The 43,577-nt window shown below is 44.8% G+C and carries 41 protein-coding genes and 5 tRNA genes; 9 read left to right on the top strand and 37 right to left on the bottom strand.

What is annotated here, in order from left to right:
• Positions 1-576 precede the first annotated feature (576 nt).
• From K6T91_07695 to K6T91_07670, 6 genes are all read right to left on the bottom strand, one after another.
• Complete coding sequence (locus tag K6T91_07695; protein MCL6472676.1) at positions 577-1,128, bottom strand: hydrolase; 552 nt, start codon at positions 1,126-1,128, stop codon at positions 577-579.
• A gap of 147 nt (positions 1,129-1,275) precedes the next feature.
• On the bottom strand, positions 1,276-3,252 hold the full coding sequence (gene acs / locus K6T91_07690; GenBank protein ID MCL6472675.1) for an acetate--CoA ligase: 1,977 nt from the start codon (positions 3,250-3,252) through the stop codon (positions 1,276-1,278).
• A gap of 211 nt (positions 3,253-3,463) precedes the next feature.
• Positions 3,464-5,080 (bottom strand): sodium/solute symporter, encoded by a 1,617-nt coding sequence (locus K6T91_07685; GenBank protein ID MCL6472674.1) that lies wholly within the window; start codon positions 5,078-5,080, stop codon positions 3,464-3,466.
• Between the two features lie 3 nt (positions 5,081-5,083).
• Entirely contained in the window at positions 5,084-5,419 is a 336-nt protein-coding gene (locus K6T91_07680; protein MCL6472673.1) for a DUF485 domain-containing protein, read from the bottom strand.
• 45 nt (positions 5,420-5,464) lie between these two features.
• Complete coding sequence (locus tag K6T91_07675; GenBank protein MCL6472672.1) at positions 5,465-6,163, bottom strand: 3'-5' exonuclease; 699 nt, start codon at positions 6,161-6,163, stop codon at positions 5,465-5,467.
• Positions 6,150-8,060: a CBS domain-containing protein gene (locus tag K6T91_07670; protein ID MCL6472671.1), complete on the bottom strand. Its 1,911-nt coding sequence runs from the start codon at positions 8,058-8,060 to the stop codon at positions 6,150-6,152. Before K6T91_07670 ends, K6T91_07675 begins: the two co-directional genes overlap by 14 nt.
• Positions 8,061-8,854: 794 nt before the next feature.
• On the opposite strand from K6T91_07670, the gene K6T91_07665 reads away from it, so the two are divergent.
• From K6T91_07665 to K6T91_07650, 4 genes are all read left to right on the top strand, one after another.
• On the top strand, positions 8,855-9,751 hold the full coding sequence (locus K6T91_07665) for an ABC transporter ATP-binding protein (protein ID MCL6472670.1): 897 nt from the start codon (positions 8,855-8,857) through the stop codon (positions 9,749-9,751).
• Positions 9,741-10,541 carry an ABC transporter permease gene (locus tag K6T91_07660; protein ID MCL6472669.1) on the top strand — a complete coding sequence of 267 codons (801 nt, stop codon included), beginning with the start codon at positions 9,741-9,743 and terminating at the stop codon, positions 10,539-10,541. The genes K6T91_07665 and K6T91_07660 overlap by 11 nt, the downstream gene beginning before the upstream one ends.
• A 203-nt stretch (positions 10,542-10,744) precedes the next feature.
• The gene (gene tatA / locus K6T91_07655) at positions 10,745-10,963 is read left to right on the top strand and encodes a twin-arginine translocase TatA/TatE family subunit (GenBank protein MCL6472668.1); all 219 of its coding nucleotides are present in this window, start codon (positions 10,745-10,747) and stop codon (positions 10,961-10,963) included.
• Between the two features lie 304 nt (positions 10,964-11,267).
• On the top strand, positions 11,268-11,555 hold the full coding sequence (locus K6T91_07650; GenBank protein MCL6472667.1) for a DUF1540 domain-containing protein: 288 nt from the start codon (positions 11,268-11,270) through the stop codon (positions 11,553-11,555).
• A gap of 98 nt (positions 11,556-11,653) precedes the next feature.
• Here the strand turns inward: K6T91_07650 and K6T91_07645 are convergent, their stop codons facing one another.
• From K6T91_07645 to K6T91_07565, 17 genes are all read right to left on the bottom strand, one after another.
• A complete protein-coding gene (locus K6T91_07645) occupies positions 11,654-11,866 on the bottom strand; it encodes a hypothetical protein (GenBank protein ID MCL6472666.1) in 213 nt (70 codons plus the stop codon).
• Between the two features lie 22 nt (positions 11,867-11,888).
• Positions 11,889-13,298, bottom strand: a complete 1,410-nt coding sequence (locus K6T91_07640) for an NADH-quinone oxidoreductase subunit N (GenBank protein ID MCL6472665.1) — start codon at positions 13,296-13,298, stop codon at positions 11,889-11,891.
• A 17-nt stretch (positions 13,299-13,315) separates the two neighbouring features.
• Positions 13,316-14,779, bottom strand: a complete 1,464-nt coding sequence (locus K6T91_07635) for an NADH-quinone oxidoreductase subunit M (GenBank protein MCL6472664.1) — start codon at positions 14,777-14,779, stop codon at positions 13,316-13,318.
• Positions 14,780-14,791: 12 nt separating this feature from the next.
• Positions 14,792-16,654 (bottom strand): NADH-quinone oxidoreductase subunit L, encoded by a 1,863-nt coding sequence (gene nuoL, locus K6T91_07630; protein ID MCL6472663.1) that lies wholly within the window; start codon positions 16,652-16,654, stop codon positions 14,792-14,794.
• A gap of 12 nt (positions 16,655-16,666) precedes the next feature.
• On the bottom strand, positions 16,667-16,972 hold the full coding sequence (nuoK, locus tag K6T91_07625) for an NADH-quinone oxidoreductase subunit NuoK (protein ID MCL6472662.1): 306 nt from the start codon (positions 16,970-16,972) through the stop codon (positions 16,667-16,669).
• 2 nt (positions 16,973-16,974) lie between these two features.
• Positions 16,975-17,490 (bottom strand): NADH-quinone oxidoreductase subunit J, encoded by a 516-nt coding sequence (locus K6T91_07620; protein MCL6472661.1) that lies wholly within the window; start codon positions 17,488-17,490, stop codon positions 16,975-16,977.
• Between the two features lie 124 nt (positions 17,491-17,614).
• Positions 17,615-19,537, bottom strand: coding sequence for an FAD-dependent oxidoreductase (locus tag K6T91_07615; GenBank protein MCL6472660.1), 1,923 nt, complete (start codon positions 19,535-19,537; stop codon positions 17,615-17,617).
• A 16-nt stretch (positions 19,538-19,553) separates the two neighbouring features.
• Positions 19,554-20,564 (bottom strand): NADH-quinone oxidoreductase subunit NuoH, encoded by a 1,011-nt coding sequence (nuoH, locus tag K6T91_07610; protein ID MCL6472659.1) that lies wholly within the window; start codon positions 20,562-20,564, stop codon positions 19,554-19,556.
• The gene (locus K6T91_07605; GenBank protein MCL6472658.1) at positions 20,564-21,676 is read right to left on the bottom strand and encodes an NADH-quinone oxidoreductase subunit D; all 1,113 of its coding nucleotides are present in this window, start codon (positions 21,674-21,676) and stop codon (positions 20,564-20,566) included. The genes nuoH and K6T91_07605 overlap by 1 nt, the downstream gene beginning before the upstream one ends.
• Before the next feature lie 82 nt (positions 21,677-21,758).
• The gene (locus tag K6T91_07600; protein ID MCL6472657.1) at positions 21,759-22,292 is read right to left on the bottom strand and encodes an NADH-quinone oxidoreductase subunit C; all 534 of its coding nucleotides are present in this window, start codon (positions 22,290-22,292) and stop codon (positions 21,759-21,761) included.
• The gene (locus tag K6T91_07595; protein MCL6472656.1) at positions 22,292-22,777 is read right to left on the bottom strand and encodes an NADH-quinone oxidoreductase subunit B; all 486 of its coding nucleotides are present in this window, start codon (positions 22,775-22,777) and stop codon (positions 22,292-22,294) included. Before K6T91_07595 ends, K6T91_07600 begins: the two co-directional genes overlap by 1 nt.
• Positions 22,768-23,127, bottom strand: a complete 360-nt coding sequence (locus K6T91_07590) for an NADH-quinone oxidoreductase subunit A (GenBank protein ID MCL6472655.1) — start codon at positions 23,125-23,127, stop codon at positions 22,768-22,770. The genes K6T91_07595 and K6T91_07590 overlap by 10 nt, the downstream gene beginning before the upstream one ends.
• Before the next feature lie 296 nt (positions 23,128-23,423).
• Positions 23,424-23,843 (bottom strand): nucleoside-diphosphate kinase, encoded by a 420-nt coding sequence (gene ndk / locus K6T91_07585; protein ID MCL6472654.1) that lies wholly within the window; start codon positions 23,841-23,843, stop codon positions 23,424-23,426.
• Between the two features lie 134 nt (positions 23,844-23,977).
• Complete coding sequence (locus tag K6T91_07580) at positions 23,978-24,418, bottom strand: zinc ribbon domain-containing protein (protein MCL6472653.1); 441 nt, start codon at positions 24,416-24,418, stop codon at positions 23,978-23,980.
• A 267-nt stretch (positions 24,419-24,685) separates the two neighbouring features.
• A complete protein-coding gene (locus tag K6T91_07575; protein MCL6472652.1) occupies positions 24,686-25,978 on the bottom strand; it encodes a bifunctional folylpolyglutamate synthase/dihydrofolate synthase in 1,293 nt (430 codons plus the stop codon).
• A gap of 58 nt (positions 25,979-26,036) precedes the next feature.
• Entirely contained in the window at positions 26,037-28,676 is a 2,640-nt protein-coding gene (locus K6T91_07570) for a valine--tRNA ligase (protein MCL6472651.1), read from the bottom strand.
• A gap of 251 nt (positions 28,677-28,927) precedes the next feature.
• On the bottom strand, positions 28,928-29,524 hold the full coding sequence (locus tag K6T91_07565; GenBank protein MCL6472650.1) for a DUF3786 domain-containing protein: 597 nt from the start codon (positions 29,522-29,524) through the stop codon (positions 28,928-28,930).
• 242 nt (positions 29,525-29,766) lie between these two features.
• On the opposite strand from K6T91_07565, the gene K6T91_07560 reads away from it, so the two are divergent.
• On the top strand, positions 29,767-30,630 hold the full coding sequence (locus K6T91_07560) for a hypothetical protein (GenBank protein MCL6472649.1): 864 nt from the start codon (positions 29,767-29,769) through the stop codon (positions 30,628-30,630).
• 5 nt (positions 30,631-30,635) lie between these two features.
• On the opposite strand, the gene K6T91_07555 is transcribed toward K6T91_07560, so the two are convergent.
• From K6T91_07555 to K6T91_07525, 7 genes are all read right to left on the bottom strand, one after another.
• Complete coding sequence (locus K6T91_07555; GenBank protein ID MCL6472648.1) at positions 30,636-31,271, bottom strand: DUF3786 domain-containing protein; 636 nt, start codon at positions 31,269-31,271, stop codon at positions 30,636-30,638.
• 189 nt (positions 31,272-31,460) lie between these two features.
• The gene (clpX, locus tag K6T91_07550) at positions 31,461-32,741 is read right to left on the bottom strand and encodes an ATP-dependent Clp protease ATP-binding subunit ClpX (protein MCL6472647.1); all 1,281 of its coding nucleotides are present in this window, start codon (positions 32,739-32,741) and stop codon (positions 31,461-31,463) included.
• An 11-nt stretch (positions 32,742-32,752) separates the two neighbouring features.
• Complete coding sequence (clpP, locus tag K6T91_07545; protein ID MCL6472646.1) at positions 32,753-33,358, bottom strand: ATP-dependent Clp endopeptidase proteolytic subunit ClpP; 606 nt, start codon at positions 33,356-33,358, stop codon at positions 32,753-32,755.
• Positions 33,358-34,791 (bottom strand): trigger factor, encoded by a 1,434-nt coding sequence (tig, locus tag K6T91_07540; protein ID MCL6472645.1) that lies wholly within the window; start codon positions 34,789-34,791, stop codon positions 33,358-33,360. The genes clpP and tig overlap by 1 nt, the downstream gene beginning before the upstream one ends.
• A 247-nt stretch (positions 34,792-35,038) precedes the next feature.
• Positions 35,039-35,121: transfer RNA gene (locus tag K6T91_07535), tRNA-Leu, on the bottom strand.
• Positions 35,122-35,256: 135 nt separating this feature from the next.
• Positions 35,257-35,332, bottom strand: a tRNA-Lys gene (locus K6T91_07530).
• Positions 35,333-35,371: 39 nt separating this feature from the next.
• A tRNA-His gene (locus K6T91_07525) sits at positions 35,372-35,445 on the bottom strand.
• A gap of 464 nt (positions 35,446-35,909) precedes the next feature.
• On the opposite strand from K6T91_07525, the gene sppA reads away from it, so the two are divergent.
• A complete protein-coding gene (gene sppA / locus K6T91_07520; GenBank protein ID MCL6472644.1) occupies positions 35,910-36,878 on the top strand; it encodes a signal peptide peptidase SppA in 969 nt (322 codons plus the stop codon).
• A gap of 1 nt (position 36,879) precedes the next feature.
• Complete coding sequence (locus tag K6T91_07515) at positions 36,880-37,761, top strand: YIP1 family protein (protein MCL6472643.1); 882 nt, start codon at positions 36,880-36,882, stop codon at positions 37,759-37,761.
• Here K6T91_07515 and K6T91_07510 read toward each other — a convergent pair whose 3' ends face one another.
• The 7 genes from K6T91_07510 to K6T91_07480 form a co-directional block, all read right to left on the bottom strand.
• Positions 37,762-38,553: an HD-GYP domain-containing protein gene (locus K6T91_07510; protein MCL6472642.1), complete on the bottom strand. Its 792-nt coding sequence runs from the start codon at positions 38,551-38,553 to the stop codon at positions 37,762-37,764.
• 140 nt (positions 38,554-38,693) lie between these two features.
• Positions 38,694-38,912: a transcriptional coactivator p15/PC4 family protein gene (locus K6T91_07505; protein ID MCL6472641.1), complete on the bottom strand. Its 219-nt coding sequence runs from the start codon at positions 38,910-38,912 to the stop codon at positions 38,694-38,696.
• Positions 38,913-39,035: 123 nt separating this feature from the next.
• Positions 39,036-39,109, bottom strand: a tRNA-Arg gene (locus K6T91_07500).
• Positions 39,110-39,123: 14 nt separating this feature from the next.
• Positions 39,124-39,199: transfer RNA gene (locus K6T91_07495), tRNA-Gly, on the bottom strand.
• Positions 39,200-39,560: 361 nt separating this feature from the next.
• On the bottom strand, positions 39,561-40,292 hold the full coding sequence (locus K6T91_07490; protein ID MCL6472640.1) for a class I SAM-dependent methyltransferase: 732 nt from the start codon (positions 40,290-40,292) through the stop codon (positions 39,561-39,563).
• Between the two features lie 91 nt (positions 40,293-40,383).
• Positions 40,384-40,680 carry a hypothetical protein gene (locus K6T91_07485; GenBank protein MCL6472639.1) on the bottom strand — a complete coding sequence of 99 codons (297 nt, stop codon included), beginning with the start codon at positions 40,678-40,680 and terminating at the stop codon, positions 40,384-40,386.
• Between the two features lie 389 nt (positions 40,681-41,069).
• Positions 41,070-42,290: an MFS transporter gene (locus tag K6T91_07480; GenBank protein ID MCL6472638.1), complete on the bottom strand. Its 1,221-nt coding sequence runs from the start codon at positions 42,288-42,290 to the stop codon at positions 41,070-41,072.
• 439 nt (positions 42,291-42,729) lie between these two features.
• Between K6T91_07480 and K6T91_07475 the strand changes: the two genes are divergently transcribed.
• Both K6T91_07475 and K6T91_07470 read left to right on the top strand, forming a co-directional pair.
• Complete coding sequence (locus K6T91_07475; GenBank protein ID MCL6472637.1) at positions 42,730-43,011, top strand: type II toxin-antitoxin system Phd/YefM family antitoxin; 282 nt, start codon at positions 42,730-42,732, stop codon at positions 43,009-43,011.
• Positions 43,008-43,430, top strand: coding sequence for a putative toxin-antitoxin system toxin component, PIN family (locus tag K6T91_07470; protein ID MCL6472636.1), 423 nt, complete (start codon positions 43,008-43,010; stop codon positions 43,428-43,430). Before K6T91_07475 ends, K6T91_07470 begins: the two co-directional genes overlap by 4 nt.
• The last annotated feature ends 147 nt before the right edge of the window (positions 43,431-43,577 follow it).

The raw sequence follows: 43,577 nt of genomic DNA, 5'->3' as shown, positions 1-43,577 counted from the left end.
GGTCAAGGGCAAAGAAAGTAAATCTTATAGAATCATTTAATCCCAGCTGGAAGGATTTAAGTGAAGGGTGGCTCTAGGCTTAAAAAGTTAGAAAATATAATTGAGATCCCTCCACTGCGGGCTATCGCCCTCCGGTCGGGATGACAAAAAAGAGTGCTTGGGATGACAAAAAAAAGAGTGCTTGGGATGACTGATATTTAAAGAGAACTCCTTGCAGCACCCAAATTGTAAGGCTGTATGCCGCTTGACCAGTAGTTATTAGATGCTAAAATAAGGGATGCGGAAGTCAAGAAAATTAGTTTTTCCTTGTTGGATTATGCACTCAACTTGTTGGGCACGTATTTGAATGCACCTGCTGTGGTGCTCCTCAAACCCAATATAAATAGCCCTCTTTGAAAAAGAGGGCTATTTATATTGGGTTATATTTAGTATATTGGGTTATATTGAGGTTTATGCCTTTGTTTGCTATTAAGCGATTGGCTTGCCCGCACCAGGCCCCGGCTTGAGACTATGAATCTCCTCGACATGAATTTTAACCACAGCAATCGGCACAGGACTTGTTACTATCTCCCCCCTTTATTTTATCCGTTTTGAGATTGCCTTAAATTCCTCGGTGCCAGCAGCGCCTAGCAGCTGAAAGAGCACTGTTTCGGTACATGTTACAACCGCACCAGCGTTTTGCATAAAACCAAGAGCAACCTTCCAATTATCCTTTGTCCTTGAACAGACCGCATCTGATACAACGTGAACATCGTACCCGTCTTGCATAAGTCCAAGGCCGGTCTGAAGCACGCAAATGTGCGTCTCCATACCAACCATTACTATCTTTCTTCTTCCTATCTCCTTAAGCTTTCCAGAAAATCCAGCTGCTTCGCAGCAGTTAAACGACACCTTCTCAACTAAAACATGATCAGGCAAAGCCTCTTTTATCTCGGTGATAGTTGGCCCAAGGCCCTTTGGGTACTGCTCGGTTACAACAATCGGCATATTAAACATCTTGGCAAGCTCAATTAGGTGCAAGCTATTATCTACAACCTTCTGCCTCTGCGACATAACAGCTGCCAGACGCTCTTGTATGTCTATGATAAGCAGAAGGGTATCATCTCTATTTAGGGTAAATTTATTCATTTAGCTCTCCTTGAGACATGATTCAAGCTGCAAAAGCTATCAACACTCAGCTTTTTGTCTATTGTCTTTAAGCTGATGGCTGATAGCTTCTTTTAGTATGAAAAATCAGGGCCAGCCCTATTACCGGCCCTGATATAAACTATAGTATTACAGCCTCTCTTTGACCAGAGCATCAACAACAGCCGGTTCGGCAAGGGTTGAGATATCACCAAGCTCATCAATCTGACCGTGGGCAATCTTTCTTAAGATTCTCCTCATGATCTTACCACTTCGAGTTTTGGGTAGACCAGCGGCAAACTGCATCTTATCGGGCGTTGCAATCGGGCCGATAACTGTTCTTACGTGTCCAATAAGCTCTTTTTGAAGTTCTGGCGAGGGGTTAAAACCGTCCTTTAAAGTCACGTAAACATAGATTCCCTCGCCCTTTACGTCATGCGGAAATCCAACAACTGCAGCCTCAGCAACTGCCTGGTGGCTAACTAAAGCAGATTCAATCTCGGCTGTACCAAGCCTGTGGCCTGAGACGTTGATAACATCATCGATCCGACCCATAAGCCAGTAATCACCGTCTTCATCAACCCGCGCACCGTCACCGGTGAAGTACAGCCCGGGAAATCTCTCGAAGTAGACCTCTTTCATACGCTTGTTCTCAGGATCGCCGTAAGTTCCTCTTAGCATACCGGGCCACGGTTTTTCGATTACAAGGTAACCACCCTCGTTAACTTCTGCTGGTGAGCCGTCTTGCCTTATAACTTTCGGGACAACACCAAAAAACGGCCTGGTCGCAGAGCCGGGCTTTAAGGTCATCGCGCCGGGTAGCGGAGTAATCAAAAACCCACCGGTCTCAGTCTGCCAGTAGGTATCAACAATCGGAAGTTTTTCTTTCCCTACATTCTTGTAATACCACATCCACGCCTCAGGATTAATAGGTTCGCCAACAGTTCCTAAAACCTTAAGGGATGAGAGGTCATATTTCTTTACCCAGCTTTCACCTTCCTTCATAAGCGCCCTAATTACCGTTGGAGCTGTGTAAATTATATTAACCTGGTGCTTATCTACTATTTCCCAGAACCTACCCGGGTTAGGATAACTTGGGATACCCTCAAACATTAAGCTTGTCGCACCGGCCGCAAGTGGCCCGTATACGACATAGCTGTGGCCAGTAACCCAGCCGATATCTGCCGTACAGAAGTGGATATCCTCTTCCTTGTAGTCAAAAGACCATTTAAACGTAAGGTCCGTGTATAGCAAATAGCCGGCAGTAGTGTGAAGGACGCCTTTCGGCTTGCCGGTTGAGCCCGAAGTATAAAGTATAAATAGCGGGTCCTCGGCATCCATGTGCTCAGGCTCAACATAGTTGCAAACATCTTCGGCCCCCATCTCTTGATGCCACCAGGTATCTCTTCCCTCTTTCATGGGGACCTCGCCACCGTCTCTCTTGACGACGATTACGCTTTCTATCGTCGGGCATTCCTCAAGTGCGACGTCGCTATTTGCTTTTAACGGTACAAGCTTTCCACCCCGCACACCATTATCTGCAGTAACCAGTACCTTTGCCTCGCAATCCCGGATACGATCACGGAGCGCCTGGGAGCTAAACCCGCCGAACACGACGCTATGAATCGCGCCGATTCTTGCACATGCAAGCATAGAAATCGCAAGTTCAGGTATCATTGGTAGATAAAGCGATACCCTATCACCTTTCTTTACTCCCTTTTTCCTTAAAACATCCGCAAACCTATTTACCTCGCAAAAAAGCTGCTGGTAAGTGTAAGTTTTATAGCTTCCGTCATCGGCTTCCCAAATCAGAGCAGCCTTGTTTCTCCTCCAGGTCTTAATATGCCTGTCGAGACAGTTATACGAAGCGTTTAACTTGCCTCCCTGGAACCACTTGATTTCCGGCTTAAAGAAATCATATTCCAAAACCTTGTCCCACTTTTTAAACCAGGTAAGCTCTTTTTCGGCCATCTCGCCCCAGAACTCCTCCGGGTTCTCGATGGATTTCTTATAGAGAGCCTCATACTCCTCCATGCTCTTTATGTAAGCATTTGCACTAAATTCCGGTGCCGGCGGAAATGCCCTTAGCTCCTCTAGTAGAACTTCCATGCCTTTTTCTTCAGTCATAATCTTCCCCCTCGTACTCCCTCTTTGTCTGTCAGTAAAGGGTCAGACCCAATCCCCCATACGCTCTCCATGAAGTTTGGTTTACCCTTGCCTGTCATCCTTGGCCTGCGTTTAAGTATAGCAAATCAGGATAGCAACTGCATGGACTGCATATAAGGGTTATTCAGATCCGACCCTGAATTACCTGCTTACCGGCAATACCCCTGCTTAATTAAGACTCAGCGCCAACTCCCATATAGAGCCGGACTTTTTTCTCATCAAACTTCTCCTGCGCAACAGCGTCTGGAGCGACTAGTGAGACGAGTATCCCAGCTAAAAACGACGCGGGAATTGAGATAAGTGCCGGATTACTCAACGGGAAAATACCTACAGGTACTTTCGTGGCGACACCGTTTACCATTGTCGTTGTAAAGTGACCAAGCACTTCCCCCCAAACTGTTGGGCCAAGGAAGATAAGGCCGACCGATAATATCAAACCCGTCCAAATAGCCGCCACGGCACCGGCGGTTGAGAACTTCTTCCATGTAATTGACATAAGAATCGCTGGGAAATTTGCGCTTGCAGCAACAGCAAATGCAAGCCCTACCATGTAGGCCACGTTCTGCTCCTTAAAGGCGATCCCAAGGAAGATGGCGATAAGACCAAAGACTACAGTCGAGATTTTTGCAACCCTCATTTCATCTTTCTCGGTGCTCTTGCCCCTCTTAAATACACTAGCATATAAATCGTGGGAGAAGGCGGACGCACCCGAAAGAGTAAGCCCCGAGACAACTGCAAGAATCGTCGCAAAAGCCACGGCTGCAATAAATCCAAGGAATATCGGTCCTCCGAGTGCTTCTGCAAGAAGTGGTGCCGCCATGTTACCCTTCTTGTCAATACTGGTAATAATATCCTTGCCAACAAGAGATGCAGCACCAAAGCCCATAATGAATGTCAGGATATAGAAATATCCAATCCAAGCGGTGCCGTAATTTACCGAATTTCTTGCTGCTTTGGTATCCGGTACGGTGTAAAATCTCATTAGGATGTGCGGCAACCCGGCAGTTCCAAACATGAGCGCGAGGCTAAGCGATATCGTATCTATCGGTTTAGCCAGGAGTTTGCCGGGTTGCAGCATTTTAAATCCAGTGCCCGCCTCAGCGGTACCTTTGGCAAGCTCGTTAACCTTCTCAACGGCAGCACCAAATACCTGATCAAAGCTGAACCCATATTTAGCCAGCACAAGAACAGAGAGCAGTGTCGAGCCGGCTAGCAGCAATCCCGCCTTTATGATCTGAACCCATGTCGTTGAGAGCATGCCTCCAAATAGAACGTAGGCGATCATAAGAACACCTACTATAACGATGGCAGCTTCATACGGAAGGCCCAAGAGCATCTTAATCAAAGTTCCTGAACCTACCATCTGAGGTATGAGATATATAGTAACAACTGTGACCGCCGATACAGCAGCTGCCGTCCTTACCGGCCCTTGCCTTAACCTGTAGGCCACTACATCGGCAAAAGTATATTTGCCGAGGTTCCTGAGCGGCTCAGCGACAAGAAACATTACTATCGGCCAACCAACCAGAAAACCAATCGCATAGATAAGCCCATCAAAACCACTAAGGGCAACCATGCCGGCAATACCTAAAAACGACGCCGCGCTCATGTAGTCACCGGCCAGCGCAAGCCCATTCTGCCCGGCAGTAATGTTTCTACCTGCAGCATAGAACTCTTTTGCGGTCTTTGTCTTCTTCGCAGCCCAATACGTAATCCCAAGCGTAATTATGACAAATAGAAAGAAGAACGCTATGGCTATTGGATTAGTTTGTCCCAGACTCGTATTCATTCCTTAACCCCCTATCTTTTCTTTAAGTTGATCAACCATGCTATCGTATTTCCTGTTGGCCCATCTGGCATAGATAAAAACAAAAATCCAGGATAAGACGATAACTGCAACACCTATCGGCAGCCCTATAGTGATGTTGGGAGAGAGCGTCTTGCTGAGCGTTTCCTTGCCGTAAGCCATGAGCAAGATAAATCCGTAGTAGACGATTAGGGTCAAAGCCGTCAGTACCGCCGCAATCCTGTTCCTTGTTGAAGAGAGCCTGATAAAATCAGGATCGTTTAAAATTCTATCGGTTGATTCCTTATTAATAGTTGCGTTTTCCTTGACCTTAACAGCCATTCGTTGCACCTCCTTAACCAATTAGAGACTGGGTCTAAAGCGGATCTAAAGATTATTAATCAGGGCCGAGGAACGGAACTTATCACCTCCCCTTGAAGGATTACCAATGGCAAGAAGCTCGTCTACGCTTTTTGCTCCTAAGCCTAAAAGCAGGTGCAGAAGCCTCTGTAAAATCTGGGCTGTAATAAAGGCATCAAAAATTGCATTGTGTGCACCCTTCACTGGAATACTAAAATCCTCTGCCAAATCATAAAGGCTTAGATTACTTAGACAATCTTCAGCCGATCTCCATTTGATCCATTTATAAATGGCGAAGATATCAATAACTGGATTCTTCATTGCCGACCTGTATAATCTCTTTGCCTCCCTGTTTAGAAAACCCATATCTATAAGGGGACGAAAACCTGCGATTATATCGTTGCCACAAAAATCAATAAATTCGGGCAGAACCGTATCTATACCCGGCTCTTTATCCAATTCTGATGGCATGATGCCATGGATTATGACGGTCTCACCTGTTAATTCAGCCTCTGGACTGACCAGCTTATAGAAGCTATCTTTAAGTTCAATCCGACTTCCGACCATTTTAACTGCACCTATAGAAACTATTGAGTCCTTCTTCATGTCTAAACCGGTAAGCTCGGTATCAATGACTGTATATCTGGCCTGGTCAATAGGCATGCCCTTTTCACCGTTCCCACCTAACTTCTTAAACTTACCCTTTGACCATTTAGCCAACCTCATGGTGCACAACTCCCAGGCGATATCGCTGATCTATAAGTTCTTGTATTTTGGATATAAGACGGAAAATATCTTTAAGGGTTTGCTTTTCGAGAATGCTTAGCTTGTTTGGGTTGATGAAGTTGTCTGGCTCGACACCCGCCTGTATTTGCTCAAGCTGATGCAGCATCCTAAGCAGCATCATGAACTCAAAAGATTGCTCCAGCTCCTCTGCATATTCATCAAGCAGTTCGTGCTGCCCTTTAAGGGCCTTAATGCGTTCAAGCGTAGATGTCTCTTTCACGCCCCGCTCGAGGCTAAACAGTCTTACAATGTCAACGAGAAGCGCGATTGCACTTACTTTAAGATTGAACTGGTCTTTGTGCTCCCCGCTTTTCTCTACAACAAAGGTTCTGAAGAAACCGAGCGGAGGCCTGTTTGCTACAAGAGTTGATGCCATGCGGGCCAAGAAGAACTTTTCTTCTTTCAATATATCTACGAGATAATCCCTTAACGCATTAGCTAAACCAAAATCACCGTATAAGGGTCGAAAGTCAAAAAATATTGTAGAGAGCAATATTGCATCTGGAGTAGATGAAGTCACCCATTCGTTAAAATATTTTTTCCATACTTTTAAGGGTTGGCACCAGGTTGGGTTGTTTGCCATATACCCAGCCGTGCACGGGGGAAAACCGCATTTAATCAGCGACTTATTGATTCGTTTTGTTAACGCCGTAAAGTATTTCGAGGCGGCCCTCGCCTCTTTCGGGTTTTGAGGATCGGCGTATATAAGTGCGTTGTCCTGGTCGGTTCTGAAGGTCTGCTCTTTCCTTCCTTCGCTGCCAAAGACAACCCAACAAAATGGAAGCGGTGGACTGTTATCTCTTATTTCTACCTCGATTATCCTCTTTACCAATCTATCGTTTAGCTCGCTTATAATCCTTGCAATGTTGGTCGCCTTAGCCCCGTCTTTTAAAAATAGAGCCACCAGATTGCTTATCTCGGCAGATACCGGGGCCAGACTCTCAACCGTATCTCGGTTTTCGATCTCTCTTGCTATGGCGACAGGAGACACGCCTTGCAGCATCATGAGGTCGTGATTGGTCACTATCCCCTTGATGTTTCCTTTATCCATGACCAATAGATGGTGGATGTTATGGCGAACCATCTTTAGAATCGCCTCAAAGCAGTATTCATCCATATCAATGCTTATCAATGAATCGCTCATGATATCTTTAACCGGTCTGGAAGCATCCCTGCCGGCTGCAACGACTTTTTCCCTCAAGTCTCTATCGGTAACTATACCTACCGGCACCCCATTCTTATCCACGATAACAAGTGAGCTGATATTGCGCTTAGCCATCGCTTTTGCCGCTTCCTGGATAGTTGTGTCTGGCGGTTTTGTGATAAGTCGTTTAGTAGTTATCTCGCCAACGGGCGTTGTGTAAGGTAGGCTACTCCCCATGCGGTGAAGAAAAATCTTTTCATTGAGCTGGCTGGATGTCTTATCCACATATTTTACGAGGTAGGATTTCAGAAAATACTCAACAAAGGCCGGGTTGTAGTCATGAAGCTTAAAGAATGTATCTCTATCTATGAGGTAGCAAATGGTATCTTCAACTGCAACAACGCCTGTGCGTGACCTATCGCCGCTATAAAGCGAAACGAAACCGAACGAATCACCTTCACTTCTAAAATCGATAACAGCCTCACCGCTGTCCGACTTTACGAACACCTTAACCCCACCTTTTTTGATAACGTGCAGATATTTACTTGGAGGCCCCTCTTGCGCTAAAATTTCAGTCCCTTTTGGGTAAAACTCTATCGATATCTTGCTTGCTATCGACCTGATAACCGATGTATCAAGAAACTGAAACGGCGGCACCTTTCCAAGAAAATCCGCTATATCGTTTGTTATCAATTCTCCTCCGAACTATTGAAGAAATTCTTCAATGCGCTAGGCCACCTTAAACTCAACACTTTGATAAAACACTTTGATAAATTATCAACATTGTTTACTTAATCTCAGTATCTCTGTATTCAAGACCTAGAGAAACATTAATTTCTCAAACGAGCCACTTTAGGGTGCCACAGGATTCTTTCAGGGTTTAAAAGATTTCTGTCACAAGCTGAAATTGATCGCTTAGTTGTTTTGTAGCACCATTCAACCCAAATTTTGTACCTGCAACATTGCCCTATTGATAAAACGTGATCACTCCCGCTAGATGCACATGAGGCCATTCTACCTGCCTGCATAAAAGCAACTTAAAAATTCTTGACCGACGGTTAAAATGTTTAGCTAACGGTATATTATTGCCAACGTACGGTAATTTAAAAAGATTAATGGCGCAATATATTTGATAAGTGAATTTAGTGCTTGGGAGAGCGGTCTTTGCACCATTCTCCACAAAATACGCGCCACTCCCCAACGTTAGATATCTGCATCCACCTTTCTACATGCCAGGCGAAATACCTCAAGACACGTGGCGGTTCTGATAAAAATCAGAAATGTTCTATAAGGGAAATAATAAATGCTTGTTAAAATGTTACAAATCGCTCATTAGGGTGTACACCCATTTGGAGGACAGAGGTAATTACCCCACCACTTCAGGCAAGGTTATTCTGCAATATTGCAGGAATCAACTTCGTTTTGCCTAAATATATATATAGGATGGAACTTGAAATAGGGTACGGTTTGGCGACAAAGGATTGGCAGTGGCTATTATTAGCACAACTGGATTAACCAAGTATTACGGCGAGCAGCGCGGCATCGAGGACCTTAGCCTTAAAATTGAAGAAGGCGAAATTTTTGGTTTCCTGGGGCCTAATGGTGCTGGAAAAACCACAACCCTTAGGCTTTTAACTGCATTTTTAAAACCAACCAGGGGCAGCGCGCAAATTTTGGGCAAAGATGCCTGGCGTGACTCTGTATCTATCAAGATGGAAGTGGGCAACCTACCCGGGGACCTCCATCTTTATGATAAGATGAGCGGTGACGAATTCTTGCGCTTTATTGAGCGTTTTCGCCCTCAAAAGCCTCCTGTCCTGAAAGAAGAGCTAGTCAAGCGATTTAATATAGACCTCAAAAAAAGAATAAAGGATTACTCGAGAGGAAACCGCCAGAAGCTGGGCATAATCCAGGCACTAATGCATAATCCAAAGGTGCTTCTATTAGATGAGCCCACATCGGGCCTGGACCCTTTAATGCAGCAGGAATTCTATCATCTTATTAAAGAATTCAAATCCCGCGGCCATACGGTCTTTATATCATCACATTTCCTGCCTGAAGTTGAAAAAATCTGCGATCGGGTTGGCATCATAAAGGAAGGCCGGCTTGTTACGATCGAGCGGGTTGACACCCTGATCGCTAAAAAGGTCCGCTATGTGGACATTTTCTTTGAAGAGCCGGTCAACCCTGATGATTTTCGCCTGCCGGGAGTTACTTCAATCGATGCAGTTAACAACCATTTACGGCTTACGGTTATAGGTGAGATCGACCCGTTGATCAAAAAATTGGCCAACTATAAAGTAGGAGATCTAATATCGACCCATGCAAGCCTAGAAGATATATTCCTGGAGTTTTACGAAAAAGGTGGCAGCAGTGAGCATTAATCTATTTCTTAAATCGTTAAAGGAGATCAGGATTAGCTGGCCGTCGTATGCACTTGGGATGGTGGCTTACGTATGGATGCTTTTGTCTGTTTATCCAACTGTTCAATCTGCAGATATCCAAAGACTCATAAGGACCTATCCCAAGGAGTTTTTAGAATTCTTCGGAGGCGGAACCGGAGCAAATCTCGCAACAGTAGAAGGTTTCCTGGCGCTTGAGATATTTGCTTTTATGTGGTTTGTCATCATCGGCGCATTTGTTATCGCCTATGGAACCGGCGCCATCGGAAAAGAAATCGATACCGGAACGATAGAGATTCTACTAAGCCAGCCGGTTTCAAGGACCTCCGCACTGATTACAAAAAGTATCACCTTATTTGGCGGAACGGCCGGCCTTGTCATTTTGACCATGGCCTCAGTCTACTTATTCGGAAATATCTACAATGTGTCGGTAAGAACAGAAGGAATCATTGCTCTTGCTATCATTGCTATATTGTTCTTTGCTGCAATCGGTGCGTTTTCCCTTTTTTTCTCGGTTATTCTTGAACGCGGTCGCGCCGCCATGGCCTCTGCAGGTATTTTAACAGCTATGTATCTTCTAACTGTTCTTGCAGGCCTGGCAGACTGGGCTGAGAAGCTTGATGTCATTTCACTTTTTCATTATTACGATTCAGCAAAGCTGCTTACCACAGGAGATATCCCACTGAGGAGTGTGCTCGTTTATTTTGGCACCGCCACCAGCTTCTATATTTCCGCAATATTGCTATTTAACCGTCGTGATATCGCGGTGTAATCCTGGGAGGCGATAGCTTAGCCCAACTTCCTTCCTATTGCCTAAGGTTTTATCACTATTACCTTTTGGGTAAAAAAGATGTAAACACTCTTTAGCGCTGATAATAGAAATATGCAATAATTATTGTCCGATAAATAGCTTTCAGACTAAATCAGTGCTATGATTTTAGAGGGAGTAAGAAAAGAAAAGGGTTGTGGTAAATTATGATATTTGCAACAAAAAGCCTTATTGCACCGGCACTTCTTGGTCCCATTGGAATACCAGAATTAGCCATTATACTGGTAATTGTCCTCATTATTTTTGGTCCCAAAAAACTTCCAGAGATGGGAAAAGCAATAGGGCAAAGCATTAGGGAGCTTAAGAAAGCAACTGAGAACAAGGAAGAAGCAAAAGAAGAAGAAACCAAAAAAGCAGCTGAATAAGAAAACGCCTTAGGAACCGTTAAATATAAAAATCCCGTTTTTTTAAACGGGATTTTTTCGTCAGTCAAGACGTCTGCCACGACCTAGAAGCCCTCGCCAAAGCTTCTATTTTTCCCGCCTTGGCTGACATTATTATTATCGGCATTATCCAGCACAACTTTAGCTTTTTTCTTAAAAATAACTGCCGTATTACAGTACTTGAACTTGCGCTCGTAAGGGCTAATTTTTCAATATTTTTCCCTACATTGGGTAAATAAAACCAAAAATTATCCTAGAATAAAATATTTCTACTAGGAGGTATGTCATGCCTACACCACCTGTTTTAGCCTGTACGGTGCACAGTTGCGTCTATAATGAGGGAAAGCTCTGCCACGCCTCTTCTATCCATGTAGGCCAGGAACACCCTGCTTGCGATACATTTAGACCTGGGGTTGGTGGCAGTGAAATCGAAAGCCCACAGGGCAATGTCGGCGGCTGCAACGTGTTGCTTTGCCGCTATAATGCAGACCTGGCTTGCGGGGCACCAGGGGTCACAGTTGATTGGCACGAAAACCACGCAGATTGCGAAACCTTTGTGCCAAGACAAGTATAGGCCCTTTACAGGCCTTTTGGGCTTCATTCAGCGTTAATGGTACTTCGTTTTTTCAGCAATTTTTATTGGCAAGTTAACGAGGGCAACACCAGGGCTACCTACATCGAGGGCAAATACGATTTCAGGTGTTCAAGGACTTTTATAAGGACAGGATCTGAGAAATTAAACTCAAGAGTATCGCTTTTACTATCCTCAGCATATACTTCCCTTTTTAGGGTCACCGATGCTTGATCAGGTCTTATGTCAATACGTTCAAAATCGTACTCTGTTAGGGCACGCCTTAACATAAGAGCAAAGCTCTGCTCTTCCATTCAAACCCCTCCTGATTGCCATCTATAGCTTAATTATAGACAGAAAAGCTGTCGGGTAAACACCCAGGAGGATTATAGCGGCCATAATAAGCATTATGGAAAGGTATAAGGGTCTTGATACTATGACAGTCTCACTGCTCTCTGGTTTTACCAGGTACATTTGCCTGATAACTGTTACGTAGTACCCAAACGATATCACGCTGTTTAGTACACCGACTACTGCAAGCCAGATGAGGTTCGACTCTACAGCTGATTTAAACAGGAAAAGCTTACCCATGAAACCCGCAAACGGCGGAATTCCTACCAGAGAGAACAAGAATATAGCCATCGCAATAGCAAGCATCGGGGCCCTCTTGTGTAAGCCCGCAAAGTCTGTTACATTCTCCCCTATCCCCCGCTCTGTCGTTGCAAGCACAACGAGGAAAGCACCAAGCGCAGCCAGCGAGTAAACGAAGAAGTAAAATATCATGGATGTATATCCGATTTTGCTGGCAACCGCAAGGCCAACCAGCAGATAACCAGTATGCGCAACTGCTGAATATCCAAGAAGCCTTCTTACCTGGCTCTGCGCAAGTGCGACCAGGTTTCCGATAAACATGCTCATAACTGCCAAGATGGCAAATAGAGCTGCCCAGGCCGGCGTGACCGAAGCGAGCGCAACTGGGAAAAGGTGGATGAGTGCGGCGAAACCCCCGGCTTTAGGTCCGGCTGAAAGGTACGATGCTACTGGAACTGGCGACCCCTCGTAAACATCCGGCGCCCAGAAATGGAACGGTACAGCGGCAACTTTAAAGCCTAGACCTACCATGATCATCAATATAGAGACGACCAGCATTGGGCTTATCGCCTTTCCGCTTAACTTATGCGCAATATCGGCAAAGCCTGTGGAGCCGGTCAAACCAAACAAGAGGGTCATGCCATATAGCAGAACTACTGAGGCTACAATACCCAGAAGGAAATATTTTAAGGCTGCTTCAGCCGATTTTGCATCTTTTTTGCTGGCTACCAGGACATACGCCGGAAGGACTGTTAGTTCAAGCGCTATAAAAAGCATGATCATATCGGTTGCCGAGGCCATAAACATAGTGCCCAACACCGAAAACAGGATCAGGCTGAAGAACTCTCCCTCACCCAATGTAACTCTTGTTTTTAGAGTTCCAAGGACAACAAGTGCGGTAGTTGCCAAAAGGATAGCCTTTAGTATATTTGCAGTGAGGTCAACTTCAAACATCCCATTAAACTCGCTTACTTCCAAGCCCCAGATATTGACTACGCTCGCTAAGCTTATCAGCAAACCAATAAGAGTAACGGCACCCAACGACCTCTTTGCCGCAGCGGTCAAAAAGAGCTCTCCCAGTAGAACTATTACCGCAAAGCCCAGTATTATTATTTCCGGCATTAGAGCCATCCAATTAATTTGTGAAAAATCCATCCCAGCTATACCTCTTTTTATTTACCTACTATTTGCAACACTGCATCGACAGCAGGATTAATATAATGCAAGAATGGCTGCGGGTAAACCCCTATCGCGACAATCATGAATATCAATGGCAGGGCACTTACAAGCTCTCTGCCGTTTGCATCATTGAAATTGCCCATCCATGCCTGCGGAACGCCAAATATGGCATTCTGATTTGCCCGTATCAGATAGAATGCGGTGAGAGCAAGCGTAATAACTGCAAGAATCGTGTAGACCTTAAAAGCCCCATACGAACCAAGCATTATCAGAATCTCACCTACAAACCCACTTAAGCCCGGCAATCCAAGGGATGCCAGCGCCGCAAACACGAACATACCGCCAAGAATCGGAATCTTGATCGAAAGCCCACCGAGTTTCGCAATATCGCGCGTATGAGTCCTTTCATAAATATATCCGACCATCAAAAAGAGCATGCCAGTTATAAGCCCGTGGTTTACCATCTGCAACACGGCTCCATTTAGCGATACCTGAGTAAGAGCCGCTATGCCCAGCATAACGTAGCCCATATGGCTCACACTTGAATAAGCAACCATCTTCTTTAAATCCTTCTGTGCAAGGGCTGTATATGCTCCATAGACAATACTTATAACGGCAAGAACTGCAACAAACGGTGCAAACCTCGCAAACTCGGTCGGAAGTATCTGAACTACGATTCTTATAAACGCATAAGTCCCCATCTTAAGAAGAATGCCTGCAAGCAGCACGCTTCCTGCAGTTGGAGCCTGTACGTGCGCATCGGGCAGCCACGTGTGGAACGGCCACATTGGTACCTTTACCGCAAATCCTAGGAAGAAAGTGACAAAGATAAATGTCGACAGATAAGAATGGTATCCTGATTGCATCAGCTTTACCATATCAAACGTGCCCAGGCCAGAAGTGAAGTAAAGCGCAAGTATACCAACCAGCATCAAGACACTTCCAGCCAATGTATACAGGAAGAACTTGATGGCCGCGTAGTTACGGTTTTCGCCGCCCCAAATACCGATAATAAAGTACATTGGGATAAGAACCAGTTCCCAGAATATGTAGAAGAGCACGAAATCTAAAGCCGCAAAGGTACCTAACATACCTACCGCAAGAAGAAGCATTAAGCTGTAGTGCTCTCTTACCCTCTCCTTGATTGACCAGGAGGCTAGAACCGACACTACCATAAGAAGCAAAGTCAGCTCAAATAAAGGCATGCTGATACCGTCAAGCCCAACAAAGTAAGATATACCTGCTTTGGGCACCCATGCGAGTTTCTCAACAAACTGCATTGTCGCCTGCCCGGCCTTGTAATTGGCTAAAAGCACAGTCCCAAAAGCAAGGTCGATAAGCGTAACTAGCAGTGCAACCGTGCGAATGAGATTAGCCTGCCTGCGTGGTATAAATTGCAGCAGTAGAGCTCCCGCTATCGGCAGCAGTATGATTATTGAAAGTATTGGGTAACTCATTCCTTCACACCCTTAATGCAAACCCAGATATCTAAATGACCAAATTATCAAAACTACCAATCCGATTATCATAAGCAACGCATAGTTCTGCACATAGCCGGTCTGAACCCGCCTTAAAGTCCAACCCAGCCTCGCGGTCACCCAGGCAACGCCATTTACGATGCCGTCGACGACCTTCTGATCGAAAGCAAGAACCGCTTTTGCGATTGCATGGGTCGGAACAATTAAAGTGTAGTAGTAAAGCTCATCCATGTAATATTTATTGACCAGCAACTTGTAAATCGGATTATCTTTGGTAATAACGCCCGATGGCAGAAGCGTTGTTCCATATTTTAACCATGCCGCCGCAATACCAAGAACGGCTAATAGAACAGATGCCCCCATAACCATGTAGTTTATATGGTGCTCCTCTCCATGCCCGCCTAGTATAAATCCCTGGAAAGCGTTCTGCGCTAACGGTGAGCCAATTAATCCAGCTGTTAGTGCAAACAAACCAAGAATCATTAGCGGACCGCTCATAACCAGCGGGGACTCATGCACGTGGTCACCATGATGACTAACTCTCGGCTTGCCAAAGAAAACCACAAAGATTAGCCGGAATGTGTAGAACGCGGTTAAAAGCGCGGTTAAAAGCCCAAATATAAATATTGCTGTGTGCCCGCTGCTATAAGCACCGGCAAGTATCTCATCCTTGCTCCAGAATCCCGCAAATGGTGGCACTCCTGCAAGTGCAAGACCTCCTATAATAAACGTTATTGAGGTTATCTTCATCTTCTTCCACAGGCCACCCATCTCAAAAATCTCCTGGCTATGAACTGCGTGGATTACGCTACCTGCACCAAGAAAGAGGAGTGCCTTGAAAAAAGCGTGCGTAAACAGATGGAATGTACCTGCCGCAAATGCACCTACGCCAAGGCCCATCATCATATAGCCAAGCTGGCTTATTGTCGAGTAGGCCAGAACTTTCTTTATGTCTGTTGCGGTAAGCGCAATGGTAGCAGCCATAAAAGCCGTAATCGTTCCGATTATTGCAACGAACTCAAGCGAAACCGGACCCTTCTCAAACAGCGGGTACGACCTTGCTACCAGATACACACCGGCTGCAACCATGGTTGCCGCGTGGATGAGGGCACTAACTGGAGTCGGACCTTCCATTGCGTCAGGCAACCACACGTGGAGCGGGAACTGAGCTGACTTACCGATAGCCCCGAAGAACATCAGAATCGCTATTAACGCAGCAGTACTCGGAAGCAGGCTTGCGGCAAACACCTTATCCATATCAAGCGTCCCGGTGGTTACGTAAAGAAGAATAAGAGAGGCTGCAAATCCCAGATCGCCAACCCTCGTTACCATAAAGGCTTTCTTTGCAGCCTGGCTTGCGCTTCTCTTTTCAAACCAGAACCCAATCAAAAGGTATGAGAATACGCCGACGCCTTCCCATGCCATATACATCTGCACATAGTTCGGCGAGAACACAAGAAGAAGCATGGATACGGTAAACATCGAAAGGCATGCATAGAACCAACCATAGCGCTTGTCACCGTGCATATAGCCTACAGAGAAGATCTGCACTAGCGCGCTCACCATGGTCACAACGACCAGCATCATTGCAGACAGTGGATCCAGTAACAACCCGAAGGTTAGGTGAAGATCGCCTATTGCAGCCCAGGTAAATGTGGTTTCGGCGTGTATCCCGCCGAGCACGTCGACCAATGCTTTAATTGAAAGTACAAAACTTATCAGCACCGCCGCAATTGAGACATAAGCTGACTTCTCTCCCCATTTCTTGCCAAAAATAAGAAGCAACAAGAAACTTACAGTTGGCAGTAAGACTATTGCTGATAAGTAATAAGGAATTATGTTATAAGCATCCATGTCTCTTCTCCGCTACCACTTGAATATATTAAACCTATCCAAATTTACCGAGTGCAGGTTTCGGTAAATCGTAAGTATTATAGCTAGGCCAACGGCCACCTCAGCGGCTGCAACCGCTATTATAAACAAGGCAAACATCTGCCCGGATATCACATTTGGCGTTATATATCTCGAAAAAGCGACCAGGTTGAGATTAGCTGCATTTAACATAATCTCAACCGAGAACAGAATAGTCACAGCATTTTGCCTCAGCAAAACACCAACTAGACCTATCCCAAAGAGTACTGCACTTACCACCAGATACCATGAAAGAGGTATCATTATCTGTCCTCCTTGTGCTTGGCTTCATCCCGGGCTATTACAATTGCCCCAATCAAAGCTGCCAAAAGCAACACTGATATAACTTCAAACGGCAAGATATAGTTTGTCATGAACAGCTTTCCTACCAGCGACACGCTATCTTTCGGAACTGCTGCATTTGATACCTGCAGCGTTGCCTTATTAAAAACTGAGATAAGTAGCACCACCAATCCAATAATCGATAGCAGTGTAAGACCTTTAAACTTAAATCCCGAAACAAGCCGTACGTTGGTCACCTGCGCAGTAAGCATGATACCAAAAAGCAACACGACGACAACGCCACCAACATAAACAAATACCTGCATCATTCCGACAAGGTCTGCATTAAGCAGGAAGTAAAAGCCCGCTATAACCAGCATCAGGTAACCCAGGAACATGGCTGCGTGAAACAAATTTCGCCTAGTTACTACCGCTATCGCGCTCGCTATAGCCATAGCTGATAGACCGAAGAATATGATTTGTGTCGCTAAATCCATAATCTTTACTCTCCTGCATAATATCCATAAAGCGGATATCAACTATAGACTTTTAATAAATGCTAAAAGTGTTAAGCTTTCAGCTTAATTTATTTATGCTCTCAGCTAATAGCTGAAAGCTTTATTAGGACCTCCGTAATGCTTTTTCTTTATCGTAAAAGAGTTTGTCTTTAGTATACTCAGCATTCTCGTAATCTTTGCTCATCTCAAGAGCATTAGTCGGGCATATTTCTGCACATAGACCGCAGAACATGCACTTAGTTAAATCAAGATTATATTTAAGAACCTTTCGATTGGTTTCATTGGGACCAGTTCTTTCAACATCGATGCATTGTACTGGGCATGTCCGTGCGCACATTGTGCAACCGCTGCAGTTCTCAGTCTCGCAGACCAAACAGCGGTTTGCTTCGCGGACAGCCTCTTCTTCGTTATATCCAAGCTCAACTTCCGCAAAGCCCTTAAGGCGCTCCTCAACAGGAATCATCCGCATGGGTGTTCTTCGTCTCTCCGGCTCAACCATGTCTAAGTAAACCGGTCCATAACCGTAGGGCCTTGCAATAAATTGAGGCGTTCTTCCCTCTTTTAGATCAACCCCACGCAGGAACCTATCAAGCGATTCCGCTGCCTCGTGGCCGCTTGCAATTGCCTGGATGGCAGCACCCGCACCTGTTACTACCTCACCGGCAGTAAACACCTTGGGGTTAGACGTCTGAAGCGTCAGTTTGTCATAAACAATGGCACCTTTTTCGGTCAACTTGATATCTGTTCCCTCAAGAAAGCTCAAGTCAGTCTTCTGGCCAATAGCTGTAATGACTGTATCTACTTCCATAATAAATTCACTGCCCGGAATCGGCTCGGGACGGCGCCTGCCGGAAGCGTCCGGCTCACCTAAGCCCATGCGTACACACTCAAGCCCAACAACCCTGCCGTTCTCGGTAACAATGCTTTTTGGGTTGGTTAGAAGTTCAAATATTATGCCCTCTTCTTCCGCTTCATGGATCTCTTCATAACGGGCTGGCATCTCGGACTTGCTCCTGCGGTAGATAAGATAAACCTGTTCTGCCCCAAGACGCAGCGAAGTCCTCGCCCCATCCATAGCAACGTTACCGCCGCCGATTACTGCAACCTTCTTGCCGATTTTCGGGTTCCTGTCAAAATTGACCTCTCTTAGAAGGTCCAGGCAGCTCCAAACACCTTCGGCATCTTCGCCTTCAATACCGAGGTTATACCCAGCCGGAAGACCAGTTGCTAGAAGTACTGCATCGTAAGAATTGATAATATCGTTCAAGTGTATATCTTTGCCTACCTCGACATTGGTCTTCAGCTCAACTCCAAGCGAGCATACTGCATCTACGTCCCATTTCAAGACGTCCTTTGGCAACCTATACTTTGGAATACCGGTCAGGAGCGTTCCGCCGCCCTGCGGATTTTTGTCGTAGATAGTAACCGGATAGCCCTGTTTTGCAAGAACCTGTGCTGCGGTCAGACCTGCCGGTCCTGCACCGATAATGGCAACTGTTTTGTCCTTTGTCTTTGGTACTGCCTGCGGATGAGGCATATCTCTGCAATAATCCGCCGCAAAACGCTTAAGGTCACGTATAGATATCGGCTCGTCAAATGCATTGCGCCTGCAGCCGCCTTCGCAAATTCTCGTGCAGACACGACCTATTGACGCAGCCAGCGTACAGCGCTCGCGAATCAAATCGAGCGATTCTTTAAACCTTCCTTTAGCAATTAGCTCGACATAGCCACGGGCATCCACATGAGCTGGACACTCATAAACGCACGGCGGAAGCTCACCGGCCTCATTTTTTTCCGTAATCGTTTTGTTGAACAGACCCAACTTATTTGGGAACTTCTCTGCCTCAGTTGTCTCGGTCATAACGCCCTTTAGCATAGGAGCACCGCGGAAACGCTCGGCAAGCTCGGGTTTCTCAAACGGGTAGAATTCTGTCACCCGAGGTGCTCTAAGCCTTTTTCCAGTGATGCTATGACCTATAAATATGCTTTTCCACGCGTCTATGAAGTTTGAGAGCCGTCCAGCCATCTATTTCAACCTCTTGTTAAATAATCAACATTACTATCCCAGTTATAAATATATTTAGAAGCGCCAGGGGTAGTAGCACCTTCCATCCTAAATCCATAACCTGATCTATTCGAAACCGCGGTAGGGTCCAGCGAACCCACATAATTACATAGATAACCGCAAACATCTTAATTAAGAACCATATTGGGCCTAAAAATTCTGGCCCTGGGCCATGCCAGCCACCAAGGAACAACACTACCGTTAAAGCCGCCGCGCCCATGAAAGCTATATACTCAGCAAAGAGAAAGAACATAAAGCGCATGCCGCTGTACTCATTGAGATATCCGTTTACCAGCTCTGACTCAGTTTCCGGTAGGTCAAAAGGCACCCTGTTTACCTCTGCCAGTGTAGAGACAATAAACACCATAAAGCCAAGAGGTTGTAGGAATAAGTACCAGATACTCTGCGCTCCAACAATCGATGAAAGCTTTGCCGACCCAGCAATCATAATTACGCCAATTATTGAGAGCGCCCGGGGCACTTCGTAGCTGACCATCTGCGCTGCCGAACGCATGCCGCCCAACATCGAGTATTTATTATACGAACCAAAGCCAGACATTATAACGCCGACTACGCTGATTGATGTGATGGCTAAAATATACAGCAGCCCTACATTCATGTCCCGGATAACAAGTCCGGGGCCGATCGGTATGACCATGAGCCCTATGTATGCCGGTAAAAACATAAGTAGGGGTGATAAACGAAATATCCAGCGGTCTGCATATGTTGGGAAAATATCTTCTTTAGATATAAGCTTTACCGCATCCGCGATAAGCTGAAGTGTCCCATGCCAGCCTACGTGCATCGGTCCCCAGCGCAACTGGAAGTCAGCGCTGACTTTACGCTCCATATAGACAAGAACAATAACGCCTATGCCGCATATGGCAAACACTACAAGCGCAAGTAGAAGTGCAACTGAGGCATCTATCGCCCATAACGGTAAACCGTTGTTGTTTGCAAAATCAACCAGCTGTGCGCTTGACAACATTAGCGATCCACCTCTCCAAAAACCGGATCGAGAGTGCCAAGGGTAAGAACCACATCTGCAAAATAGTGACCTTCAGCCATTGCAGGAAACGCCTGCAAGTTTGCAAAGCTTGGACCCTGTATCTTAACACGGTATGGCTTTGAACTACCATCGCTGACTATGTAGTATCCAAGATCGCCGCGGCTTCCCTCTACGTGACCGTATGCGTCGCCGACGGGCGGCCTTAGATATTGCGATACTCCATCCGCCATAACCGGTCCGTCGGGGATCTGCTCAATGCATTGCTCAATAATCTTCAGGCTTTCTTTGATTTCATCGGACCGGATACAAACACGATCATAGTTATCGCCCCTATGTCTAACAACAATGTCAAAATCTAACCTTGGATAAATAGAATAGGGGTCGGTTTTACGCACATCATGCGCAACACCGGTTGAACGCAACGGCGGCCCGGTAAGACCCCAATCAAGAGCTTCTGCAGCCGAGAACTCAGCTACACCAACCATTCTTTTCTTAAAGATGTAATTGCCGAGCAGAAGTTTATCGTAGTCAACAATGTTTTTCTTTAACCTGCGAACAAATGCAAGCGTATCATCTAACCATCCTTCAGGAAGGTCGGCTCTTACTCCTCCGATTTTCATGTAATTATAGGTAAGCCTTGCCCCGCATACCTTTTCAAAAAGGCGTAGGATAGCTTCGCGCTCATCGAAGTAATAAAACAGCGGTGTTAGTGCACCTGCTTCAACACCAGCTGTCATAAGAAACAGTAGGTGCGATGCGATACGCTGCAGCTCGCCGACTATTGTCCTTATGTACTCAGCCCTCTCAGGAACCTGTATTCCCGCAAGCTTCTCAACTGTAAGCACATAAGCCCAGTTGTTTAACATCGACGACACATAATCCATGCGATCCGTAAATGGCACAAACTGCGCGTAAGTCCTACTTTCTGCGATTTTTTCAAAACACCTGTGGAGAAATCCGATATTTGGCTGGATTTTCTTAACGATTTCCCCATCTACTGTAAAAAGAGCATGCAGTACACCATGAGCACTTGGATGCTGCGGCCCAAAATTGATGACCATCTCCTCGGTTTTAAAGCCGTCTGTGGCCATGGGGATATCGTCTAGCTTAAACTCTTTTTCGAGTTCCGCCAAAGCCTTCTTTGTTGATGTTTTATACCGTTCCTGTTCTATTCTACTCATCTATATCAGACCTATCAGATTTGTCTTCGGTTATCACAGATGTCTGGGATTTACTGGTATATCCCTTGTACGGAATTATACGCTCGTGTTTATAGTCTTTGCGCAGAGGATGCCCAACCCAATCGTCCGGCATAAATATCCTGCGGGGGTCCGGATGCCCTCTGAATATAACGCCTAAAAGATCATATGTTTCTCTCTCATGCCAATTTGCTGCAGACCAGATAGGAACTACAGAGTCGATAACAGGGTCATCTTTTGGCACTTCTGTTCTTATTGTCATAGCTAGTTTGTTCGACTTCTTGGTTGAGAAAATGCGGTAGACTAGCTTTATTTTATCCGGCATATCGACGCCGGTAACAAAAAGAAATAAATCAAATCCAGCTTCCTTGCAGCTTGCGGCTGCTCTTAAGAGGTCTTCCCTCTTAACGGTAATGCTATAGCCGACTCCGTCTTCTTTAACTACTCTTAGCTCGCCGCTATTTTCATCGCTCTGGCCATCTGTGTTAAGGATGTGCTCATCACTCATTAATCAATCTTTCCTCTTGCCATTATTTTCTGTTTCAACATTTCTATACCGTGCAGCACTGCTTCAGGCCGTGGTGGGCAGCCTGGCACATACACATCAACCGGGATAACCTTGTCAACACCCTGAACCACGTTGTAACTGTCGTAATAGAACGGCCCTCCATTGATTGCGCAACTGCCAAGCGCAATAACATACTTGGGCTCCGGCATCTGTTCGTAGAGATGTTTAACCATCGGCGCCATCTTATGTGTTACAGTTCCTGCAACCAACATAAGATCAGATTGCCTTGGGGTGTTTCGCAGAAGAATCCCAAATCTTTCGGCATCAAAACGCCCTGAGTTTATCATCATGATGGTATCGATAGCACAACATGCTAAACCAAATCCCATCCACCATAGAGAATTCTTGCGCCCCCAATTAATGAGGTCGCCAGCTTTAGTTAGAAGTACTCCATTGTCTAAAGACTGCTCTTTTACTATACCCACTTTAATACCCCTTTGCGCCAGGCATAGTAGAGACCCAGCACAAGTATTGCAATAAAGATTGTCATCTCAACGAATGCAAAAAGGCCGAGGCTCTTAAACGTAACCGCCCATGGGAATATAAATATCATCTCAACATCAAAGATAACCAGCAACAAACCGAAGATATAATAATGGATTTTAAACTGGACCCTTGGGTCACTTGTTATGTTGGGTACACCGCACTCATAAGGCTCAAGTTTAGCCTTCGTCGGTTTTTTGGTTTGCAGAAGTTTTGATAGTCCGATAGCTCCGGCCACTATCACTATGCCGATTACCGAAAAAATCGAGAAGTAGATGATTTCACTTACCATTTACAATCACTTTCGTCTTTGCTTGAAAAATCCTAATCTGCGCACGCTAATCACTGCTTGAACGGCAATAATAACAGCACTGATGCAGCCCGTTCAACAGCAGCCACTTTTATATATCGGTTTAAATCACCAGGTATTGAGTAATTAAGTGCTCCCGATAACCCTCTCTTGGGTACCCACAATAGTTCTAAAGTAAAGCAAACTCTTGTGGTTTAGCTTTGCTCAATAACCAATTCTATTTGTAAGTATCAAGGATACTTGTAATGTCAAAGCCTTAACTAATATACAAAAAAACCTTAGTACTCGACAAGTTCTACTTCGCTGAAAAATATGGGTATCTCTCTAGCCGCAGATTCAACCGAGTCTGCGCCATGAACTATATTCTCAGATATGTCCTCAGCAAAGTCTCCTCTGATCGTCCCCGGCGCAGCTTCCTTAGGATTGGTGGCCCCCATTATATCGCGGACACGCCTTACCGCATCATCGCCCTCTACTACCATGGGAACAACCGGGCCGGAAAGGATAAAGTCGACCAACTCATCATAAAAAGGCTTTCCTTTGTGGATGGAATAAAGCTCCTCAGCCTTTTCCTTGGAAAGCCTCATCAATTTCAGTCCTATTGGTTTTAATCCGGCGTCTTGGTAGCGCTTTACTACTTCGCCTATAAGACCCTTTCTTACGCCGTCCGGTTTTACCATCGTGAATGTTCGTTCCAATTTTGCACCTCCACCGGAGCGTACATTGTGAATATTGTTACAATGCACACTTCGTTGTTAATTTAGCAGGATTGGGTGACATTTTCAAGCGATAGTTTGTTTTTTAGCAAATTTTTTTGGAAACTTACTCCAGGTTAAAGGATTTGTTGGCAGTAGGGACAGATCGCCCAGTTATTGTTTAGCGGGCGTTTACACGACGGGCATGGCTTTTTAAGTTTTTTTCTGCAATACGGGCAGATTAGAAATTCTTTCTCGATTGGTTTATGGCAGGCCGGACACATAATATCGTTGGTGCTTAGCAAAGCTTCTTTCGCCCTTATCTCCAGTTCGCGCTCGCGCACATCTTCAAGATACTCAGGTGGGCGCACAATCATATAAATAAGCCAGCCGGTGAGCGGAAAAAGAAGCGAGACTATGGTCCAGTAAAACGCCATAGCCCCTCGCCTCTTGGCATCCGTGTAAGTCCACTTCGCAAGACTTAAATAAAGAACAAAGAGAAATAGGTAAAACAGGTTGACGATAAGCCTGAAGGCCGGCGAACTAAAGAATTCTATAATCGAAGTAAAAAATTGCAACTCCTACTCCCCAAAATTTTAAAAATACTGTTTATGCTGTTTTGAAACACTGGCCTTTAAAAGCTTAACCTACAGCAAAGAGACCTCTAGTCAGAAACAAGTAGGTCCTTGCTTTCTTTAAGCCCCGAATCAACATTTTACTTAATCCAGGGCTAAATTACCAATAGCAATATTAGGATATTGCATGAAAATCTATTGCTATTACACAGCCACCTCAAAACCTAGAAGCCACCGGTTTTTAGAAAAAAGCATTCTGGCTTCCGGCTTTTAGCTCCTTACCTTGAGCAAATATTCGCGGGCATCAGCAACTGTATAAAGAGAGCCGGTTATAGAGACTAAATCACCTGCCGATGCCCTACCAATAGCTAAATCAATAGCTTTTTCCAAGTCTGGTTCAATAATATATCTGTTTCCTGTACGTTTAGCAATATCGATTAGCTGGTTGGTGCTTGCAGACCTATAGCTTTTGTTTTGGGAAAGCACAAGAAGTGCGGCGCTTTCCCCTAATATAGTAAGCATTTGCTCAATATCCTTATCGCTTGATACCGCAAGAACAATTATTAAATCTCTGTAATTGAAAGACTGGGGCAATCCTTTAACCAGCATCTGTGCGCCCTCTGGATTGTGTGCTCCGTCAAGAACAATTAGAGGCTCCTTGGATACAAGCTCAAAGCGTCCGGGGCAACTAGCCTTGCTGGCAGTAGATTTTAGTAGCTCAGCATCTAAGGCGCGGCCCAAAAATGACTCTACGATGGCGGTCGCCATAGTAAAGTTAGAGACCTGGTACAAACCAAATACAGGAAGCTTGATACCCTCGTAGCGGGCGTAGAGTCCGTTTATCATAAACCTTGACCCCTCGTTTTTAACGACCGTCGCTGCCTCGGGAGCAAAATCCTGCCCGAATAATCTTGCCTGCACACCAACTAGTGTTAAGCGCTCTTTGATTTTTGCGAGCGCACCTGCAGGAACCCTACCGACAACAGCAGTGCAGCCGGGCTTTATAATATGGGCTTTATCCCATGCGATCTCTTCAACTGTGCTGCCCAGCCTATCTGTATGATCAAGTGATATACCGGTAATAGCGGCAACCTTCGGTTGAACCATGCTCGTTGCGTCCCACCTACCTCCGAGCCCAACCTCAAAGACTGCCACATCGACCTCTTCCCTGGCAAAATAATAGAAAGCCATGGCGGTGAGTATCTCAAACTCAGTTAAGTCACCGTGCTGATCCTTTACCTTATCAAGAACCGGCTGTATCTCTTTCAGGATGCCGGCAAAAGCATCTTCGGGTATGAGTTCACCGTTAACAGTAATGCGCTCCCGATAGGAATGCAGGTGTGGCGATGTATAACAGCCGGTTTTTAAGCCCAATGACACCAAAAGGTCTCTGGTCATCCAGGTAGTCGAGGTTTTCCCGTTGGTTCCGGTTATCTGTATAGTATGGTACTTAAGCTGAGGATTATCGAGCTCCTTGCAAATCGCCTCAATTTTTTGCAGACCTGGGTTAATACCAAATTTCAGAGCTTCGGTTATGTAATTTAGCGCCTCATCAAAAGTCATCTTACTTTACTTACTCTTCTTTCATGTTAAGTTAAGGGTCTGGGGACCAAGAATTCTCTTATAGGCTTTCGAGCTGCTTTTTGAGTTTAGAGATCTTCTCCTCAAATTCGGTAAGTTTGGTCTGCTCTTTCTCTACGACTGCCGGTGCGGCCTTCTCCAGAAATTGCGGGTTAGATAGCTTGCGCCTTGACTTTTCAGCTTCGGCTTCTGTTTTTGACAGTTCTCTGGTTAACCGTTTCTTCTCTTCCTCGATGTCAACAAGACCGGCGAGGGGTACAAATATCTCAACGCCCTGTTCTACATCAACCGCAGAGTGCTCAGGCTTTACAATATCAAAACCTATGACTAATCCATCAACCCAGGCAAGCTCCTTGATATACGAGCCGTATCTCTCAAGAATGTCCCTCTTAGAATCGTCAGTGGTATTTAACAAAACCCTTACCGGCTTGGTAAGCGCAATTCCAAGTACCGATTTAATCGACCTGACCGAGGAAGTGACGCTCTGGATGAGGCCCATGTCGGACTCGGCCGCGGCGTTTATCAACCCAACGTCAGCTTTCGGCCAGGGCGCAGTAACTATGCTTTCGCCTGTACCAGGAAGTTTTTGCCATATCTCCTCCGTGATAAACGGCATAAACGGATGAAGCAGGCGCAGCGTGCGATCCAATATATCCACTAGCAAGTTTTGTGCAACAAGGCGCTCGTGTGCATCCCCTTTTTGGTAAAGCCTGGGCTTTGAAAGCTCTATATACCAGTCGGCAAAGTCGCTCCAGAAGAAGTCGTATATAAGCCGGCTTGCTTCAGCGAAGTTGTAGATTCTTATCGCCTCATCGACCTGCTCGATAGTGCGGTTCAGCCTTGATAGTATCCACTGATCGGCAAGATTTAAGTCAAACCCTTTAAGTTCGATTCTCTCGTATCCTTCAAGATTCATAAGGATAAAGCGAGATGCATTCCAGAGTTTGTTGGCAAAATTCCTATACCCCTCTATTCTCTCCCTGGATAGGAAAATGTCCCTGCCTGGAGTAGCCATAGATGAGAGTGTAAAGCGAAGGGCATCCGTGCCAAACTCCTCTATAACATCAAGCGGGTCTATCACGTTACCTCTTGATTTACTCATCTTACGGCCAAACTCATCGCGTACCAGCGCGTGGATATAAACGTTCTCAAACGGTATTTCGCCCATGAAGTGCATGCCCATCATGATCATCCTTGCCACCCAGAAAAAGATGATATCGTGGCTTGTAACAAGAAGACTCGTCGGGTAGAAATACTTTAATTCCGGCGTCTCATCAGGCCATCCAAGGGTTGCAAACGGCCATAGTGCCGAGCTAAACCAGGTATCCAGAACATCGCTATCCTGTTCAAGATTGGTGCTGTCGCACTTTGTACACTTAGTTGGGGTCTCCTCAGCAACGATCACCTCGCCGCAGTCCTTGCAGTACCACGCAGGGATCTGATGTCCCCACCATATTTGCCTTGAAACACACCAGTCTCTGATGTTATACATCCAATCGAAATACGTCTTTGTCCATTGTTCAGGTATGAATGATATCCTGCCCTCCTGGACAACTTTTATTGCTGGCTCGGCCAAGGGCTTCATGCGCATAAACCACTGCTTGGAAAGGTACGGCTCAGTCGTTGTATCGCAACGGTAACAGTGGCCAACTGAGTGGGTCATCGGCTCGATTTTTACCATTAACCCCTGCTTTTCAAGGTCTTTTATTATCGCTTCACGGGCCTCGTAACGGTCCATGCCAACATACGGCCCCGCCTCTTCGTTCATCCTGGCATAGGGCGTCATTACGCTAATTTTTGGAAGGTTATGGCGCTCACCTATCTCAAAATCATGCGGGTCGTGGGCTGGAGTTACTTTTAGCGCACCGGTTCCAAACTCTGGGTTAACATAAGCATCAGCGATAACTGGCACCTCGCGGTTTATAATTGGCACGATTACAGTTTGGCCAACATAATCTTTATACCTAGCATCCTCAGGATGGACAGCAACTGCGGTATCGCCGAGAATCGTCTCTGGCCTTGTGGTTGCGACTACAATATAGTCCTTTGAATCCTTCACCATGTATTTTACGTAATAAAGGCTGCCTTCTTCTTCGCTATACTCGACCTCTATATCGGCAAGCGCGGTAAAGCAACGCGGGCACCAGTTAACTATGTAACTGCCCTTATATATCAATCCCTCATGGTATAGCTGAACAAAATCCCGGCGTACAGCCTTTGAGTAACCTTCATCCATAGTGAAGCGCTCGCGCGACCAGTCGCATGATGCGCCAAGGCGTTTAAGTTGGTTGATGATACGGCTTCCGTACTGCTCTTTCCACTTCCAGGTACGCCTTATAAACTCTTGTCTGCCAACTTCTTGGCGGGTTAAGCCCTCCTGAGCCAGCTGTCTTTCAACGACGTTTTGGGTCGCGATACCGGCATGGTCTGTGCCAGGCAGCCAAAGCGTTGGATCTCCTTGCATTCTATGCTTGCGAACGACAATGTCTTGAAGTGTGTTATTGAGCGCATGCCCCATGTGAAGGGAGCCGGTTACATTTGGTGGCGGGATTACAACGGTAAAGGGCTTTTTGTCAGGTTTGATCTCTGCGTGAAAATAGCCCTGTTCCTCCCAGTATTTATACCATTTTGTCTCAACTTCATGAGGATTGTAAACTTTTGGCAGGATCTCTTGAACCATATATCTCTCCTTCTATTGGCATATATCGTTTAATAAACTTCTGAGTTTAGCTATTTCTGAGAAATCAATAACAGCTAAAAAGCCAAGACAGGAATTGAAAATTGAAAAATACAAATTAAAGGTTGAATTACAGTTTTTTAATTTAGTATTTTTGGCTTTCAATTTTCAATTTAATTAGTCTAAACCGTAATAATACCACAGCATATTGCGGTATGTAAGCAGGTCGTAGCGGAGCCATTAAGATTGAAGCGCTACTCAACCAGTTTTCTTGTTAGAGCCTCCCCGATTGCGGCCAGGCTTTCAGTGGTCAGAAACTTGTATCCATTAGAGGAAAACAGAAGTTTTGCGCCTGCGCCGGTCTCTTCGTCGCCTTCAAAAAGTAAAACGAGGCATTCCACCCGTGGAAATACGCGAAATATTGCGGCGAAATCGGCCTGGTTGACCTCGGTTACGTCATGGCCGTCAAGCTTGGCAAGCAGCTCTTCCTTGCGCTTGATTATATCGGATACGTGCCTCTCAAGCACCGATTCGACGTTGGCTCTAAATGCCCCGTCATACGGCATCGAGTTTGGTATATCGCGAAAGTCAACCCACTCGTCTCCAGGGTCAAGTCCTCCAAACGAAAGCAAGTAGTCGATGATAAGTATTTGTTCTTTGCCGGTATCAGGACTACCACCTAAAGGCCGGCAGTCTTTTTTGCTAACCACATAATCTTTTCCAAGGAAGCGAAGCTTAAGGCACTCTTTTTCAATATCAAACTCTGCACCGGTCCGGCAACTTACAATCGCATAGTTAAACTTAGCGAGTTGTTTTATGAGCTGATCTAATACAATATCATAGTTATCCATACTCGTTACCCGGATAATCGCACTTAAGCTGACTCTAGCTAATTATATACCTGAATTTGACATGTTATGCATACAAAATGTAGTTTTATAATTGGTTATAATGAGATAGTTTGTTTCGTCAACCATTCTTTAGGGGGATTGTGATGCGAAAAACCAGCATTTCAGTGCTGGTCCTGTTAATTTTGGGTTCGACAATCACATTTGGATGTAAATCCACTGGTATGCTTTGGAGTAATTCAGATTTGCCTAAGTTAGCAGTGAGACCCTTAGGCGAGCTAGGTCCAACTGGAAGTCGGTTAAATTTAAAAACCTCGGGACCGCTCCCCAACTTTCCCGAAAAAATCATGGTTTATAAGACAAGAAAACCTTCGGTTACCAAGGTCAGTGTTTTGACGCAGGCTAAAAAACTCGGTATATCCGGTGTAGTAAGAGATTCCGACCTGGCCTTAAGCGTAAGGGCATCTGCAGGTGATTTTCATATGGATAAAGATACCGGCTCTTTTGACTATTTAACCAAAGACTTCGAGCATCAGGTATTCCCTTTAAAAAACGTACTCTCAGATAAAGAATATAAGAGGTTGGCAACTGATTTTTTAAACAAGAACGGTTTATTAAAAAAGGGTGCCGTATTTGAGCGCATCAACCGGGACATTACCGTGACGACCGGTTTGTCCGGTAAGGAAACAAAATCGCCGATTATGGTAGAGGCGGTGTTTGGGAGCAAGAAACTAAACGGCTTCGAATGGGTCGGCACAGGACCAAAAATATCGGTTTATTTTGGTGAAAACGGGAAGATAATCGGAGCAAGTTCGACGTGGCGAGAAGTTGAACCATTCAAGGAATACCCTATTATCTCAATAGATGAGGCGGTCAAACAAATCAGGGATGGCAAGGCTATTATTTACGACCAATACATTGACAACAATGGAATGATACGGGATGCAAAAATTGTTTATCTATCCGAACCTATCGGTTACAACCAGAAATATGTGATCCCCTATTACTCGATAACATACATAAACCAGCCCGGAGACTTATTTACAGTTTTAACACCGGCTATACCAGCAGACTATCTTGTAGTTAAGGACAGTAAGCAGAAAAATTAGCGATCTTACGCGGACTTCTTACGGGCTTTTGCTTCCTCAGTGCTTATCTTAACCATCTTCCTGGCCAGCGCTTCCGCTATGGCGATAAGCCCCTCGGTTGAAAAAAAGTTGGTAGCTCTTGAGGAAAAGCAAACTTTTGCCTCTGGATCCAGCTCCTCATCGCCCTCGCAAAGTAGAACCATCAACTCAACCCTGGGTAGAACCGGAAAAACTGCTCCAAAGCTGGCATGCTGAAATCCAGGTGCAGAATGACCATCAAGTTTCTTCATCAGTAATTCCTTGCAGTCGACTATATCAAACACATTGCGCTCGAGAACCGATTCCACGTTTGCCCTGAAAATAGTGTCGTAGGCTTCGGCATTCGGCAGGTCGCGAAAATTTAGCCAACCGTCCCCTGTGTCAGGGCCACCAAATGACAGCAGGTAGTTAAGGATAAGGATTCGATCCCTAACATCACTCTCAGTGCAGGATAGAGGAGTACAACCGCTTTTTGTAATAACATAGTCTTCCGCTAAAAAACGTACCTTAAGCGAATCGGTTTTAGTATCGAATTCCACACCAGTTCGGTTGCTAACAATCCCAAAATTTAATCTAGCGAGTTTTTTTACAAGCTGGCGCAAAACGGCATCGTGATTATTCATAAGCGTCGCCTGAGTAATTAATGCTCCCTTAGGTTATTATTAATGCTGTAATGCTTTATCGTCCTGCTCACTAAACTCCCGACTTTTTATAATTTTATAAATACCCGTCGAACAAAAAACCTACCGCATGATTTAAACTAAAAAAGGAGGCAGTTAAACTGCCTCCTTTTTTTGGCTATCAAGTCTCGTTTAAGCCGAGACCTCTGTTTCGTTGTGCGGGGCAATACCCTTTTCTTCCATTCCTTCAGTAAGAAGTGTCGGCTCTACACCGTTTTCTATAACTTCTTTTGTAATTACGCACTTCTTAATGTTAGTGCGTGATGGCAAGTCGTACATGACGTCAAGTAAGACGTTTTCCAGGATGGCTCGCAGACCGCGTGCCCCTGTGCCACGCTCAATAGCCTTGGCGGCCACGGCCTCGAGTGCCTCCTCAGTAAATACCAGCTCTACACCATCATACTCAAAGAACTTCTTGTATTGCTTGACAAGAGCATTCTTCGGCTCTACTAGGATCTTCACTAGGTCTTCCTTGGTCAGGTTATTTACGGTTGCTATAACCGGCAACCTTCCAATAAACTCCGGTATCATACCGAACTTAAGAAGGTCTTCAGGAAGAACCTGACTCATAAGTGCCCCTACGTCTTTTTCCTCTTTGCTTCTTATTTCAGCTCCAAAACCAAGGCCTTTCTTGCCAACGCGACTTGCAATTATCTTATCAAGACCGGCAAACGCACCGCCAACTATAAACAGAATATTGGTCGTATCGATTTGGATAAACTCCTGATGCGGATGTTTTCTTCCGCCCTGGGGCGGAACGCTCGCTTCAGTGCCTTCCAAAATCTTCAATAGTGCCTGTTGTACACCCTCACCGGAGACATCTCTAGTGATTGACGGGTTCTCGCTCTTGCGGGCGATTTTGTCGATCTCGTCAATGTAGATAATGCCTGTCTCGGCCCTCTTGACATCATAATCTGCAGCCTGGATCAGCTTGAGCAAGATGTTCTCGACATCCTCGCCTACATAACCGGCCTCTGTCAGCGCTGTCGCATCAGCAATAGCAAACGGCACATTTAGAATCTTAGCTAACGTTTGGGCCAGCAAAGTCTTGCCGCATCCGGTTGGACCGAGTAGCAGGATGTTGCTCTTCTGAAGCTCAACTCCTTCATCTCCCTGCGGGCCAACCTGAATCCTCTTATAGTGATTATAGACAGCCACTGAGAGAATCCTTTTTGCTCTCTCCTGGCCAATTACATAATCATTGAGGACCTGGTAGATTTCCTTCGGCTTTGGGAGGTCTTCTAGTTTGAATTCGACCTCTTCTGTAAGCTCTTCTTCAATTATCTCGTTGCACAGATCAATGCACTCATCGCAGATATAAACACCAGGACCGGCGATTAGCTTTTTAACCTGCCTCTGGCTTTTCCCGCAGAATGAGCACTTGAGCTGCTCGTTCTCGCCGAATTTGGCCATTGCTACCTCCCTTACTTCTTACGTTGTGTGACTACTTCATCGACTATTCCGTATTCCTTGGCCTCTTCCGCTGTCATAATGTAATCTCTGTCCGTATCGTTATGTATTTTCTCTACCGGCTGATTGGTATGCTTGGCCAGAATCTCATCGAGAGTCTTACGCATACGCAGGATTTCTCTTGCTTGGATATCGATATCGATAGCCTGGCCGGATGCACCACCGTGTGGCTGGTGAATCAGTATTCTCGAATTGGGAAGAGCATACCTCTTCCCGGGAGCTCCTGCTGTCAAAAGCACCGCGGCTGCGCTAGCAGCCTGTCCGATACAGATAGTCGATACGTCGGGCTTTATATATTGCATTGTATCATATATTGCAAGTCCGGCGGTAACAACCCCGCCCGGGCTGTTAATATAGATACTGATATCCTTATCAGGATCTTCCGACTCCAAGTGAAGTAGCTGCGCTATCACAAGATTTGCAACGTTGTCGTCTATTGGAGTTCCCAAAAAAATAATCCTGTCTGTTAATAGTCTTGAGTAGATATCGTAAGCCCTCTCACCTCTTGCCGTTTGCTCAACGACCATTGGTATTAATTGGTTCCTGATGATCTCACTCATTATTCCGTCCCCTCATCGCTTGGATTTTTTTCTTCTTTTTCTTGCTTTTCTTCTTTAAGTTCTTCCTCGTTCTCTACATTTTGCGCTTTTTTCTTCTTATCTGCCTTAGCTTTTTCTTTTGTCTCTTTCTCGGTCTCTTCCTGCACCTCGACAACTGCATTATCAACCAGCCAGCTAATGGCCTTGCTTATCAATAGCCTGTTTTTCAGGTCACCCATGGTGCCCTTTATGAGGAAAATTTGCTTCACCTCTTCGTAATCACGCCCGGTAGCCTCTGCTGCCTTCTTTATTTCATTATCGACCTCTTCTGGCGTTACTTCAATATTTTCCGCTTTGGCCACGGCTTCCAAAACTAAGCGGCTCTTCACCCTGTACTCAGCCTGCTCGCGCCAATCCTCACGCAGTTTTGAAATGTCCATTCCAGTCAGCTCGAGATATTTCTCGAGGGTTAGACCCTGCCTTTTAACATCAGCGCTAAACTCCTCGATCATATCTTCCAGTTCGTGCTCAACCATAGATTCTGGAACCTCAAGCTCGGCAGCCTCAGTAACCTTGCTTATTGCCTGATTTTTCAATTCGGTATCTGCGTATTTTTTCTTAACCTCGCGTATTTTATTTGCTATATCAGCTTTAAGCTCATCAACCGTATCAAAGCCTACCTGCTTAGCAAAATCATCATTCAGCTCTTGCAGGTGCTTTTCCTTGATCTCTTTCAATAAAACCCTGAATCTGGCTTCCTTTCCAGCAAGTTCCTCGTTGCCATAATCCTGCGGGAAGGTTACCGTGATATCCTTGGCCTCACCCTTCTTCATGCCAACAAGCTGCTCTTCAAAACCCGGTATAAACGTTCCCGATCCTATCTCAAGCAAGTAATCGTTGGCTGAACCTCCTTCAAATGGCTTATCGTCAATAAAACCTTCGAAGTTTATAAGAGCAAAATCCCCTTCTCTTATGGGCCTGTTATCTACAGGTTCTAGGCTTGCAAAGCTATCTCTAAGAGAATTAATCTGCTTCTCAATTTCCTGCTCTGTAGGTTCTGACGACGCTTTTTCAAGATTTATCCCCTTATATTCGCCAAGCTTAACCTCAGGCTTAACTCTAACCTTAGCTGTAAATATAAGCGGTTTGCCGTCTCCTACCTGGATAATATCGACCTCGGGCTGATCAACCGGCTCAATCTCGGATTTTCTTACCGCATCCACATAATAATTCGGCAACGCCCTCTGAAGGGCCTCCTGACGCACAGATTCTCTGCCAACCCGACTATCAATTACGGCTTTTGGAATCTTGCCCTTTCTAAAACCTGGAACGACCAGCTGCTGAGATATTCTCTTATATGTATCATCAACCGCTTTCCCAAACACATCAGTTGGAACTTCTACTCTAAGAAGAACAGTATCCTTCTCTTCAAGCCTTTCAACCTCTGTCTTCAATACAAAAGCCTCCTATGTAATCTGAATTCCTGTATTTAAAATTAGCCCTCGTGCTTATTTGCCTAACCTAGTTACGCAAGTTGAGCAAGCGAGCCTTATAAGTGTAAGAGTATGGGTTATAGCAAAAATCCAAGCCGCAAACTCTTCTTCAACTTGTGCTATAGCCCATACTCTACATTGAGTAAACAATTAAGCGATAGAGTTAGCTCTGTTGCTCTCGCACAAAACCATCCTGATAGCTGTTTCGTGCGAGAGGGGGGACTCGAACCCCCACGAGGATTGCTCACTAGATCCTAAGTCTAGCGCGTCTGCCAATTCCGCCACTCTCGCCAGCCAGATACTAGAGGCTAGATAAAACCATCTTCTTGAGTCTCTTTTCTTTTTAAGCCTCTTATCTTTTAAGCCCACACTCTAGACCTTCATCTCTAGTTTCTAGTCTCTAGTTTCTAGTCTCTAGTTTCAAGCTGGTGGGCACTACAGGAATCGAACCTGTAACCTCCGGATTAAGAGTCCGCTGCTCTGCCAATTGAGCTAAGTGCCCATTCTTGAGAAAAAATCGCCCTTGGGCGATTTTTTCTTGGGTGACCGATGGGACTTGAACCCACAGCCTTCGGAGCCACAGTCCGACGCTCTGACCAATTGAGCTACGATCACCATGATAAGCCGGTGCAGATACCTGCAACCTCTATATTTTAAAACGATTTGGAACAATATTCAAGGTATCTGCGTTACTGAGTAACCAGGCCAAACCCTTATAGATTTGTAACTTACAAATCTATAATCTATATTAAATATTGGCATAATCCTAGGGACGGCCGCACGCCGCTGTAATAAGCGGCCAAGCATCATCAGTGCCTGTGCGGCTTTACCCAAAGAACGGACTCTAAAGCACAATAAATCGCTATGCAGGTAAGCAAAACACCGGACATAACACTAGCTAAGGTGCAAGCCATAAATAACTACTATAAATGCAAAAAAAAACGATACACAGCTTCTTGCAAAATAAAGGATTCAGCGGGCCTCACGTGGAATACATGTAAAATTAATTATTCTGGATTCCAACGTCTGATTTATATAACCTAGTGATATTATTACTAACCTTGATTAAGGAGGACTAATTGAAGCGCAGTACACTCGTTATCTCGATACTTCTAGGGCTGGCTTTTCTATCTGTAATTGCAATCATAATCGTAATTGCGCTACAACCAATTGCGGGGCCAAGAAGAGCATCCTCTGGCCTAGGCGGTGGAGATGCAATCGCATTTATCCCATTAAGCGGGGCTATCGCCGACGGAGAGGGAACCTCCCTCCTTGCCGGAGGTAGCGGTATAACACCGGATTTTGTACGCCACCAATTAGAGAAGGCCGAAAACGATCCAGCGGTTAAAGCCGTAATTATCAAACTCGACAGCCCCGGTGGGGCGGTTGGCGCCTCGCAAGAGATTGCTGAGCTGATCAAAGAAGAGAAAAAGAGTAAACCTGTGGTTATTTTCTGTGGTGATACTGTCGCCTCAGGAGCTTACTATATCTCCTCCCAGGCAAGCAAAATCGTCGCTAAGCCAGGCAGCCTGGTCGGAAGCATTGGGGTCATCTCCCAGATACCGGATCTTACCGGGCTATACGATAAGCTTGGCATCAAAATGCAGACAATTAAATCGGGCAAGAATAAGGATATGTTTGAGCGCACACTAACCCCAGAGGAGCGCCAGAAGTTCCAAACCATGTCAGATGAGCTATATAACCAGTTCGTAAGCGATGTTGCCAGAGGGCGCAAGCTGAAGCGCGAGAAAGTACTGGGACTTGCAACCGGCGAAGTCTTTACTGCAGCTTCTGCTAAGCAGCTGGGCCTGGTCGATGAGATCGGCGGTTATCAGAAAGCTATCGATACCGCAGCAGAACTGGCAAATATCGAAAACCCGGTCGTCATAGAGTATCAGCCATCGTTTTTTGAAGAGTTCTTTGGAGGGCCTATAGAAAGCATTAAAAACTTCCTGCGCACGGGGATTCTTGGCCCAGAGTTAAGCCTTATAGAGTACATGAACAGCAAGTATGGAGTCCCTGAGTATAGATATTATGGAGGACAATAAAATGCCAAATGATCAAACAGATGAAGCACTAGAATCAGTAGGTAAAAGCACTAGTAGAAGAACTAAAGCTAGCAACACAAAACCGGAAGATACAAAGCTTAAGAGAACAACGCGTCAGACTGGTACCAAAACCAGCAATAATGCACAGCAAGATATTCCAGGTAATATAGCAGATCCTTCAGATAATATAGCGGATGATTCCAGCGGGGACTCTGCCCAAACCGAGCCGGAAAAAAGAGATTTTGTAGATCTACTCTACGGCGTCATTGCAAAACCCGTGCCTACCCTGCGCTACATTGCTAAGACCCGGCTGATAGCCCAGGGAATTGCCCTTTTTATCGCAGTAGCCTGGATCACTTCAATCGCGAGCATCCCTAGCCAATACTACCTGTTTAAACTAATGCCAGATAGCACCGGCGAGGCAGATATATTCTCGCGCTTAAGTATAATCATGCCGCTTATTGTGGCACCTTTTTTAGCGATTGCTGGCTTGGCAATCATAAGTGGGATATATCACGGCCTCGCTAAGCTATTTAAAGGTGACGGTAGTTACGGTAGCTTAATAAGCACACTTAGTTTTGCCAGTTTCCCCAGGTTGTTTGCCGTCCCATTTTCTTTGATTGTCCTATTTGGGGGCAGAACCGGTAGCTTCCCCACCTTTTTCATATCTATGATAATATTTGCGCTGGTCTCACAGGCATTTGCCATCTGGGTCATCGTCTTAGATATCATTGTGATTCGCGAAAACTACAGACTGTCAACTGGCAAAGCTACCCTGGTCTATTTTATACCGGTCATTGCTTTCATCATTTTAGTCTCGATAGTGTTCTTTGGATTTGTACTGTTGGCTATCTCAATTGGAGGAGCCGGTAAAATATCTTAGTTAAGAGGCATTAATATAGGGTATACGCCGTCCGTAGGTCTTGCTATATGCTTCCACGAAAGTATCAGCCAATTCAGGGTCGAATTGGCCGCCTGCACATTTTTTGATCTCTTGTAGTGCATCTTTAGGCTCAAATGCGTCTTTATAGGGGCGGTTTGAGGTCATGGCATCAAATGCATCTGCAATCGCCAGAATCCTTGCTCCAAGCGGTATATCACCGCCCTTTAATCCATCAGGATATCCGGCGCCGTCATGCCTCTCATGGTGATGCCTTACGATATCGCATATATGGGCAAGCCCGGGCAGTCTGGAGACGATCTGGCTTGAGATAGCGGCATGGTTTTTAACCTGCTCATATTCTTCCATGGTAAGTTTATCTGGCTTATTTAGGATATCCTCCCTGATGCCGATTTTGCCGATATCATGCAGATAAGACGCTATGTGGATACTTTCTATCTCGTCGCTTGATAAATCAAGGCGCTCGGCAAGCAGTAGTGAATATATGGATACCCTCTCGGAGTGACCCCGTGTGTACGGGTCCTTTGCATCAAGAGCCTCAATAAGCGCTGTTATAGCAAAAGCGTTATTCCGGTTGAGCTGCTGGTTTAACATATGAATTGTCTCGCGAGCCATTTGGTAACGCTCGGCAAGCCTACCAACAGCCAACGCAAGCTCATAAAGCTCACTAGATTGGGGGATTTTAACCTTTGGCAAGCGCTTTCCAGTGATACCCGCCTCAACGATATCTTTAATGCGATCGATGATTTTCTTCTGCTTCGTATCTAGCTTCATTTTATACTACGGCGTCCGGTTTCCCTTAATTATTATTAAATCGCTTAATTTATCGTCTAACGGCCAAAAAACTTTAGGGGCCCTACCATATCCAAGCAAAGAGCCCCTTTTACTTAAATACTATATTCTCGATTAGAAAGTTAACTACTTATTACTTGCCCAAGATCGTCAACTGCTTTCTTGAGCTCAGCATATAGATCCTTTGAAAGAGTTACGCCTTTCTTAGTAGGTCTATACTCCCCAGTGGCCTCATCTCTATAGAATATCCTTATATCGATGAACTCACGCCCACTAAATTCACTTAAGGCAACTCGAACTATTTCTCTTTCATTTCGCTGGATATCAAATTCCTTCGCCATATTTAGCCTCCATTCTTCCCCACGAATAAATTTGTTCGTGTTTATGCGCATAACCTTTTTATTTTAGCAATAAAAAAGCACTATAGCTAACATAGGCTATAGTGCCTTATATGGCACGTACGGCACGCCCGACAGGATTCGAACCTGTGACCCCCGGATTAGAAGTCCGATGCTCTGTCCAGCTGAGCTACGGGCGCAAAATCAAAATAAATGGAGCGGACGACGGGACTCGAACCCGCGACCAACAGCTTGGAAGGCTGTGACTCTACCAACTGAGTTACGTCCGCACTTTAGGAAACACTTAAACCTCAAACATAGTCTCAAGAATCGACAATCAATAATCAACCGAATCGAAAATGGTTTAAGTTAAATGACCATCATATTTCTAACTTTTCCCTCAACAATCCAATCTATTTTCGATTTTTCGTTCTCGATTCTCGGACCAAATCAACCCTAAGGGCGATTTAGTGTCCTGAGTGGACATTATTCAAACTTCAAGCTACCAGAAAAACTCGCCAAGTTCATCTCTGAACTGCGTTGATACTATATCAAATTTAGTTAGAAAAGTCGAGATTTATAAATTGCCTCATTCTTACAAGCAAATTTAGCAAATAAGGCAGATTCAAGAATAAAAACGCTAGGTCAATACTAATTTGGCTTCATTCCGCCAAAAAGTGCAACTTCGAAGACTTTGAAGAAGCAATCCACATTAATGAAACCTGATTCCTTTAACCACTCGCATTGCACTTCCACTGGAGCCAATATATTGGATGCTTTATCTGGTCTATAAAAAAACTTGTCAGCTATTTCTGCTCTCGTTTTAGTGCTACCAGCTTGTTTATGAAATGAGTACAACGAATCAACGAATAACTCATCACTAATAGAGCTGACCCATTTAGAGGCTGATGCAACGTGCTCAAGATGCAAAAATAGGCCTCCTGGTCTTAAAAGATCAAATATCTCTTGATAGAGAGCTTTCTTTCTTATATCTGGCTGATGGTGAATAGCAAAGCCGGATACAATAACATCAAAAGGAGCTTTGTTCTCTACCGCATGAACCCAGTCTTCGTTGCTGAAATCTTGAAGGACAAAGCAGGCATTACTTCGCTCTCCGATTTTTTGCTTAGCTGTATTGAGCATAGGTTCAGAGAGATCCAAGAAAACGCCCCCGGCATTAGGATATTGAGCCATAATTGCACGACCCAAGACTCCATCCCCACAACCCAAATCTAAAAAGCGATTAATATTAGGCATTTCTGTCTGGATAATTCTTAGCATAATATCAATTTGCTCGCTAGCAAGTGGTAAAGATGACCTGACACCCTCTAGGAATACCTTTGAAAGTTCCTTTGTTTTCCAGACTTCGCCGAATTGTTCCATTTAGTATGCTCCAATCAAATTTCAGCAGATTGCTCTCCTCACTATACTGTGCGTCACTTATCTTTTCAACGAATGTTGTTTTATATCAAGACTATATTTTCCAGAAATGTCTAGGTGTCCTTTTCATGTATTCCTCGTATTCCTGACCATATTTATCAATGCAAAAGCGCTCCTGTGAAATAAAGGTGGGATACATCAAAAGGAGTTGGAGGATGCACGAAATCACTATAAAGACTGATTCAGTAATAGAAGCTATTCCGATCAGCATTAAAGCCACAAGCAACTGCTGAGGATTGCGTGTGAATTTGTATACGCCTTTGACAACCGGCCTGTCTGAGGGAGTAGTTGCATAGTTGTGCATTGTAATAATAAATAAGACAGAAACCAAAATAAAAATTGCCAATCCTAGGAAAAGAATGTGCCGAATTTAATGGAAACAAAAACAGTGTAGAGCATAGTCAGGTTCAGTAGTGCGGCATAAATGATGCTGAGCAGTCTTTCATTCTTGACATCAGGTAGATTAAAAAGCCTTTTGGTATAGTGCGATGGGTATGTTACCATCAATGCAATGTTGATTATACCGATTATGACTATAAACCACCAACCATTAAAAAGGCCAAGGTGAAATTCTAAACTGAACATGGTAAATGCCGTCTTTTAAATGTGTGAACAGCTTTGCTGTCATTTTTTATCATGGCTTCCTTTTTACCGATAGATAAAAGAAATATCTTAGCGTCCAGAATAATCGGTTATTTCTAATCTACTACCAAACGAAGGTTACAAAGCAAAAAGAAACTTTTGAAAAGTTAGAATAGCCAATCCTAGCACTGAAACCAATATTCCCATAGATTGAAAGATATGATGGACCCCCAGAAGGGTTACAAAAACTCCGCCTAAAAATGGCCCGATGATCTGCATGGCACTTTGCATTGAGTTATTGATTCCCATAACCCGGCCTATTAGATGCTTTGATGATTCCTTTTGCAGCAAGTAATTATAGGTTGCCCAGACTATGCCAACTCCCAGTCCCTGTAAAATTGCTGCCAAGTGTAGCCATATAACCGAAATATCGCTTTTGTATAAGCCTAGTCCCAAATAGCCGAGGCCAAGTAAGACAGCACCGCTACCAATTAGCCAACCATACTTAATGACTTTTTTCATGTTGATAAAAATAATACCGATTATTGACCCAACCCCGCTGATTCCCATTATTTGCCCTAGGAGTGATGGGTTTGATGGAGCTTCAAGACGGAGTAACACCACAGTTTGTCCTTCGGCAACCATCACCAAAAATAGCCCAATCAGAAATGTGATCATAGGAATAACAATGATTCGACTAGTAATAACTGTTTTCCAACCCTCTTGCCAGCCCTTAACTATACTCTTCTGAGATTCATCTTCACGATGAGAGATTGTTTTCCCAGGTAGTCTGATTGAAAATAAGATCAAGGCAGACGCAAAGAAGCTAATGCCATTTACAAGCAAACATATTTGAGGGTTAAGAATTGTCACAATCAAAGCTCCAATAAGAGGCCCAACGACTTTGGCTAGTTGAAAGACGATGGCATTTGTAGTCGTGGCCTTCAATAGAAGTTCTTCATCAACAACATGCCTTACAAGAGCTTGTTGAGTCGCATCACTTTGAGAAGCTAAAGTTGATCTAATAAGTAAAAGTATAGTCGCCCAAAGCAGGCTTGGAGCAAAGATAAGTAAAAGCGTAAGAATACCTGAAACCAAATCCGAGGTAATCATGAGCCTTAATTTGTTAAATCGATCAGCTAATACCCCTGCAATTTGGCCAAAAAGAACACCGGGGCCCATATAAATAACAATTAGGATACCCATGAAAAAAGGGCTTGCATGCCACTTGTAAGCAAAGATTAGCAGGATCGCAAAATAATCAATCCAGTCGCCTAAGTTGGTGACCGTAAAGGATAGAAACATTTTTACGAATGTTTTATTTTTCCAAAGACTTGGGTTGGATTTGCTATCCACCACTACCTCACGTTAATAATATGCTTAAATTATAAGCTAGTAATCGCTTATTTTAAACACTATTAGATTTCACGATTCCTAAGAATTCGGGGGGTCTTTGCAACGTCGAGGTTCAAAGCCGCGTCAAACCAGTGTTGCGGATTTGAGCCCCGACGTTGTCTGCTGTGAGTGGGTTCGATGTCCCGAACAGCAGCTACCCCCGAATTCTTTCATCTCTTACTCTCACAAGGTCTTATAAAAGGTATTGCTATGGGGTACAGCAATGAATAACCATAGGCATTGCAGTACCTATTACCGAGGGCCTTCTGAAAATTTGGGCAGTTTTGAGACGCAGCAGTAACGTAACCAAGAATCTACCAACCACTAAAACATTTTAGAAAAAAATGTCCTTGATGGTATAATTATATCGGTTATAATAACCGTAATAACTAGAGGAGGTGTTATGCAAGTGGAAAAAAGAGAAAATGCGATGACAGCCCGGAAGAATTTTGGCAGGCTTATGGAAGAAGCCCACTATAGAGGCGATGAGATTATTGTTGAACGGGCTGGCAAACCAATGGTAGCTATAATCTCATATGCCGAATTTCAAGAGTTTAAGCAGCAACGGGAGAAGGATTTTGAAATTCTAGATAAGATTAGGGCTGCTAATCAAGGTGTCAAACCAGAAGAAGTAGAGGCTGCTGTTGAATCGGCTATCTCTGAGATCAGAAAAGGTAAAGCATGATTAAGGCATGCTTAGATACCAATGTTTTTGTAAGCGGAACCATCTCAAGCTCAGGTGCTCCTTTTGAGATACTTGAAGCTTGGCGTAATCGCAAATTTATCCTGCTTGTTTCGGATGAGATTATTGCCGAGGTAAGCAAGGTCTTAAATTACCCCAAAATTAAAACTGCCTTTTCCCTAACAGATGAAAAGATCGAGAAGTCATTACTACTTCTTAGCAAATATTCACAAAGAACACCTGGTGAGCTAAAACTAGATGTTATTACCGAAGACCCTTCGGATAATATATTTTTAGCCTGTGCGGTTGAAGGAAAAGCGGACTTTATTATCTCTGGGGATAACCATTTACTTCAAATCGGCACTTATCAAAGAATTCAAATAATTACGCCTCGTGAGTTTATAAAGCAGTTAAGGTCTTGAAATACTTAACTAACTAGTTCCCCCTGAAAAATACCCTTACAAAAGAACCATATCCTATACCGCTTAAGCCGCAATTTTTGCTCAAGCGGCATTCTTTTGCTCGATCTTTATCCGATCAACCCGTCAAAACCGACAACCGTCTTAAGT

The sequence above is a fragment of the Bacillota bacterium genome (assembly GCA_023511485.1).
Classification (GTDB): domain Bacteria; phylum Actinomycetota; class Aquicultoria; order Aquicultorales; family Aquicultoraceae; genus CADDYS01.
This window is presented reverse-complemented; position numbering and strand designations above follow the sequence as displayed.

Coding starts and splice junctions, on each gene's coding strand:
- tatA (MCL6472668.1), top strand. CDS start 10,745: ATGATATTTGCAACAAAAAGCCTTATTGCACCGGCACTTCTTGGTCCC.
- K6T91_07680 (MCL6472673.1), bottom strand. CDS start 5,419: ATGGCTGTTAAGGTCAAGGAAAACGCAACTATTAATAAGGAATCAACC.
- K6T91_07650 (MCL6472667.1), top strand. CDS start 11,268: ATGCCTACACCACCTGTTTTAGCCTGTACGGTGCACAGTTGCGTCTAT.
- K6T91_07615 (MCL6472660.1), bottom strand. CDS start 19,537: ATGGCTGGACGGCTCTCAAACTTCATAGACGCGTGGAAAAGCATATTT.
- nuoL (MCL6472663.1), bottom strand. CDS start 16,654: ATGGATGCTTATAACATAATTCCTTATTACTTATCAGCAATAGTCTTA.
- nuoH (MCL6472659.1), bottom strand. CDS start 20,564: ATGTTGTCAAGCGCACAGCTGGTTGATTTTGCAAACAACAACGGTTTA.
- K6T91_07490 (MCL6472640.1), bottom strand. CDS start 40,292: ATGGAACAATTCGGCGAAGTCTGGAAAACAAAGGAACTTTCAAAGGTA.
- K6T91_07685 (MCL6472674.1), bottom strand. CDS start 5,080: ATGAATACGAGTCTGGGACAAACTAATCCAATAGCCATAGCGTTCTTC.
- K6T91_07565 (MCL6472650.1), bottom strand. CDS start 29,524: ATGGATAACTATGATATTGTATTAGATCAGCTCATAAAACAACTCGCT.
- K6T91_07570 (MCL6472651.1), bottom strand. CDS start 28,676: ATGGTTCAAGAGATCCTGCCAAAAGTTTACAATCCTCATGAAGTTGAG.
- K6T91_07575 (MCL6472652.1), bottom strand. CDS start 25,978: ATGACTTTTGATGAGGCGCTAAATTACATAACCGAAGCTCTGAAATTT.
- K6T91_07645 (MCL6472666.1), bottom strand. CDS start 11,866: ATGGAAGAGCAGAGCTTTGCTCTTATGTTAAGGCGTGCCCTAACAGAG.
- K6T91_07475 (MCL6472637.1), top strand. CDS start 42,730: ATGCAAGTGGAAAAAAGAGAAAATGCGATGACAGCCCGGAAGAATTTT.
- K6T91_07470 (MCL6472636.1), top strand. CDS start 43,008: ATGATTAAGGCATGCTTAGATACCAATGTTTTTGTAAGCGGAACCATC.
- K6T91_07505 (MCL6472641.1), bottom strand. CDS start 38,912: ATGGCGAAGGAATTTGATATCCAGCGAAATGAAAGAGAAATAGTTCGA.
- K6T91_07515 (MCL6472643.1), top strand. CDS start 36,880: ATGCCAAATGATCAAACAGATGAAGCACTAGAATCAGTAGGTAAAAGC.
- clpP (MCL6472646.1), bottom strand. CDS start 33,358: ATGAGTGAGATCATCAGGAACCAATTAATACCAATGGTCGTTGAGCAA.
- K6T91_07555 (MCL6472648.1), bottom strand. CDS start 31,271: ATGAATAATCACGATGCCGTTTTGCGCCAGCTTGTAAAAAAACTCGCT.
- K6T91_07600 (MCL6472657.1), bottom strand. CDS start 22,292: ATGAGTGATGAGCACATCCTTAACACAGATGGCCAGAGCGATGAAAAT.
- clpX (MCL6472647.1), bottom strand. CDS start 32,741: ATGGCCAAATTCGGCGAGAACGAGCAGCTCAAGTGCTCATTCTGCGGG.
- K6T91_07640 (MCL6472665.1), bottom strand. CDS start 13,298: ATGGATTTTTCACAAATTAATTGGATGGCTCTAATGCCGGAAATAATA.
- acs (MCL6472675.1), bottom strand. CDS start 3,252: ATGACTGAAGAAAAAGGCATGGAAGTTCTACTAGAGGAGCTAAGGGCA.
- K6T91_07590 (MCL6472655.1), bottom strand. CDS start 23,127: ATGGTAAGTGAAATCATCTACTTCTCGATTTTTTCGGTAATCGGCATA.
- K6T91_07510 (MCL6472642.1), bottom strand. CDS start 38,553: ATGAAGCTAGATACGAAGCAGAAGAAAATCATCGATCGCATTAAAGAT.
- K6T91_07695 (MCL6472676.1), bottom strand. CDS start 1,128: ATGAATAAATTTACCCTAAATAGAGATGATACCCTTCTGCTTATCATA.
- K6T91_07620 (MCL6472661.1), bottom strand. CDS start 17,490: ATGGATTTAGCGACACAAATCATATTCTTCGGTCTATCAGCTATGGCT.
- K6T91_07675 (MCL6472672.1), bottom strand. CDS start 6,163: ATGAGGTTGGCTAAATGGTCAAAGGGTAAGTTTAAGAAGTTAGGTGGG.
- K6T91_07635 (MCL6472664.1), bottom strand. CDS start 14,779: ATGAGTTACCCAATACTTTCAATAATCATACTGCTGCCGATAGCGGGA.
- K6T91_07605 (MCL6472658.1), bottom strand. CDS start 21,676: ATGGCCACAGACGGCTTTAAAACCGAGGAGATGGTCATCAATTTTGGG.